The organism is Erwinia typographi (assembly GCF_000773975.1).
GTDB lineage: Bacteria > Pseudomonadota > Gammaproteobacteria > Enterobacterales > Enterobacteriaceae > Erwinia > Erwinia typographi.
Map to the genome: position 1 here is coordinate 1 of NZ_JRUQ01000097.1, position 57,671 is coordinate 57,671.

Consider the following 57,671-nt stretch of genomic DNA (forward strand, 5'->3'; position numbering starts at 1 on the left):
AATCCGGCTCCCGCAACCAACTTAACACCTTAACGGGTGTTTTTTTGTTTTCAGCCCCGCACATTTTTCCTGTTGCTTATACGGCGAAGCCGGGCAGCGCACGTCCGCCCCAGCCTGCCGCTATTTATGCGGTGCCAGCGTTGCGCCGCTGGCAAAGTAAGCTTTAATCCCTGCCAGAATTGAATCCGCCACCTGATGTTGAAAACGGGTGGTTTTCAGCTTGCGCTCCTCTTCAAGATTGCTGATAAACGCTGTTTCAACCAAAATTGAAGGGATATCGGGTGCTTTCAGCACCGCGAACCCCGCCTGATCGACGGTTTTCTTATGCAAATGATTCACTTTGCCCATGCGTGAAAGCACTTCTTTACCAAATTTCAGGCTGTCATTTATCGTCAGGCTCTGCACCATATCGAACATGTTATGGTCAAGATAGCGGTCACCGCTCAGGCTAACGCCGCCGATCAGGTCAGATTCGTTCTGCGTTTTTGCCAGATAGCGAGCCGCGGTGCTGGTCGCCCCTTTGGTCGAGAGGGCAAAAACAGAGGAGCCTCGCGCCGCACGGCTGGTAAAGGCATCCGCGTGGATCGAGACAAAGAGGTCGGCACGCTGCTTACGCGCTTTGGCAACCCTGACCTTCAGCGGAATAAAGACGTCTTCGTTACGCGTCATATAGGCCCGCATCCCTGGCTCTTTATCGATCAGCGATTTCAGTCGTCTGGCGATCTTCAGCACAATGTCTTTTTCACGAGTTTTGTGCTTGCCCACCGCGCCGGAATCCTCTCCGCCATGGCCGGGATCGAGCATGATCACAATCGGCCGATCCTTTCCTGCTTTTCCCGGTAATGGGGCGGCGGGCGGCTGCGTTTTCTCTAAATCTCCCTGGTTGTAATCCTCCAGCAACGCCAGAAGCGGATCGTCCTGATGATCGTAGCGGCTGCCCTTAGCCGGATAGAGATCCAGCACCAGACGGTTTTTTATGCCCGCCACAGGGTCCAGCGTAAATATGCGCGGCGCGACGTTCTGCTTCAGCTCAAGCACCAGCCGCACCGTGTCGGCGTCAAACTGCCCCACCCGCGCATTTTTAATGTAGGGATCGTCATTCCGCACCAGGTTACCGACGCCTTTCAGCACCTGGTTGAGGTGAATATTGGCAATATCGATCACCACGCGTTCAGGATTGCTGAGCGTAAACTGCTTATACTTAAGCGGCGCGTTGGATTCCAGCGTCAGGCGGGAATAGGTAGAAGAAGGCCAGAGGCGGATCGCCACCACATGGCTGCCGGCGGCCAGTCCAACTTTACTGACGCTTAGCAGCCAGACGGCTCCTGCGCTTTTTAACCACCGGCGTCGGCCCGGCGAGCGTAAATCAGACATGCGACTCCAATCTGGTTGCTGTTGTGCGTATAAAAAAAAGCCAAATGACTACCAAGTGCAAAAACTTTAGCGAATCCCTCTGGTGGTGTCACCCAGAAAAAGCGATAAAATGCAGTAGATTAGCGGTATTACCCGCGGTTCAAAGAAAAAAAACGCAGAAAATTCCCACTTGCACCCGGCCCATAAAAGAATAAAAATACACTTTTATCGAATAATAATTCATAGAGGATTTGCCGTGAAGGAACGGAGTACCGAGCTGGTTCAGGGGTTTCGTCATACCGTCCCCTATATCAATGCCCACCGTGGTAAAACGTTTGTCATCATGCTAGGTGGGGAAGCCATCGGGCATGAGAACTTCTCAAGCATCGTCAATGATATTGGCCTGCTGCACAGCCTGGGCATCCGCCTCGTCGTGGTGTATGGCGCCCGGCCGCAGATTGACGCCAACCTGGCTGAGCATCAGCTGGAGCCGATTTATCACAAGTATACCCGCGTTACCGATGCGCAGTCTCTTGAGCTGGTGAAGCAGGCCGCTGGCCGCCTGCAGCTGGATATCACCGCCCGGCTGTCGATGAGTCTGAACAACACCCCGCTTCAGGGGGCGCATATTAATGTCGTCAGCGGTAACTTTATCATTGCCCAGCCGCTGGGCGTGGATGACGGCGTCGATTATTGTCACAGCGGCCGTATTCGCCGCATTGACGAAGAGGCGATCCACCGCCAGCTGGACAGCGGTGCGATTGTGCTGATGGGACCGGTGGCGGTCTCCGTCACCGGAGAGAGCTTTAACCTCACCTCGGAAGAAGTAGCGACGCAGCTGGCGATTAAGCTGAAGGCGGAAAAGATGATCGGCTTCTGTTCGGAGCAGGGCGTGACCAATAGCGAAGGCAAGATCATCTCTGAGCTCTTCCCTAATGATGCCCAGAAGCGCATTGAAGAGCTGGAGCAGCAGGATGACTATCTTTCCGGCACCGTGCGCTTCCTGCGCGGCGCGGTCAAAGCCTGCCGCAGCGGCGTGCGCCGCAGTCACCTGATCAGCTATCAGGAAGATGGCGCCCTGCTACAGGAACTGTTCTCGCGTGATGGTATCGGTACGCAGATTGTGATGGAGAGCGCCGAACAGATCCGCCGCGCCACCATCAACGACATTGGCGGGATACTTGAACTGATCAGGCCGCTTGAGCAGCAGGGGATCCTGGTCCGCCGCTCGCGCGAGCAGCTGGAGATAGAGATTGATAAGTTCACTATCATTGAGCGCGACAACCTGACCATCGGCTGTGCCGCGCTCTATCCGTTCCCGGAAGAAGAAATTGGCGAAATGGCCTGCGTGGCGGTGCACCCTGATTACCGCAGCTCGTCGCGGGGTGAAGCGCTGCTGGAGCGCGTCGCGCTACAGGCTCGCCAGATGGGGCTGAAAAAACTCTTTGTGTTGACCACCCGCAGTATTCACTGGTTCCAGGAACGCGGATTTACGCCGGTGGATGTTGAGGTGCTGCCGGACAGTAAAAAGCTGATGTACAACTATCAGCGTCGTTCGAAAGTGCTGATGGCCGATCTGCGCCATGCCCGCCTGCTCTCCTGACCGCAGACGCCAGCCGTCTGTTTGCCACAAAACGCCTGATGGATGCCATCGGGCGTTTTGCCTTTCAACGGCGGCCTGCTGATTCTGTCAGCCGCTCAACCAGCCCGCTGCGCCTCAGGGTGCGCATTTTCACCGCGCTATTGAGGACGTGCGCGTCGGCATACAGCGTCAGGCGCTGCTTCGCCCGCGTGATGGCGGTATAAACCAGCTCGCGGGTGAGCACCGGCGTAAACTGGTTCGGCAGTACCAGCAGGGTATGCACAAACTCAGAACCCTGAGATTTATGCACGGTCATGGCAAAAGCGGTATCGTGCGGCGGCAACCGGCTTGGCTGCACCGCCTTGATGCTGCCGTCCGGCAGCGGGAAGAAGACCTTCAGGCTGCCTTCCTGATCCTGCATCGCAATGCCAATATCCCCATTGAACAACCCCAGCGCGCCGTCGTTACGGGCGATCATTACCGGGCGACCGACGTACCATTTGCCCGCGGGGCCTGCCGCTCGGCGGATCAGTCTGGCCTTTTGCAAAGCAGCCTCAATGCGCTCGTTCAGCCCCGCCACGCCAAAAGGACCAGCTCGCAGAGCGCAGAGCAGCTGAAAATGCCCGAAGGCTTCCAGCACCTTTGCCGGTTCCTCGCCTGACGCCAGGCGGCCAAGATAGCCACGGTAGCCCTCTACGCAGGCGTCGAGCAGATGCTGGTACTCTTCCCGGCTGGCCAGCGGGAAACGATCTATATCCCCGAATCCGGCAGCAAACACCTTATCGACCTGGCGCGTGTCGCCGCCGTTTACCGCCAGCGCCAGCTGACCAATCCCCGAGGAGAGATCAAAGCGATAGCTTTTGCGCAGCAGACAAATACTGTCGCGGACCGGCGGGGCCAGAGGATCGTCCTGGCCTTCGATTATGCATCCGGTCAGCCTGCTCAGCTGTTCCGCACGCGGCACGCTGTAGCCCGCCTCGGCGCACCGGCAAATATCGCCAAGCACGGCGCCCGCTTCCACCGATGCCAGCTGGTCGCGGTCGCCAAGGAAGATCACCCGCGCCTGAGCGGGCAAAGCGGCAATCAGATTCGCCATCATCGGCAGATCCACCATCGAGGCTTCATCTACCACCAGCAGATCGAGGTGCAGCGGGTTTCCGGCGTGATAGCGCATTCTCTGACTGCCCGGCACCGCGCCGAGCAGGCGGTGCAGCGTGGTCGCCTCCGCTGGAAAACGCTGCTTCTCCTCATCGCTGATTTCAAGCCGCTGTAGCGCTTTGCCCAGCGACTCGGTCAGCCGCGCCGCCGCTTTTCCGGTTGGCGCGGCCAGCCGGATGCGCAGCGAGCCGTTGGAAAGGGCCAGCAATGTCGCCAGTAATTTCGCAACGGTGGTGGTTTTACCAGTGCCTGGCCCACCGGAAATCACCGCAATCTGGCGGGTGATCGCTACTGCGGCGGCGATTTTCTGCCAGTCGTCAGGCTGCTGGCCAAACTGTCTGTCCAGCTCGTCGCGCAGCCGCTGCGGGTCGAACTCCGCCTGTGGAGCCTGCTGCACAATAAATTGCGCCACCTTGCCTTCGTATTGCCACATCCGGTGCAGGTAGAGGCGCTGCTGATGCAGCACCAGCGGCGTGGCCGTGGTCCCGTCCCCTACCGCTTCGGAGGCTGCCAGCAGACTTAGCCAGTCCGGCTCTCCCGCCGCCAGCCATAGTTGGTGGGCAAGCCCCGGCTGCCGCCCGTCAAACAGCGTTTGCCCGGTAAACTGCGCCAGAGGCAGACAGACGTGCCCTTCCCCGGCTTCCGCACTGACGCAGGCCGCAGCCAGCATCAGCCCCGGCTGCTCTTCGCTCGCCACCATGCGGGCAAACTGAATGTCCAGCGCACGCAGCAGCCGCTGCTCGCCAGCCTGCTGCAACAGCGCCACTATTCCTGGCATAGATCCTCCTGCGACTTACCGGCAAACAGCGCATCCAGCGCCGTAATAAACCCGGCGTCCGGCCGCGTGCGGTAGATGCCGTTCTCGCTGGCTGTACCGTCAACGCCGCGCAGAAACAGATAAAATACGCCGCCAAAATGTTGCTGATAGCGATAGTCAGCCAGCCGGTGGCGCAGGTAGCGATGCAGGGCAAGGCTGTAGAGCTGATATTGCAAATCGTAACGGTGCGACTGCATCGCCAGCGCCATAGCCTGCGGGGTGTAGTCATCCGCCGTGGCGCCCAGCCAGTTAGATTTGTAATCCAGCAGGTAGTATTTCCCCTGCCAGCAGAAAACCAGGTCGATAAAGCCTTTCAGCATCCCCTGAACCTGCTGGAAATTTAGCGGTGGGCAGCCTGCGGACAGCGGATCGTGTTGCCGGATTAGCTGGTCCAACTCCCCGGCGTTCAGCAGGGTTTGGATAGGGAGATAAAATTGCAGCTCAGCCTGGCGCTGGTTCTGCGTAAGCTGGCTGAGGCTGACGCCGGTGTCGTCCAGCGGCGTTTGCAGGATGCGTTCCAGCCAGGCTTTCATCACCGGTAGCCACGCGAGATCGTGGCCCTGCGCCAACAGCCGCTCACTGAGCCACTGCTCCTCTACCGGTTGAGTGAAGTCGAGATCCTCAAATAATCCGTGCAGAAAGGTGCCGGGCGCCGCGCCGCGAGGGAAGCTGTGCGGAGTAAGCTGGCTGACCAGCTGGTTTTGACTCTCTCCGACCGCATCCACATCCAGCCTCGGCAGTAGCTCATAGGAGATCGAGTGACCCTGCTGCTGAAGCCCGGTATAGCTGGTGACGCGCCACTCATCGCGCAGCGTACGGGCCAGCTGCAGGCTGCTGAGCGCCTGCTTTTCCGCCTGCACAGGCATCCACGGCGTCGCGTCGGGCGCAGCGGCTAGCACCACGTCCAGCGAGCTGGTTTGTAACGCCTGAAGCTGATTAAGCAGCGCCGCCGCATCCGCCGCTTCCCCCTGCTGCACAAGATAACCTAAAGCGCTGTGATGAAGATCGCTGCTGCCCTCTTTCTTGCGGTTACCTTTGACCAGCGGCGCGATGCCCACGCTGCAATGCCAGACGGAACGGGTCAGCGCCACGTAAAGCAGGCGCAGATCCTCGGCCAGCCGCTCCTGTTCAGCCAGTGCGACGCTCTCTTCGTCATCGCGCAGATCGAGCAGCGCCTGAAAGCTCTGGCGATCGTGATAAATCCCCTGTCCCGCCTCGCGGTAGTTTGCCACAAACGGCAGCCAGACCAGCGGATACTGCAACCCTTTCGATTTGTGGATAGTGACGATTTGCACCAGGTGGCGATCGCTCTCCAGGCGTAGCTGCTGGCTGGCGGACTGCCCGTTGGGCTGCGCCACTTCCTGCGCCAGCCAGCGAATCAGCGCGTGTTCGCTGTCCAGCTGAGCGGAGGCCTCCTGCAACAGTTCTCCCAGGTGGAGAAGATCGGTCAGCCGCCGTTCGCCGCTCTCAGACGCCAGCAGGTTCTCCGCGATCTTGCGGTTAATCATCAGTTCGCGCAGCATCGGCAGCACGCCGCGCTTCAGCCAGCGCTGCCGGTAGCCGTCGAACTCATCGACCAGCGCATCCCAGGCCCGTTCGTCCTGATTGAGTGAATCCAGCGTCACTGCGTCGAGGCCAAAAATGCTGGTCGCCAGCGCGGCACGGAGTACGCGCTCCTGCTCCGGGGCCATCACGGCCTGCAGCAACCACACCATTTCACGGGCTTCGGGCGTGGTAAAAACGCTGTCACGATTCGAAAGATAAACGGAGGGGATGTTCAGCCCGTTCAGGGCCTCGCGCATAACGGAGGCTTCTCCCCGACTGCGCACCAGAATGGTGATATCCGAAGCCTGAACGGCGCGGCGTTCCCCGCCTTTGCCAATCAGCGCCGTACCGTTCTGCCCGGCGGTCAGCCAGCGGCGAATTTCGGCGGCGCACTGCCGCGCCATAAACTGTTGGTAATCACTCACACCTACGCCGTCGCCCGGCTGTAACCAAAAGCGCAGCGCGGGCTGCTCTTCTCCCTCCAGCGTAAAGCTGAGCGAAGCGTTAGCGGGGGCGGGCTGCACGGCGATAAAGGGGATGTCGCTGAACAGAAACGGATTCGACTGCCGGGAAAACAATTGGTTAACGCTATTAACCATGCCTGGAGAGGACCGCCAGTTGGTCTCAAGCGTATAGTGGGCGCTAACTTCACTACGCGCCTTCATATAGGTAAAAATGTCCGCGCCGCGAAAAGCGTAAATCGCCTGTTTGGGATCGCCAATCAGCAATAGCGCATTTTGCGGCTGTTTGCCGTACAGCGTGCGGAAAATCCGGTACTGCTGCGGGTCGGTATCCTGAAATTCATCAATCAGCGCTACCGGATAGCGGCTGCGGATTGCCTGAGCCAGCGCCTCGCCCGCCGGCTGCTGTAGCGCATTATCCAGCCGGCCCAGCAGGTCGTCAAAGCCCAGCAGCGCGTTGAGGCGCTTCTCTTTTTGCGTGGCAAAGCGGATTTCATGCAGCGCGCGGGCAATCACCAGCTCGCGCAGCGAGAGAGGCGCGGCCAGAAAGCGGTCGATCTCGTCAAACAGCGGATGCTGCGGCGCTTCCCCTTTTTTCGTTTTCTCCAGCAGCACCTGCTGACCAAAACGCTCCAGCTCTTTAGGGAAGGCGTAATCTTCGGTCGCCTCTGCGGCCCACTGATTAAGTTTTTCAAGCCAGTTAGGTAAGTGCTTGCTATTGTAACTGCGCTTATCCACGCCGGACTGAGCGATAATATCATGCAGGTTTCCCGCCGCCAGCCACGCCGCCTTTAAGCGCGCAATTTCCGCGATGATTTTTTCGTGTCGTTCGGTGAAGGTTTCCCGCAAATCGGTCGGATGCTTCAGCGAAGGCGCTTCACCGTTCAGCCAGGGCGACAGGGTAGCCAACAGCTGCTCCGGCCCTTGCCACATTTGGGTCATCACCCTGGCAATCGGCAGCGGTAAGGGATAGCAGTAACGCCGCCAGAAATCCGCAGCCGCCTGACGACGCAGCGGAAACTCATCCTCAATCAGCTGCTGTTCAAACAGCATCCCGGACTCAAAGGCATTGAGGTTTAACATCCTCTGGCAAAATCCGTGGATGGTAAAAATGCCCGCGTCATCCATCTGCCGCTCCGCGGCCAGCAGCATCGCCGCCGCCTGAGGCAGATCGCTTATCTGCTCCAGCAGCTGCGACAGCATGGCGTCGGAACTTTTACCCCGCACGCAGGCGATGCGTAGCCTGTGAATATTTTCTCTGATGCGGCCGCGCAGTTCGGCGGTAGCCGCTTCGGTGAAGGTGACCACCAGAATTTCCTCCACCGGCAGAGGCCGCGAATACGCAGCCTCTCTCCCCAGGCCCAGCAGCAGGCGGAGATAGAGCAGCCCGATAGTAAAGGTCTTGCCGGTTCCTGCCGAGGCCTCGATAAGCCTTTCGCCTTGCAGAGGCAGCGTTAAGGGATCAAGGCGCTGGGCAAGTTGGGTCATGGGTTATCGCTTTTCACCGGGAAAGATTGTTGCAGTTTGGACACTTCCTGCCAGTTGGTAAAGCCTTCCTGCTTCGCATAGTCCGCCTTCTCGTGCTGGCTGCCGGAAATTTGCGACAGCAGCGTCAGCCCTTGCGGTTCAATCACCGCCTGGTGGAAGAAGGTGGCCATTTTCTCCGGCGTCAGCAGCTGGATCTGCGCAATCACTTTTTCGCGCGTATCGAAGCGGCTGTTTTCGCGATTGAAATCCTTACTGAAGCGCCCCGCCTCTTCATCCAGCGTTTGAGGACGCTGTTTCAGCTCGTTGATCATCGCCGTCTGATACTGCGCAAACTCTTCCTGACTCATCTCGCGCAGCCTTTTCTCCGCCGTAGGGTAAAAAGCCTGGAAACGGGTGAGCAAATACGCCGGTTGCTTAACGTTGCTTTGCAGCAGGAAGCCGATTCCCCACTGGCGGCCTACCGGCATCTGGAAGGAAAAGACCGCATAGCCCAGCTGCTCTTCGGTACGAAGCTGATTATAGAACCACGGCTGAACGATCTGGCTGAGCATGGCGCTGCGGGCGATGCTCTCGTACTCCTCATAGCCCAGCGGCACATAAAGCGCAGCCAGCGCAGAGTCGGTACTGCTTCCGGCCTGCTGAAGGTTCGCGGAGGTTTTTTTATCGATAACCAGATACTGGCTGTGCCACCAGCTCTGCCCGGCGCAGTTCAGCTGGCTCTTCAGATCGGTAGCCAGCGACTTCGCGCTCTGCTGCGTCATGTTACCCACCACCAACAGCTCCGGCGTGGACTTCTCAAGCAGCATCTTACGGTAGGCGTTCAAATCATCGAGGGTAATCCCCGCCACCAGCGCACGACGTTCGCTGCGCTGGGTGTAAGGCAGCTGTGACAGCATCTGCGCGGGTTGAATAGCCAGCTCAAAGGCTTTGCCCTTCTCGGCCGAGGCCAGACGCTCAAGATACCAGGACTTGGCCTGATCCAGCATCTGCTGGCTGGGCTGGTAGGTGGCGTAGCTTTTCAGCAGCGCTTTCATCAGTTCCGGCAGGTGCTGCGTAAAGCCACTGGCGTTAAAGGTAACGCCGTCATCCTCTCCGGTGGAGAAGCCAATCCCCGCGACGGAAGCCTGTGAGTTCAGCTCATCCAGCGCCAGTCCGGCCATATAATCATTCAGGCCGTACAGGACCTGATTTTTCGCCGTGCTCATGGCTTCGCTGTTGCGCAGGGCGAGGGTGATGCTGGCCTTGGGATCGTCGGCGTAGTACTGGCTAGGCATATAGAACAGGCGCAGACCAGGCTGATTCATCACTTCAGCCGGACGATCGTATTTACCGTCTGGCTTAATCAGCGTGAAATCGTTGGGAATATAGGGGTTGAGGATTGGCAGCGACAGATCGATTTTCTCGCTGGCCGCCTGCCACTGGGCAAAATGCTCCGTTGAAACAGGGTCCACCTGATAAGGGGCGTTAACGAAATAAGCCACCTTGTTGTGCGGCTCATCCGGGCTGATGTACCAGATCCGCGCATTTTGCGGCGTCATGCCATCAAGCCGATTTTTAATCGCCTGCGGATCGTAACGATCGGCAATGTAGGGCGCATCCAGCGTATCGGCAACCGGCACGCGCAGCATGGTATCGGCCAGCCACTCAATGTAGTCCATGTCGCGAGTTATCGACGGATAGCGGAAATCCAGGTTCAGTACGTTCGCCACCTCATCGAAATAGCGCTTATCGATTCCGCCGCTGCGCAGCTTATTCAGGTAGCTGAACACCGCCGCAACAACCTCATCGCGGTTCGCCAGGCCTTTATCCGTTAGCGAAACGGAAATGGAGAACACGCCGCCGTTGCGGTCCACCATCGGGTCGGCCCCGGCCTCAATAGAGTCCGCCAGCCCCTGATTTTGCAGCCAGTCAGAAAGGGTATTTTTACTGCGGTTGCCGATCAGGTAAGCAATCAGCGTGTCGGTCTTGCTGCGGAATTTATCGCTGTTATTTTCAATGCGGAACTCAATTTTCAACTGCTTACGCGGCTGAGCAGGCACGTAATGGATGATGATGCCTTTTTGCTTATCCGTCACAACGGGCACGGTGATTTCAGGCACCACGGCGTTATGGTTTTCTACCCGACCAAACGTTTTGACCGCGATCGTCTGTAGCTCAGCCAGCGGCTTGCTGCTGTAAATAACCGCCTTCATCAGGTTTGCCGAATAGTAGCGGTGATAGAACGCCGTCAGCGCCTCATGCAGCTTGCTGCCCGGCTTGTCTTTCAGCGTGTCCAGGTTGCCGCCGGAGAACAGTGAGCTGGGGTGATCGGGGTTGAGCGTTTCGGCGCCGACCTGCGCCATCCGCAGCCCGTCACGCGAGCGGGCCATGGTCAGTTCCGCATTCACCGCGTGGCGTTCGCGATCGGCATTGACCGGATCGAGCAGCGGCGCCGCAATGGCATCAGCGAGCCGGTCAACGGCAGGCTCCAGCGCGTCATTTTCAACTTCCAGATAGAATGCGGTGCGGTAGGAAGCGGTGCTGGCATTATGGCTGCCGCCATGCTTCTTGAGAAACTCAGCCAGATTGTCGGGCTGAGGATAGCGTTTGGACCCCATCAGCAGCATATGCTCCAGATAGTGTGCCAGCCCCTGCTGATTGCGGGGGCTTTCCAGCGATCCCACCGGAATGGTGAGCGCCGAGAGAGATTTCGTCGCCTGCGGATCGGAAACCAGTAGTACAGTCATGCCGTTATCCAGCGTAATCGCCTGATACTGACGAGGATCTTTTTCGCTCTTGCGGATCGTTTCAGGAACAGGCTGCCATCCCGGTTGCGCCTGAGTCAGTGGACTCCAGAAGGTAAACAGCAGGAAAAGCGTGGTGAACCAGACTGCATAACGACGCATTCAAACTCCTCGACGATCTAATCTTCTGGCTGAGCGGGGAAACGCCCCGGCGGCAGACAGTTAACCTGGATATATCCTCTTCCGGCTGTGAACGAAAGGAGAACAAGAAAATAAAAAAACGGCAAATAGTTATAAAGTAACACTACAGGATGTCTCACTGTATGTCATTCATCTGCATCAAAGGCAGCAGCCATATTTCCGCGTTCTGGGCGATCTGCTGCATTATTTCATCGTCCAGCGTGCGGAACAGACGGGCCAGACAGGCATCGCTCCCTTCGCCTTCAACCTGCATATTTCCCTGCCATGCCTGTAGCAGCTTAATCCGCGCTTTGGCCTGGGTTGCGTCATCGCGCAGCAGCTGAGCAGACTTTTCATCAAAGCAGGCCTCTAGCCACGCGCCGCCGCTACGCGGCAGCAGCAACAGCGGAGAACACATGCCCTGCCGATACCCGGACAGATAACGCTCAAGCCACTCCCTGGCCTGCGCCTCAGGCAGCGGCGGGAAGCGCCACTGGCTCTCTTTACGGCCAAACATCCGGCTTTCTCCCTGTCCGCCAAGCGTGCAGTAGACCAGATGCTCAAGCCACAGCGACAGCCCGTCGGTAAAATTCAGGTGGCCCGGCCGCCAGCGCAGCAGACCGTCATCCTGAACCTGAGGCAGCCAGCCGCTGAGCTGAATGCCGCCGACCTCAAGGGCAATCTCCCAGCTGGCCGACTCGCTGCGCTGCTCGCGCACGCGGCTGGCCAGCTCGGCCATCTCCTGCTGCTGCTCCAGCCAGAAAAGCTCGCCGTACGCCCCAAAGGGCAGGCTTCCCGCCGCTCGCTGCCTGGCGTACAGCGGCTCGCCCGGCTGCTCATCGATCAGCGCATTCAGCAATTGGGTATTCAACTGATAGCGGCTGAGATTGTCCAGCGAGAAAGGTTCCGCATCGGGCAGGCTGCTCTCCTCCAGCACAAAATTCACCCCCAGACGCTGGCTGAAAAATGCCCTTACCGGATGGCGCCAGAAGCGTACCAGCTGCTCAATGCTCAGTTCCTGAATATCCAGCGCCGGCAGCGGCTGCATAAAGGCAGGATGCGGCACGCCGCTGGCGGTGGCGGCCGGCAGCCACTCGGCGGCAAAGCTTTTAAATTCAGCCTGTGGGGTGAAGTTTTCCGCAGCAAAAGGCATACGGCTGTGCAGATGGTGGAGATGCTTCAGCACGGCGGCGGCGCTGCTGTCCACATCCCGATGCTGATCCTGCGGCAGGCAGAAGCTCTGGCTGATGTACTCCACCAGTTCGCTGACCAGTACGGAAGGAAAGCGTTCCGAGTTGTCCTGGATGGAGCGGGCAATATAGCTGATATAAAGCTGCTGCTGAGCCGAGCTGATGGCCTCAAGAAAAAGGTAGCGATCGTCATCGCGACGGCTACGGTCCCCTTTTCGGGGCTGCTGGCTCATCAGGTCGAAGCCCAGCGGAGGCAGCGTGCGCGGGTAGACGCCGTCATTCATTCCCAGCAGGCACACCACCTTAAAAGGAATGGAGCGCATCGGCATCAGGGTACAGAAGTTGACCGGCCCGGCGAGGAACCGCTGGCTGATCCTCTCCCGATCGAGGCGGGAAGCCAGCTCGTCCCGCAGCAGCGAAAGGGGAACCGCCTGCTGATAGTGGGCCTGAATGCCATAGTTGATCGCCTGCTGCCACTGATCCTCGATCAGCGCCAGCGCCGCTTCGGTGTCGGCATCACCGGCGAAAAAGTCGTTGAGCAATGTCCGGCAAAGCGGTAGCCAGTCCGCCAGCGGCCTCGCCTCGCTAAGTAGCAATCGCCAGTGGCGAAGACGCGTCAGCAGCTCGGCCAGATTACCGGCCAGTTCAGCAATCAGCCCGCTGGATTCATCATACGGCAGCACGCCCTGCCACTCTCCGTTTTCACTGGTCATCGCGTAGCCCAGCAGCATCCTCGTCAGGCCAAACTGCCAGGTGTGCTGCCCGGTCGGCGGCAGATCCAGCTCGCGGACGGTCTCATCGTCCAGTCCCCAGCGAATGCCTGACTCCTCCACCCAGTGCCGCAGGCGCTTCAGCCCCTCTTCATCGATCGCAAAGCGGCTTGCCAGCGCGGGAACCTCAAGCAGCGCCAGCACCTCTTCCGACGTGAAGCGGCTGTCGGTCAGGCTCAGCAGCGAAATAAACGCCTGAAGCGCAGGATGGGCCTGGCTGGCGCGGCGATCGGAAATGGCAAAAGGCAGGTATCGCTCAGCGGGCGCATTGCCAAAAACGGCCTGAATGAACGGCGTATAGGCATCAATGTCGGCCACCATCACGATCACGTCGCGGGGGGAAAGAGCGGGATCGCTGGCCATCATTTGCAGCAGCCGGTCCTGCAAAACCTCGACTTCACGCTGCGGGCTGTGGCAAAGATGCAGGCTGATCGAACGGTCAGCCGGGTCCAGCAGGCGTTTGCCGCTGCTGGTTTCCCACTCCTGCTGACGCAGGCCAATCACCGCGTTATCCTCCAGCTCTAAAAGATCCCGCTGCACGCATTGCAGCAGCGTTGCGGGCTCAATTTCCACGAACGCGTCAATTTCCCGGCACGCCATCTGAGCCAGCAGGAACAGGTTATCCCTGCCCAGCTTTCCCCAGGAGGCCAGCAGCGGATTGCTGAGCTGCTGCTCGCCAGCCTCGTTAAACAAGGCGGAAGCATCCGCCTGGCGAAATAGCGCACTCTCCTTCTGCTGCTGAAAATGCTGCCGCCGACGGCTCTGAAGCTTAGCGAGGAACGCATAGTCCTGAATATCGCCCCAGTAGTGGCGGCAGGGATTGGTGAACAGCAGATGAATATCAATGTGCTTACCCAGCGCCTCCAGAGCCTGAAGATAGACCGGCGGCAGCGCGGAAATGCCGCAGATAAAGACCCGATCGGGCAAATTCGCCGGACGCTGGCTGCTGTTCTCCAGCGCGCGGATGAAACGGGAATAGAGGTTGGCACGGTGCCACTCCGGCTGCCCCAGCTCCCGCGTGTACTCTACCAGCGCAGCCCACAGCGGAGCCTGCCACTGCTGGGCCTCGCCGACCCCTTCCAGCATCTGGCCGTTTTCCCAGCTGTTCAGCCACTCGGGACGGTAAACCAGGTACTGGTCGAACAGGTCCGCCACGCGGGAAGCGAGCTGGAACAGCTTGCGCTGGTCATCATCATCCGTCAGGTAGTGCTGAAGCAGCGTAAAGGTCGGAAGGGAGAGCATCCCTGGCAGGATAGCCATCAGCTTCCAGCTCATGCTGGCCTTATTAAACGCGCTCTCTTTGGGGATGTCGGGCAGAACGCGAACGAACATATCCCAGATAAATGTCGCAGGCAGCGGAAAAGCGAGGTTAGCGGCAATACCAAACTGCTCAGCAAGCGACATTTGCAGCCACTGCGCCATGCCGGGGCTTTGCACCAGAACCACCTCCGGCTGGAAAGGATCGCTCAGGGGCTGGTTTTCGATTTGCCAGGCCGCCAGCGTCTTCAGCAAATCCAGCTGGTTCGAGTGGTAAACGGTAAACATGTCTGCTCCTTTATCGGGATGTCGCTTCGCGCGAACACTTTACCCCGTCCTGACGCGGTTGCAAATTATCGGCCCCTATACTCGCCCAGCGCCGGACAGCGCAGGCGGGTAAGCTGAGCCTCTCGCCCCAACGGGCTGACGACCGCAGCGGTAAATTGTGTACAGCCCGCCGCTGCGGGCTGCTGGCTCAGCCGGGTATGCCAGTGCGGCGGCTGGTATCCTTCAAAACGCTGGTTGGCGTAGCGCCAGGCCTGCCGCTGCTGCGCCTGTAGCTGGAAACCCTTAGCCAACGCCAGCTGATACTGCATCAGCGCCGCCAGGCTGCTGGCAAACAGCAGCAGCGCAATCAGCGTTTCGGGCAGGTTAAAGCCCTGCTGTCGCTTCATCGGGATCGCACCTCGCTTCTTCGCTAAGCGGGCAGTAATCAAGCCAGCCGTGAGGCAGCGCGCTGACCTGCCCCTGCGGACCACGCTCTGACACCCATTGATACAGCGCTACAGAGTCAGCGCCGCTGTCGCCGCGCAACAGCTCGCGCTCTTCTTCTGCGGCGCCCAGGCAACTGCGCCAACCCCCGTCTGCATCTTGCAGGCATTGCCAGCCTGCGCCTGACGGCCAGGATTGCCGCGCCCCCCAGCTCAGCGCGGACATCGCCAGCGTAGTTTGCAGCATGAACTGTCGCTCGTCGGCCACCCGGCTTAGCCCCGCATCCAGCTGGCGGCGGGTCGCATTGAGTAAGGCTGCCGACAGGGCCAGCAGCAGGATAACCACGGTCAGCGCTCCGCCACCCTGCTGCTGCCCATGCCGCCGGGTCATAAATTTACCGTCGGGAGCCAGCGCTCCAGACTCAGCCGGAGCGAGGGAAAGGCTCTGGCCGAGACGGTAATGAACAGCCTGACCTGACTGGCTTGACGTTCTGCCCGGAAGTCTTCGACGATCGCGCTAGCGGGATCGTTCAGATGCTCCCATCCACCCCCTTCGCAGCTATCCACGCCCCGCTGCGTCTCAAGGCTATCATCACGCCAGCGGTAGCCGTATAAATCGCTGTCGGCGCTCTCTGCCCCTTCCCACTTGCCGTTGCTGTTTTCATCCCAGCGTACCAGCAGGCAGCGGCCGCCGGACTGAATCTTCAGCGCTTCTCCCACGCACTTTCCTTTGCAGTATCCTGCCCGCAGAACCGCCTTTTCAACACTTCCCATCATTAGCTGCACCTCCTACTGTAGCTGAAACCGCATCAGCGTCCGCAAATTGTTGAGCTGTAGCAGCGGAAGCATCCTCGCCGCGCTCAGCAGCAGTACGCTGCTTATCGCCAGCGCAATCAGCATTTCCGCCAGGCTGCTGCCCCTTTCCGTCATGGGCAAACCTCTTCACAGATCCTGACTCGTCCGCGTGACGACAAAATGATGTGGCGCGTTCCTGCCGGACTGGTAATAACGATGCGGCCAGGTTTGGCTACGTTGCGACGACCATAAAAGCCCATCCCTTCGGTCAGCGACTGTAACGCAATATCAGGCCAGGGCGCAGACAGTACCCGGCGGAGATTATTCCGGCAGCGCTGAGGCGAGCCGCTGCCAATGCACCAGGCAGAGTTCCCGGCCTGCCACAGCACTTGCTGGCCGTTGCGCTCGTTGGCCTCGCCACGCAGCCGCAGAAGGAAATGCTGTATCTGCCGCGCGCTGTCGTTCAGTCGCTGCAACTGTTGCCAGCTTTGCCAGCCGCCGAATGCGCCAAGGGTTACCACGCTGGCTATCACCATGACGACTAACAGCTCGATTAAGGTAAATCCGCCGATCGTTTTCATCGCTGGCATTGTGCCGTTTGCGCTGAAAACATCCAGCGGCAAACCCACAAAGCGTGAGGCCAAATCCAGTCATCTTTTGGTCTTACAGCCTGAGGACAATGTCTTTGCGGCGTGGCTCGTAACATGATCGGCGGCAGATTCGCCTGATGCTGCGTGGCAGGGCTGAGGAGAGAAGGACAGAGTGGCGGCAGCTGGGCTGCCCGGCGAGGGAATGAACAGGAGCGGATCGCCCGCTCCTGGCAGTACTCAGATGGCGACCGGGGCCTTGATTGGCGGATGTGGGTCGTACCCTTCGATCTCAAAATCTTCAAAACGGTAATCAAACAGCGACTCAGGCTTGCGTTTGATAATCAGCTTTGGCAGCGGACGGGGTTCGCGGGTGAGCTGCAAATTCGTCTGCTCAAGGTGGTTGCTGTACAGATGCGTATCGCCGCCGGTCCAGACAAAATCACCGACTTCCAGATCGCACTGCTGCGCCACCATATGCACCAGCAGCGCATAGCTGGCGATATTGAACGGCAGACCGAGGAAAATATCGCAGGAGCGCTGATAGAGCTGGCAGGAGAGCTTGCCATCAGCAACATAAAACTGGAAGAACGCGTGGCAGGGAGCCAGCGCCATCTCGTCCAGCTCACCGACGTTCCAGGCGGAGACAATAATGCGGCGGGAGTCGGGATCGCTTTTCAGCTGTTGCAGCACTTTGCTCAGCTGATCGATCTGTCGACCGTCGGCCGCGCCCCAGCTGCGCCACTGCTTGCCGTATACCGGGCCCAGATCGCCGTTTTCATCGGCCCACTCGTCCCAAATCGTCACCTTGTTGTCTTGCAGATAAGCCGTATTGGTATCCCCGTTAAGGAACCAAAGCAGCTCATGCACGATCGAACGCAGGTGGCATTTCTTGGTGGTGACCAGCGGAAACCCCTGCTGCAAATTGAAACGCATCTGATGACCAAAAATCGACAGCGTGCCGGTGCCGGTGCGGTCATTCTTCGGCGTGCCTTCCTCCAGCACTTTTTTCATTAGTTCCAGATACTGTTTCATTTTCCCTCACGGAGTTGTTGCGCGCTCTGATGACGCCTGGCCCAGACCATCATAATCACACCGGCCAGAATCATTGGAATCGACAGGATTTGCCCCATACTGATGGCGTTATCGAACAGCCCCAGCTGCGCATCCGGCTGGCGGAAGAACTCGACGATAATGCGGAAGGCGCCGTAGCCAATCAGGAACAGGCCGGAAACCGCGCCCATCGGGCGATTTTTACGGATAAAGATGTTGAGAATAATAAACAGCACCACCCCTTCCAGCAGCAGTTCGTAAAGCTGAGAAGGATGACGCGGCAGCACGCCGTAGGTGGCAAGCAGCGACTGCCATTCAGGGTGGGTCGCGGCCAGCGCCACGTCTTCGCTACGCGAGCTGGGGAACAACATTGCCCACGGCAGGTCCGGCGCTACGCGGCCCCAAAGCTCACCGTTGATAAAGTTGCCTAAACGCCCAGCCCCCAATCCAAATGGGATCAGCGGAGCGATAAAGTCAGACACCTGGAAGAAGTGACGCTTAGTGCGGCGGGCAAACCACAGCATCACGCAGATCACGCCAATCAGGCCGCCATGGAACGACATGCCGCCATCCCAGACTTTAAACAGGTAAAGAGGATTATCCAGGAACAGCGGCAGATTGTAGAACAGCACGTAGCCGATACGTCCGCCAAGGAATACGCCGAGGAAGCCTGCATACAGCAGATTTTCAACTTCTTCTTTTTTCCAGCCGCTGCCGGGCTTGTTAGCGCGGCGCACCGCCAGCCACATGGCAAAAACAAAGCCGACCAGGTACATCAGGCCGTACCAGTGCAGTGAGATTGGCCCGATGGAGAAAATCACCGGATCAAATTGAGGGAAAGCCAGATAGCCGTTATTCATCTTTCACCATTGTTAAAGTCATCCCTGGTTTGCAGGCGACGTAATAAGTAAACCAGTGCGCGCGGGGCGCTACATCAAGGCGCGCATCATAGCACAGCGCGAATTCTTGCGGTCTGGCGGAACTGTAAACTTTATTAAGGAATTCAGCGTCCGCCGCGGATCAGGCCGCCCAGGCCACGACGCTCCATAAAAGCGGCGATTTGATGACGAACGTCGCTGGCCAGCATCGCCTGCAGGCTGCGCTCAGCGAGCGCCTGCGCTTCAGCATATTCAATATGATGCAGTAAATATTTAACCCGCGCCACGTTACGTCCATTCATACTCAGATGGTGATAGCCCAGGCCAATCAGCACGGCTACGCATATCGGATCGCCGGCCATTTCGCCGCACAAACAGAGTTCGACGCCCGCTCGCTTAGCCTCTTCGGCAATCGCTTTCAACGCCCGCAGCACCGCCGGATGCAGGCTGTCATAAAGACTGGCTACCCGCGTATTGTTGCGGTCAACCGCCAGCAGATACTGCGTCAGGTCGTTGGTGCCGACCGAGATAAAATCCACCCGCCCCGTTAAGTGCCCGATCATAAAGATCATCGACGGCACCTCGATCATTACGCCAATTCTCGGTTTGGGAATGGCATAACCCAGCATCTCTTCAACTTCTCGCGCGGCACGATCGATCAGGCGCTTTGCCTCCTCAATCTCATCAATGCTGGTGATCATCGGCAGCAGAATGCTGAGATTATCGCTGGCAACGTTGGCGCGCAGCATCGCCCGCACCTGTACCAGAAAGATCTCCGGCTGATCCAGCGTCAGGCGGATGCCCCGCCAGCCCAGGCATGGGTTTTCCTCGCTGATCGGCATGTAGGGCAGCTGCTTGTCCGCGCCGATATCCAGGGTTCGCAGGGTTACCGGCTTTTCGAGGAACAGCTGAAGCATTCCCTGATACTGCGCGACCTGCTCCTCTTCGGAGGGGAAACCATTTTGCAGCATAAAAGGGATTTCTGTGCGATAGAGACCGACGCCGTCTACCCGCTTGCCCAGCGCCTTTTCATGTTCTGCGCTCAGGCCGGCGTTAAGCATGACTTTAACCGGCTCGCCGCTTTTCAGCGCGGCCGGCTGCTCCACGACGTCTTCGGCCAGCTTGCTGAGCTCATTCTCTTCGCTGATCAGCCGCTGGTATTCCTGTACCAGTACCGGCTCAGGGTCCACCAGCAGTTCGCCCCGGTAGCCATCAACAATCAGCAGCCTGCCATTAAGCTGTTCGGGCTGAATATCGGCGCCCATCACCGTAGGGATACCCAGCGCGCGCACCATAATGGCGGCATGGGAATTGGCCGCGCCGTCGCGGACAACGACGCCGGAGAGCCGATCCTGCGGCAACTCGGCCAGCGTGGTGGCCGTCAGCTCATCGGCAACGAGAACAAACCGTTCAGGCCAGGTGTTGGTGCCCTGAATGGTGTCGTCAAGGTGAAACAGCAGGCGCTGCCCCAGCACCCGCAAATCGCCGGATCGCTCCCGCAGATAGCTGTCCTGCAGGCTGGCAAACTGAGCGGCAAACTTCTCAATGACCTTTTTAACGGCCCACTCCGCCACCGAACCGCCATCGATCTCCGCAAAGAGATCCTTTTTCAGCCGGTTGTCGCTCAGTAGGTGGGAATAGAGGTCAAAAATCGCCGCGCTTTCTTTATGCACGCTGGCGGTGAAGCGTTTGCTGTAGCGACGAAACTCGCTGGAGGCCTCGTCCATCGCCAGAGAGAGGCGCTCGCGCTCGCGGTGGGTGTCCAGCGTCGAGGCGGCGAAAACGTGCTCAAGAGAGGGCTGCGTAGAATCCACCCACCCTTCAGCAACGGCCACGCCGGGCGCGGCAGCCAGAGCACGGATGCGCGTCTGGCGATATTGCCCGAACAGCGCATTAAGCTGGGACTGCGACAGGATGGTCGCCATCTGCGTTGCCAGCGTGACCAGGAACGATTCTTCGCTTTCGTCAAACTGGCGGTGTTCGCGTTGCTGAACAACCAGCACACCCAGCAGCTGGCGGCGGCTAATGATCGGCACGCCGAGGAACGATCGAAAACGCTCCTCTTTAACGGAGGGAACATATTTGAAACTGGGATGACTTTGCGCGTCAGCCAGGTTGATCGGCTCAGCCAGTCGCCCTACCAGCCCGACGATCCCTTCGTCGAAGGCCAGGGCGACGGTACGACCGCGCGGCTTTTTCAATCCGCGGGTCGCCATCAGGTAATAGCAGCGACGATCGTGGTCGGCCAGGTACACCGAACAGACTTCCGTGTCCATTGCCAGACAGATCTCGTTGACCAGTATATCCAGCGCCTCGGTAAGCCGGGGCGCGCCTGCCACTTTTTCAACTATTTCGCGCAGCTGTGTGAGCATAATCTACGTGGCTTAACCTCTCTTCCGTCGATAAGCAGGCGTGTTTCGCTGTACGGTACTCTCCTGCAGCGGCATCACCACGCTGGCAAACTCTTTCATTACGCGGCGATAGACGTCGCGCTTAAACGAGACCACCTGACGAACCGGATACCAGAAGCTGACCCAGCGCCAGCCGTCAAACTCCGGCGTGCTGCTGGTTTGCATGTTGATGTCCGCGTCATTGCACAGCAACTGTAGAAGAAACCATTTTTGTTTCTGGCCGATACAGACCGGCTTTGTGTCCCAACGCACCAAACGTTTTGGCAATTTGTAGCGTAACCAGTTTCGGGTAGAGGCAAGGATGCGAACATCTTTGCGGTGCAAACCGACTTCCTCGAAGAGTTCTCGATACATCGCCTGTTCCGCCGTTTCTCCAGGATTGATCCCTCCCTGAGGAAACTGCCAGGAATGCTGGCCAAAACGTCTGGCCCACAGCACTTGTCCCTGCCTGTTACAAATTACGATACCAACATTCGGGCGGTAGCCATCATCATCGATCACTGGACTACCTCAAACTAAAACTCGGATGTTCTGATTGTTTCATACTCCTTACAGGTGGTAAACCACTGCTTTGCCCCCTCTGCCTGCGGTAAACGCGGGATAACTCACACTCCTGCGCGAAGTTATAAACAGAAACAGCGGCAAAAAGGCGATCTTATTCACCTTTTCTGTGGATAGCTTTGTGCAGAACTCCGTTAACAGGTGGGGAAAACTTTTCGTCGCCACGGTGCCACCGCCAAAGATGCAGCGCTTAACCGGCTATAAACACTATAATTTATCCGTAATTGATCGCAATGCAAACGAGGATCGCCAGACGGTCAGAGTAAGGTATTCGGCCGCTGGCGAAAGATCGAGCGACGACCTTTTTATCCACAGGATATGCCGCTCGGTTAAGCATAAATCGTGCAAAAAATGACAAAACTGCCGCCGTCAAGGCTGTAAATTGAAACAGTATTCCCGCAAAAGACTAGTTATCCCATTTTTCTGTGGATAACAGGGTGTAAGATCCTGTTCATTGTCGGTGACAACTCGGGCATAACCCGGCAGCATAATGCTACGCTGCCGGAATTTGCAGGTAAAAAAACATGATTTATCATGCTATTATTGCTGTTTTGCACAATTTCGAACGCGAACGGATCGTCTGTGCAAAATAGCGGTGTTTTTTTGAACGGCAACAGAGAGCGATTGATGAGTACTGATTTTGTGCCACTGCTTCCTCCTGAAAACGAAGACGTCCTGCTTGAGCGCGCCCAGCGGCTGGCAGGATATTCGCTGGGTGAGTTGGCGATCGTCGCAGGGCTGAAGATCCCCAAAGATCTCCGCAGGGATAAAGGCTGGGTCGGCATGTTGCTGGAGCGTCATCTCGGCGCCTGCGCGGGCAGCAAGCCAGAACAGGATTTCGCCGAAATCGGCGTCGAGCTGAAAACCATACCTGTTGATGCTCAGGGACGCCCGCTCGAAACCACCTTTGTCTGCGTAGCGCCGCTAACGGGCAACAGCGGCGTGGTGTGGCAGACCAGCCATGTGCGCCACAAGCTGGCGAGGGTTTTATGGGTGCCGGTAGAGGGCGATCGGGCCATTCCGCTGGCCGAACGGCGGGTTGGCGCTCCTCTGCTGTGGAGCGCCAGCGAAGAAGAAGAGGCTTTGCTCCGTCGCGACTGGGAAGAGTTGATGGATATGATTGTGCTCGGCCAGGTCGAACGCATTACCGCCCGCCACGGCGAAGTTCTGCAAATTCGTCCCAAAGCGGCAAACAGCAAAGCGCTAACGGAAGGGATCGGTGAGAACGGTCAGCCGATTATGACGCTGCCGCGCGGCTTTTATCTGAAGAAAACCTTTACCGGTCCCCTGCTCGCACGCCATTTTCTACTCTGATCCCCCCCTGCGGCTTCTCAACGCTTCAGCCTGGTAAGAGATAGCGAGTTGCCGGAGGGTTGAGTATAATCCCCGTTTACCTTTCGTTTAGGATGCGATGTTAGTATGTTCGATTGGATTGCAGATCCCAATGCCTGGCTGGCGTTGGGCACGCTGACGATTTTGGAGATCGTCCTCGGTATTGATAATATTATTTTCCTCTCTCTGGTTGTCGCCAAACTCCCTAAACATCAGCAAAACGCGGCGCGCCGTCTGGGCCTCGCCGGAGCGATGTTGATGCGTCTGGGGCTGTTAGCTTCGATAGCCTGGGTGATTCGCCTCACCACGCCGCTGTTCACCCTGATGGACCACAGCTTTTCTGCCCGCGATCTGATCCTGCTATTCGGCGGCCTGTTTCTGCTGTGGAAATCCAGTATGGAAATTCATGAAACCATTGAAGGCGGGGACGAAGAACATAAAACTAACGTCCATTCGTTTATTGGCGCCATCGTGCAGATTATGCTGCTGGATATTATCTTCAGCCTGGACTCGGTGATTACCGCCGTTGGCCTCTCCGACCATCTGATTATTATGATGGCTGCGGTGGTCATTGCGGTCGGAGTAATGATGTTTGCCGCCAAATCGATTGGCGATTTTGTTGAGCGCCATCCTTCCGTCAAAATGCTGGCGCTGGCTTTCCTTATTTTAGTCGGCTTTACGCTGATACTGGAAAGCTTCAATGTGCATGTTCCTAAAGGCTATATTTATTTCGCCATGTTCTTCTCGATGGCCGTGGAATGCCTCAATTTGCTGCGCAATAAAAAGAATTCAGCCTGATCGGTTGCTGGCCGGAAATGGCGGCCAGCACAGTTCGTGTAATATCAATTTACTATTATTGTCAATGGCGGGCCGTGCTCGCCGCACATTTTCGGAGTTGTAGTGCTGCACCTTAAGCCGAAATGCGTTATTACTACTCTAACCAGTTTCGGGTCTCAAGGGAGCAAAATATGAAGTATGTGTTAGGCGCGGCAGCGCTGGTATTAGCCACCCTGGTCAGCGGGTGCAGCAGCAATTATGTCATGGCGACCAGGGATGGAAAGATGATCATGACCAAGGGCAAACCTGAAATAGATAAAGAGACTGGCCTGGTGAAATATACCGACCGCTCGGGCCACGAGCTGCAAATCAACGGCGATGAGGTTTCCTCCATCGTTGAACGCTAGTTTTACCGCCCGTTAGCTCAACTCACGCCACCCGTTTGCTATCAGTGGGTGGCTAAGTCCGCACTTCCCGATAAATCCCCTCTTCCCCCTTCAGCAAACGGCAGCTATAGTCAAATGCCGGACCACAGTTCGCACCACGGGGCTATGCACCTCATTGCAGGGCGTTCTTCAGGTTCCAGACCTTTTAATAATGAAAAAGGAAGCCGGCAAATGCACTATCACCGTATCCCCCACAGCACCCTGGAAATCAGTAGCCTGGGGTTGGGAACCATGACGTTTGGTGAGCAGAACAGCGAAGCCGACGCCCACGCGCAGTTAGATTTAGCGCTCAATTCCGGTATTAACCTTATTGATACCGCGGAAATGTATCCGGTGCCCCCGCGCCCGGAAACCCAGGGTTTGACCGAAAAATACATTGGCAGCTGGCTGAAAGCTCGCGGCAACCGTGAAAAAATCATTCTTGCTTCTAAAGTCGCCGGGCCGGTACGCGGCGCGGACGCGTCGATTCGCCCCGGTCAGGCTTTAGACCGCAAGAATATCCGCGAAGCGCTGGAAGCCAGCCTGAAGCGTCTGAATACCGACTATCTGGATTTATACCAGCTGCACTGGCCGCAGCGACAGACCAACTATTTCGGCAAGCTGAGCTATGAGTACAGCGACGCGACCTCGACAGTCACTCTGCTGGAGACGCTGGAAGCGCTGAACGAGCAGGTCCGCGCCGGAAAGATCCGCTATATCGGCGTCTCCAACGAAACGCCTTACGGCGTGATGCGCTACCTGCAGCTGGCGGAAAAACATGAGCTGCCGCGCATTGTCAGCATTCAAAACCCCTACAGCCTGCTGAACCGCAGCTTCGAGGTGGGCCTGTCGGAGATCAGCCATCATGAAGGCGTTGAGCTGCTGGCCTATTCAAGCCTGGCGTTCGGTACGCTAAGCGGCAAATACCTGAACGGCGCGAAGCCGGCAGGCGCGCGTAATACGCTGTTCAGCCGCTTTACCCGTTACAGCGGCGAGCAGGCCCAGCTGGCGATTGCTGAATATGTCGCGCTGGCGAACAGGCACGGGCTGGACCCGTCGCAGATGGCGCTGGCCTTCGTGCGCCAGCAGCCGTTTGTCGCCAGTACCCTGCTGGGCGCCACCACGCTGGAGCAGCTGAAAATTAATATCGACAGCTATAACCTGACGCTGAATGACGAGGTGGTACAGGAGCTGGAAGCGATTCATCGTCGCTACACCTTCCCTTCCCCATAATGCTGAAGTGCTGATATCAGCAGCGACGCCGTAAAACCGCTACGGCGTCGCTGACTGCTGCCTGGCTTATATTTCACCCTTCCGGTTACGCTTCTGCGCCAGCTGCCAGCCCCAGAGCACGGCAATCGCCAGGGCAAACAGGGCACCAAACCCGACGCCGGTCGCCACTGGCGGCGCACCCAGACTGATGGCTACGGAGTAAAGGCCGAGCATCAGCAGCATCGCGCCGTTCTCGCCAAGGTTCTGAACCGCAATCGCATTGCCCGCGCCAACGCTCTCCTTGCCCCGCATTTGCAACAGAGCATTAAGCGGCACGACAAAAAAGCCGCCCAACATGCCGAGAACGATAAGCAGCGCGTAAGCGCCCGTGGCGGTGTGTTGCAGCGAGAAAAGCACCACGGCAACGCCAATCAGCACTCCCGCAGGCATACAGCGGCCGACGTTTTTGAGTGTGACCAGCTTCGCGGCGGCCCCGGCACCAAAAACAATCCCGATAGCCACCATCGCATTCAGCAACGTAGGCGTTTTGTTATCCGTAATGCCCAGAGCGACCGGCACCCAGAGCACCAGCAGGAAGCGCAGCGTCACGCCTGCGCCCCAGAACAGGCTGGTGCCGACCAGCGAGAAGCGGGTTTCGCCATCCCGCCACAGTACGCGACAGGCGCTGAAAAAACTGGCTGACATCCGGCCCGGATGCCACGGCTGGCCGGGCCTTGCCGCGCTGAGCACTGGGATCAGCATATTGGCTGCCACCGCCAGGCCATAGGCCACCACGCAGGCGATCAGCGCAGCCAGCAGGTTCCAGTCCGCCAGCACGCCGCCAGCGATAGATCCCAGCAGGATCGCGGCAATGGTAGAAGACTCCATCAGGCCGTTGGCTTTGACCAGCGTCTCACCGCCTGAAATTTCGCCGAGGATGCCATATTTAGCCGGCGAGTAGGCTGCGGCCCCCACCCCGACCAGGCTGTAGCCGATAAACGGATTGAAGCCAAAGCAGATGACCAGCGCGCCGAGCAGCTTCAGGCCGTTGGCAAACATCATCACCCGCCCTTTGGCAAAGCTGTCGGCGACCTGCCCCACAAATGGAGCCAGAATAATGTAGGTGGCGACGAACACCATTTGCAGCACCGGCTGGCTCCAGTCCGGGTACACCTGCTGCTTCAGCACCGCCAGGGTGGCAAACAGCAGCGCATTGTCCCCGAACGCCGAGAGGAACTGCGCGGCAATCACCGCCAGCATCCCTTTTGATAGCAGTTTCTGAGCGCTGTCGGCACTACTCATTGTTGTTCTCCGGGTTTTCCGCCATAGCGCGCAGGGTAACGAAATCAGGCTTGCCGCTCCCCAACAGCGGAAGCTGCTTGAGGAAACGAATATCTCTCGGCACCGCCAGCTCCGGACTGCCCAGCTCGCGGGCGGCCTTTTGCAGCTGCTCGCGGCTCAGCTCACCGTCGGTAGTGAACAGCACCAGCGCCTCACCACGGTTGCCGTCCGGCTTCATTGAGGCGGCGTGCTGTTTCTCAGCAGACGCTTTCAGGGCAATCTGCTCTACCGTTTCCAGCGAAACCATTTCCCCGGCGATTTTGGCAAAGCGCTTTACGCGGCCCTGAATCTGGCAAAAACCGTGCTCATCAAAACTGACGATATCGCCGGTATCGTACCAGCCAGGCTCCATCAGCCCTTCGCCGTTATCGGCCTCGGGCGCTTCAAGCACCCCAGGCTTTTCTACCCGCAGATAGCCTTTCATAATATTCGGCCCGCGCAGTTGCAGCAGGCCGCCCTGCTCGATACCCGGCACGGAGATCAGGCGAGAATCCATTCCCGGCAGAATACGCCCGACGGTATGGTTCTTCGCGGCCATAGGCACGTTAATAGCCACCACCGGCGCGCACTCCGTCACGCCGTAGCCTTCCAGAATGCGAATACCAAATTTATCCATCCACGCCTGACGGGTGCCCTCCTGGAGTTTTTCGGCTCCGGCCACCACGTAGCGCAGGCGGGCGAAATCATAAGGGTTGGCAAAGCGGGCATAGTTGCCAAGGAAGGTGGACGTGCCGAACAGCACCGTGCAGTTGCGGTCATAGACCAGCTCCGGCACGATGCGATAGTGGAGCGGGCTGGGATAGAGGAAAACCTGCGCGCCGGTCATCAGCGGCGTGAAAAGCCCAACGGTCAGGCCAAAGGCGTGGAACAGCGGCAGCGCAGACATAAAGCGATCGCGCGGGGTGAAATCCGCCACGGTGCGGATCTGCTCAACGTTAGCCAGCAAACTTTTATGCGAGTGCACCACGCCTTTCGGATGTCCTTCCGAGCCGGAGGTAAACAGCACCATCGCGGCATCCTCCGGCTGCTGGCGCACCTCGGCCAGACGAGGCATCATCAGATGACCGAGGATCCACAGCTTGTCCTTAGCGGTCACCGTATCCTTTAAATCCTCCAGGAAAACCCACTTCACCTGGCCTATCTCTTCCGGCAGATGCCAGAGTTTGCCCTTGTCCAGAAACTGGCGGGAGGTAAAGACCGTTTTGACTTCGGCCGCTTTGAGCGCGCTGCTCACCCCTTTTACCCCAGCGGTATAGTTCAGCATTGCCGGAATGCGCCCGCGCAGAGAGGCCCCAAGGATCGCCGCCGCCGTCACCGTAGCGTTGGGCAGCAGCAGGCCGATATATTCACCCGGAGCGGTATAGCGCTCCAGAATCCTACCAACGCCAAGGGATTTTTTTAGCAGGCCGGTGTAGCTGTCCGGCTGAAAGTTGACGTCCTCAATACAGGGTTTGAAATAACCATAGCGCAGGCGGGCCGAGAGAAACGCCTGATATAAGGTTTCCCTCGGGCGCACCGCCATGCGGGCTTCCATCATAATATGGTGCAGATGCTCACCCGCCAGCTTGCGGCGGTCGCGCGCCTTCGGCGCTTCCGGCATCGGAATATGGGTTGAGGGCAGCACGGTGAGGGTAATGCGCGGGAACAGACGGCGCTTGAACACGCCAGCCAGGCGACCGAAAGGTGAAAACTCAGCGCCTTCAATGCGCAGAGGCACTACGGTAGCCTGAGATTTAGCCGCCACAAATCCGGCGCCGTCGTAAATTTTCATTAGTGAACCGGTGACGGTAATGCGCCCTTCCGGGAATATCACCACCGGACGACCCTGCCCAATCATCTTGACCAGATGCTTCACTGACATTGGCTTGGTGGGGTCCAGCGGCACAAAATCAATGATCTTGCGCAGATGCCGCATATACCAACTTTCGCTGATAGAAGAGTAGACGGCAAATACCGGCTTCACCGGCAGGAAGAGAGCCAGCAGCACGCCATCCAGAAACGACATGTGGTTAGGGACGATCAGGACTTTTTCTTTATATAAACCAGAAAGATCGCCGTTCAGGCTGGTGCGAAAGCAGACGAGAAACAGCAGACGGAAAAAAGAAAGCAACATGCCAACTCCTTAGCATAAAAAAGTTGCTATAACGATGCAATATATGGGGACACAACTCAATCCTTAGCGGCTGATTAACGCTGAATTAAGCATAAAAAAGTCCGGTTCCGGGGCTGGCGCGAAAAATCAGGCAGGCAGTCCGGCCGTCATATGAATTTAATGTGACGTCCCTCTCATTTACATTATCACTTGCCCCCCGCAAGTTGGCGATTCAGCCAGGCAAAAGACAATAACCCCTTAATTTACCGCTGATATCGTTTCTGCTCCTCACTGCCGCCGCGCTTCTGCTGGCGTAAGCCCGTATTTTGCTGACAACTCTTTTACTTATCTCTGCCGCTCAGGCACGGCAGCACGCAAAACAACAAAGACAGTCCAGCATGAATAATTGCGCTAAAAAATCGCCATCAGACAACACTTATCGTTACATAACCGACAAAATAAGCAGCAATAACTCTTAAAATGCATTTTTCACATTGCAATACTGGTCAATTTTCGACTTATTTACATGCTACACGTTCTAGTTTACCTTCATTTAAACCTGAGCAAAGAGAGGAAGAAATCTCTCCACCTGCGGCCAGGATCATAAAAACCAAACATCTTCTGGAGCATTGCTATGACATCCATTTTTCAACATCGGGGATCTTTTGTCGCTGCTGGCCTGCTGGCCGTCGGCCTCGCTTTCAGTGGGGCAACGCTTGCCGCAAGCTGCGATAAAACCTGGACCATCGGCTTTAGCCATCCGGTGGGTGAGTCGCAGTTTGCCATTGCATTAAAGAAAAAAGTGGTCGCCGCCGGGGAGAAAAACGGCTGCGTGAAGGTCCTGCTGGATAACACCCACCAGAGCAATCTTGAATCGCAGCGCGCCACGCTGGAGAGCTGGGTAACTCGCCGCGTGGACGCCATTGTGGTGCTGCCGGTCGAGGCGACGGCGCTGGAGGGATTGCGCATTCAGGCCCAGAAGAAAGGGATGAAGTGGCTGACCTATGCCGGGGCGACGAAAGGCTCCGATGGTTCGGTGGGGTTTGATAACGTGCAGAGCGGGGATCTGGTCGCTAAGGATGCGCTTGAATGGGTGAAAAAACGCTATCCGGACGGAAAAATCAGCGCCGCAGTGACCACGCTCACCCCGCTCAAAGGCTTCGCGGGCCGCTGGGATGAACCGCTGAAGCAGTTTAAAGCGGCTGGCCTGCCGGTCGTCTCGCAGCAGGATTGCGCAAGCCAGGCCTGTGGCCTGCAAATCGCCGAAGATGCTCTTCGTCAGCACCCTGACCTGCGCGTCTTTATCGGCATCAACGATGACGCCGCGCTGGGTGCGCTGCGGGCCTTTAAAAATGCCGGAATCAAGCCAGAAGACGCCTATATTGCCGGACAGGATGGCACGGTTGAAGGTCTGGAAGCGGTCAAACAGGGCGGTGCCTACCGCGCTTCCGCAGCCATTCTGCTGGACGATCTTGCCCAGTCGATTATTGACAACTCCCTGGCGGCGATTACCGGTAAAGGCCGCACCAATTACGAAACCGCCGTTGAGCTGGGCACCTTGCGTAACCCTCAGCGCCTTGATGCCCTGATTGCGCAATATAAGGACTGAGTATGAGTCTCGATCTGACCACGAAGGGCTTGAGTATTCGTCAGCTTCGTAAGTCTTTCGACGCGCAGGAAGTGCTAAAAGGCATCGACCTGGATTTGCAGGCGGGTGAAGTCCATGCGCTGCTCGGCCCCAATGGGGCCGGGAAGTCCACCCTGCTGGGCTGCCTGAGCGGCGCGGTCACGCCGGATTCGGGGGAAATGGTCATTGGCGATACCGCCTATAAGCACTTCACCCCCACCTCGGCTTTTGAAGCGGGTATGGCCAGCATTTATCAACATTTTCAGCTCATTGGCTCGCTGAGCGTCAGCGACAATATTTTTCTGGTCAATGAACTGCGCACGCGGTTTGGCACCACCCGCCAGCGCGCGCAGAGAAACCGCAGCGTGGAGCTGCTGGAATCCCTAGGCGTGGAGGTTGACCCGAATAGCCTGGTTGAAGAACTCAGCGTGGGCGAGCAGCAGACGGTCGAAATTGCCCGCGCGCTGCTGAAAGAGCCCTCGGTATTGATCCTGGATGAACCGACCGCGGCACTGAGCGAGAACGAAGTCACCGCGCTGTTAGAACTGGTTCGCAGGCTGGCGCAGGATCATGGCCTGATTGTCATTTACGTTACCCACCTGCTTCGCGAAGTACTGGAGGTGGCGGATAAGGTTACGGTGCTGCGCGATGGTAACGTTTTGTGGACCAGGGAGATCAACGAATTGAACCTTGCCGATCTGGTTCACGCTATTTCGCCGGAAAGCAGCTTTGTTCGCGAGCGGCACAGTAAACAGATCGGTCCCCCTCTTATTACCCTGGAGCAGTACCGCTCATCCTGGACCGGGCCTGTCGATTTGACACTCCATCAGGGAGAAATCGTTGGCGTGTTCGGCCTGCTCGGCTCAGGAAGAACCGATCTGCTGGAGGGGCTGGCCGGGGTAAAAACGGCGCGAGGGAAGCTGACCTTGAATCAGCGCAATATTCTCAGCCATTCGCCGCAGAAGGCGCGCCAGCAGGGAATTGTGCTGGTCGCTTCCGATCGCAAAGAGCAGTCGCTGTTTGGCAGCATGAGCGCCTGTGAAAACCTGCTCCTCCCGCACTATTCGACCCTTTCGCGCCCCTGGCGGCCGCTCGGCAAAGAGAAGGCGATTTTCCAGCGGCTGGCAAAGCGCGTGAGCCTGAAGCCTGCCGATCCTCACCGCGAAGGCGCCAATTTCTCCGGCGGCAACGCGCAGAAGCTGATGGTTGGCCGCTGGATGACCGACATCGACAGCAGCCATTTGCTGTTGCTGGATGAGCCGACCCAGGGCGTGGACGTTGGCGCAAGGCAGGAGCTTTACGGCCTGATACGCGACTATGCGGCACAGCCTGAACACGCGGTCATTTTTGCCTCCAGCGATCCTGAAGAAATTGTCGCGCTGGCCGATCGCGTCATCGTACTGGTCGAGGGGGAAGTGGTCAGCATCGTCGATCCCTCGATTGGTGAAGAGAAGCTGATAGCCCTGGCGCACGGCTAATCGTGCATTATTTCCCTCTGTTTATGGCGATACATTATGTCTGAAACGTTTAAAAAGACCCAGCGCGCCTCGCTGAAGCGCAGCGAACTCCGCTCCTCCGGCGGCCTGAAAAGCCTGGGACTGCTGATCACCCGCTGGATCCTGCCGGTTGCTACCGTACTATTGATGGCCTGGTTTTCCTGGCAGACCCCGGTTTTCTTCACCGCCGATAACCTGCTGGCCATCGCCACGCAAAATGCTCCGACGTTTATCGTCGCCTCGATCTTCGCCATGCTGATGATGGCGGGCTATGTCGATCTTTCGGTGGGTTCCGTGCTGGCTCTGGTAGGCGTCTCGGCAGGACTGGCGCTGAACCAGTGGGGGCTGGTTCCCGGCATCCTCGTTGGTCTGGCCGTTGGCATTGCCGCCGGTTTGCTGAACGGCGTGCTGATCGGGCTGCTCTCCTTTTCTCCAATTGTGGTGACGCTTGGCGGTCTGGCGGCGGCGCGAGGCCTGGCGCAGTACCTGGGCCAGGGGTCCATTTATGGCTTCCCTGACGCCTTCGCAAATTTTGGTTCCGACAGCACGCTCGGCCTGCCAAACCTGGTCATTGTCGCCCTGCTTATTTGTCTGATTAGCGTGATTGCCACCACCTGCTTCCCGATTGGCCGACAAATCATCGCCATCGGCGTGAACGCCAGGGCGGCCTTCCTGATCGGCATCCGCGTGCGGCTGGTGGTCACCCTGCTCTATGCCCTGACCGGGCTGGCGGTGGGCATCGCAGGCCTGCTGCAAATTGCGCGCCTGAACAGTGCGCCCTCCGGCACGCTCGGAGATGGTTTTGAGGTCATTATCCTGACTGCCGTACTGCTGGGCGGCGTGCCGTTTACCGGCGGCAAGGGCACCATCTGGCGCGTACTGGTTGGCGTATGGCTGATTGGCACGCTGCGCAATGGTCTGATTTTACTTGATATTGGCACCGAGCTGAGCGGCATTATCACCGGCGGCGTGCTGGTGATGGCCGCCGCGCTGGAAGCCGTTCGCTACTATATCCACAAGTCGAAATAAGGAAGCGCTATGTATCTGATTGGCTATCTCTCTGCCCTGAGCTGCCGCGCCGGAGAAAGCGTGGACGTGATGATCGGCAGCAGCGTCAGCGACGTGTCCGTAGACGTAGTACGGCTGATCCACGGCGATGATAACCCCCTGGGACCAGGGTTTATTTATCAACCCGTTGACCAGATCGCCGTTCAGCAGGTTCACGCCAGCGAACAGCAAACGCCGATCGGCTCCTGGGCCGTCAGCCAGAAAGCGATTCACCTTCCGTCTGCGTCCTCTTTGCAACTTTCGCTTTCAGTGTGGCCCACCCTGCCCCCAGCGCAGGGGTTGCAAGGCATTGTCAGCCTGCCGGGTCTTGATCTTCTCCTTGCCCTGGACAGTGAAAGCAGGCTGGTGTTTAGCTGCGAGGGGCAGACATTATTAACCACGCCTCCGGTTCCGCTCCGGCAGTGGCGGCATATTGCGCTTGAGCTGAGCGCGGAAAAAAGCTGGATTAGCCTGAATGATAACGACGAACTGCCGCTGTACTTTACCGGGCCAGGCAGAGAGGCGGCCGGATCAAGCGAAGTGCTTATTGCGGCCATATCGGTTAAGAAACACGGCGAGCAGCATTTCCCCGAGGGCGTTTATAACGGCAAGATTGCCCGACCGCTGTTAGCCGTCGACGGTCAGCCGCTTGCCAGTTGGGCATTTGAAAACGCAATGAGCACGCAGTCCGTTGCAGATATCAGTGGCAATGGCTGCGACCTGAAGCTGGTCAATGCGCCAACCAGGGCGATGACCGGGCCGGACTGGCGCAATGATGTTCATGACTGGAAGCAAGAACCGTCCCAGTACGACGCCATTCATTTTCACGACGACGACCTCGCCGACGCCTGCTGGCCGGTAACCACCAGCGTCACCCTGCCGGAGTCTTTGCCGAGCGGCGCCTATGCCGTGCGGCTCAGGGCGAACGGGCTGAATGATGACTATATTCCGCTGGTGATTCGCCCTCCGCTGGGTAAACCTTCGGGGGCCAGAATTGCGATGGTGATGGCTACCTATACCTATATTGCCTATGCCAATGAGCATCTGACGGAGGGCGATTTCGAGCAGGGCAGCGAAATTCCTGTCGAAACCGGTAACTGGGAAGATTTAGTCGCCCTTCATCAGGAGTGGGGTAAAAGCCACTACGACCTGCATAACGACGGCTCCGGCGTGGCCTATTCAAGCTCGCTGCGTCCGATCCCCAATATGCGGCCTGACTACCGTTTTTGGGGATTTCATGCTCCCCGGCGGTTCTCCGCCGATCTCTATATGGTGTGGTTCCTGACGCAAAGGGACGAGCCGTTTGATGTCATCACCGAGCACGATCTTCACGCGGAAAGCGCCAGCGTGCTAAAAAATTATCAGACCGTGATCACCGGCAGCCACCCGGAATATTACAGCGCCCCGATGCTGGATGCCTTCGAACAGCATGTGAAAGACGGCGGTGGCCTGATGTATCTGGGCGGAGACGGTTTTTACTGGGTGACCACGCCCTTCGACGGCTTACCGCATCTGCTTGAGGTGCGTAAATCAGAGGGATTACGCCACTGGGACGCCGAGCCGGGAGAACGTTACCATGCCAGCACTGGCGAGCTGGGCGGTATCTGGCGCAGCCGCGGACGCAGCGCGCACCGGCTGTTTGGCGTGGGGATGGGCGCGCACGGTTGGGATAATAAAGCCCCCGGATACCGCCGCAGCGAGCGCTCCTATCAGCCCGATGCCGCCTGGGTCTTTGCCGGAATCGAAGAGCAGGTGGTGGGCGATTTCGGCCTGATTATGAATGGCACCAGCGGCGATGAAATCGATCGGGCCGATGTTCACTACGGCACGCCCGCCGATGCCATCATCCTTGCCACCTCGGAGCCGCACAGCGAATGGTATGTCCCGGTTCCTGAAGATGTGACAACGGTATCGAACCAGCTCAACGCGCGATATAATCGCAACGTTCGTTCCGATATGGTACTGGTGGAACACAGCGGCGGCGGCGCGGTATTTTCGGTAGGCTCGATCATTTTTACCGGCGCGCTGCCGGTGAACAACGGGGATAACAATATCGCCCGCCTGCTGGAGAATATTATTCACAACTTTACCGCCAGACAGAAACAATAATAACGCCTCCGCGATCGGGAGAATAGCGAGACGCGCCGCAGCCTATGAAGACTAAATGGACAACCATGTTAACCAGCTCCGGCTTTGCTCTGGCGACAGCCGATCAGGTCAGCACGGCGCTGTGGCGCAATACCATCAACAATCGGTTTACGCAGCCGCAGTTTCTGGCGCTGAATGGCCTGCTGTATAAGCCGGGCATCGGCCACTATGAGCTGGCCGATCGCACCGGCGTCGATCGCGCGACGATTGGCCCAATCCTTAAGCGCCTGACGGAGCAGTCGCTGGTTGAGCGCCGCAAAGACCCGGCTGATTCACGCCGCTCCATGCTGTTTCTCTCAGCGGAAGCCGTCATGCTGCTCGCCGAAATGGCGTCGCTGGTGGAAACCGTTGATCGCCAGCTGATGGCCCCGCTCAGCGCTGCCGAACAGGCCGCGCTGGTGCAAAGCTGGGCGATGCTGAGCGAAGAAAGTCCGCTTCAGGAGATGGCGGAATTTGAGGAGAGCGCGGAGAATCCGGTTATTCCACCGTTAACCCACTACCCGTGGTTTTTTCTCCGCCAGGCCTGCCGGAATTACCGTCGCCTGTGGCGCGAACGCGTCGATGAAAATATCAGCACCTCGCTTTTCACCCTGATGGAGGTTGTTTCCCTCTCGCCAGGCATTGATATTCGTACCGCAGCACAGATGGCTTCCATCGAAGAGAGCAATGCGGTGAGGATCGTCATGCGCATGGTGCGCACCCGAATCATGTCCGATCCGCGCGATCCTAACGACGCCCGCCGCTCGCTGCTGTCGCTAACCGGAAACGGCCAGGCTATTTTCGAGCAGCTACAGGCGCGGCTTCCCCTGGTCCAGCGTGGATTAACCCAGAAGCTGCCGCCCGTGGCGGTTGAAGAGTTTCACCGGTTGACCCGGCTAGTGGCCCGGCTGTAACCAGCGCGCCATGCCCTTAAGCGCGGCCATCCCCTGCCGCACGGTTAAAAACTAAAGCGACGTCGCGTTCCAGCCGCCGCCCAGCGCGGCGATCAGCTCCACGCTGGCAATCCATTGCGTGCTTTGCAGCGTCAGCAGGCTTTGCTGTGAGCTGAGGCTGGTGTTCTCGGTGGTGGCAACGTCAAGGTAGTCAATCATCCCGGCCTGATACTGGTTGTAGGTCACACGAGCAGACTCCTTCGCCGCCTCCGTCGCCCGCTGCTGAGCCAGCATCTCATCCTGTAGGGTGTTCAGCTCAACCAGATAGTTCTCCACTTCCTGGAAACCGTTCAGCACCGCCTGGCGGTAGCTGGCCACGTCAGCATCATACGCGGCGCGGGCCTGCTCGACTTTGGCCGAGGTGGCGCCGAAGTCCAGCAGCGTGCCGCTCAGCTCCGGTCCCAGCGACCAGACGCGGTTCGGCAGGGAAATCAGGTTGTGGAATGTCGAACTGGAAAAGCCGCCGGTGGCGCTGAGCGTCAGGTCCGGGTAATAACCGGCGATCGCGACGCCAACGGCCGCATTCGCCGCGGCGACGTTGCGTTCTGCGTAGGCGATGTCCGGTCGACGCTGCAACAGTTCAGACGGCAGCGCGGTGGGGATTGCGGGGAGCGTTGCCGTCAGCGGCGCGGCCGCCAGACTGAACTCCGCCGGCGTTTTGCCCACCAGCATGGCGATGGCGTGTTCCGTCTGCGCCCGCTGCCAGCTGAGATCCAGCGCCGACGCGCGGGCGCTCTCCAGCTGCGCCTGCGCCTGCGCCAGGGTGGCGCGGGATTCGCTGCCCGCCTGATATTTGTTGTTGATCACCGTCAGATAGCGCTGATAGGCCTGCACGCTCTGCTGATAAAGGGCGATCTGCTGATCCATAATACGCAGTTGAAAATAGTCCTGCGCCAGCTCTGACTGCGCGCTGAGGGTGATATTCGCCAGCTCGGCGGCGCTGGCCTGCGCGCTGGCCTTGTTCTCCTCCAGCGTGCGGCGCAGCTTGCCCCAGATATCCAGTTCCCAGCTGGCGCTCGCCTCCAGAGAGTGGCTGTTGCTGACCGTCCGTCCGCTGCCGGTGGTACTGCTGCCCGCGCTGCCGCTACGGGTGGAAGCGCCGGTTCCCGTTACGCTGGGGAACAGGTCGGAACGTGACTCGGAAACCAGCGCCTTCGCCTGGCGATACTGCGCCTCATACTGCGCCACATTCTGGTTGGACACCGAAACCTGCCGCAGCAGCCCGGCCAGCGTTTCGTCATGGTATACCGCCCACCATTCGCCCTTGGCATCGGCATCCTGGGGCTTAGCCTGCTGCCACCCTTTGGCTTCTTTGTACTGGCTGGGTACGGCAGCCTCAGGACGGTGATAATCAGGGCCGACGGCGCAGCCGCTAAGCAGCAGAGCCAGCAAAACAGGGGTCAGTTTAGTCATTTTCATCATCGTTATTCAGCATGACGCAGGCGTGCCCACTGGCGCTTAGTGGCACGGCTGACGCGATCGAGATAGAGGTACACCACCGGAGTGGTGAATAAAGTTAATAGCTGGCTAAGCGCCAGGCCACCGGCAATCGCCAGCCCCAGCGGGCTGCGCAGGTCGGCGTCACCGCCGCTGCCCAACGCCAGCGGCAGCGCGCCGAAGAAGGCGGCCAGCGTGGTCATCATAATCGGACGGAAGCGCATCAGGCAGGCCTGAGTAATCGCCTGTTGCGGCGACAGTCCCTGATTTCGTTCGGCGGCCAGCGCAAAATCGATCATCATAATAGCGTTCTTTTTCACAATGCCGATCAGCAGCAGAATGCCGATCAGCGCGATCACCGTCAGTTGGGTGTTGGTCAGCAACAGCAGCAGCAGCGCGCCCACGCCGGCAGAAGGCAGCGTAGAGAGAATGGTCAGCGGGTGGATGTAACTTTCGTACAGCACCCCGAGCACGATATACACGGCGGCCAGCGCGGCCAGGATCAGCCACGGCATGGAGGCCGAGAGCGCGGCGAACTCTTTCGCCGTGCCCTGGAATCCGGCCTGGATGCTATCCGGCAGCGCTATCTTTGCCATCGCCGTTTTAATCAGCGCCTGAGCCTGCTCCAGCGAAACGCCATCGGCCAGGTTAAAGGCAATGGTGCTGGTGGCTGACTGTCCCTGGTGCGCGACCGAAAGCGGCGCATTAGCTCCGCTGAAGCTGGCAAAGGCGGAGATCGGCACCCGATCCCCCTGATCGTTGACCACGTACATTTTTTGCAGCATATCCGCATCGCGGGTGTAGGCGTCCTGCAACGACATCACTACGTGATACTGGTTGAGCGTTTTATACAGGGTCGCCACCTGCCGCTGGGCAAACGCATTATTCAGCAGCGTATCGACCATGTTCGCATCCACGCCAAGCCGTTTCGCCCGATCGCGATCGATAGTGATCATCACCTCCTGGCCGCCGGTCTGCGAATCCGAATCGACGCTGGTCAGCTGCGGAATGGCTTCCAGCGCGGCTTTAACCTTAGGCGTCCAGATGCGCAGCGTGTCCAGATCGTCAGCCTGTAGGCTGTACTGATAGCTGGCGTTGGCGCTGCGTCCGCCGATATGAATATCCTGCGCGGCCATCAGGAACAGCTGCACGCCGGGGATGTTGCTGGATTTGCCGCTCAGCCGGTTAGCGACCTCGGTGGCCGTGGCGTCGCGCTGGTCGAAATCCTTCAGATGCACGAAGAAGTTCGCCGTGTTGCGCGAGCCAAACGCGCCGCTGCCCATGGAGGACATCACCCCGTCCACCGCCGGGTCCTGCTCAATCATTTTGGCGAACTGCTGAAGCTTCGGCTCCATCGCCTGGAACGAGACGTTCTGATCGGCGCGCAGCATCCCCATCAGCAGGCCGGTATCCTGATTCGGGAAGAAGCCTTTCTGCACCACCGAATAGAGGAACAGGTTGAGGAGGATTGTCAGGATCAGGCTGAACAGCGTCAGCCGCTGGTGGCGCATCACCCAGTTCAACGCCGATGAGTAGGCCGCCAGCAGACTGTTGAGGGCATTTTCAATCCACTGATAAACCGGGTGTGGTCGCGTGCTAACCTTTGGCTTGCGCTTCAGCAGTCGCGAACAGAGCATTGGCGTCAGGCTGAGCGACACCAGCATGGAGATAATCAGGGAAACCGTCAGCGTTACCGCAAACTCGCGGAACAAACGCCCCACGATGCTGCCCATCAGCAGGATCGGAATAAACACCGCCACCAGCGACAGGGTCATCGACAGCACGGTAAAGCTCACCTCGTGCGCACCCTTCAGCGAGGCGCGAACCGGACTAAGCCCTTCTTCGATATAGCGCGTGATGTTTTCCAGCACCACAATCGCATCGTCCACCACAAAGCCGGTGGCAATAATCAACGCCATCAGCGACAGGTTATCCAGGCTGTAACCGAGCATATACATTACGGCGCAGGTGCCAATCAGCGACACCGGCAGAGCCAACGCCGGGATCAGCACCGCCTGAGCATTTCGCAGGAACACGAAGACCACGCCGATCACCAGCAATACCGCCACCAGCAGCGTCTCTTCGGTATCGTAAAGCGAGGAGCGGACGTTCGGTCCGCGATCCACCACGATTTTCAGCGACACGTCCGCCGGTAAGTCTTTTTGCAGCGCCGGAAGCTGCGCTTTGATCGCGTCGATGGTAGCCAGCATATTGGCTCCCGCCTGGCGGGTCACGCCAATCATCACCGAAGGCGTCTGGTTGTAGTAGCCAACGTTGTACTTGTCTTCCACCGAATCATAGACGGTGGCTACGTCGCTGAGGCGGATCGCCTTGCCGTCCTGATAGCTGACGATCAGCTTGCTGTACTGGCTGGCCTGATCGATCTGGCCATTGCCGTCGACAACCCAGGACTGGCGATCGCCCTGCAACAGCCCTTTTGGCAAATTGGTGGTGCTGTTGGCTATCGCCGCGCGCACGGTATCCAGCGAAATACCAGCCTGAGTCAGCATCTGCGGCTGGAGATCGATTCTGACGGCGGGCAGCGCGCTGCCCATCAGCGACACATCGCCGACGCCCTGAACCTGAGCAATTTTCTGGTCGATTTTGCTGTCGGCAATATCGTACAGCTCGCCTTTCGAACGGGTTGTCGAGGTCAGCGCCAGCATCACAATCGGCGCGTCGGACGGGTTGGCCTTCCGGTAGGTGGGCAGCGTGGCCATGCTGCTGGGCAGCAGGCTGCGGGCGGCGTTGATCGCCGCCTGCACGTCACGCGCCGCGCCATTGATATCCCGGCTCAGATCGAACTGCAAAATAATATTGGTTGAGCCCTGCGAACTGCTGGAGGTCATCTCGGTAATGCCCGCGATCTCGCCAAGCGATCGCTCCAGCGGCGTAGCTACCGTCGCCGCCATCGTCTCCGGGCTGGCCCCGGCCAGCTTGGCGGTGACCATAATGGTCGGGAAATCCACCTGCGGCAGCGGCGCCACCGGCAGCAGGCGATAGCCCAGCACGCCCAGCAGCAGCAGCGCCAGGGGCAGCAGCAGCGTGGCAACCGGCCGGAAGATAAACAGGCGAGTGATATTCATCCGCGATCTACCGCTTTACGCATTCTGCGACGTCCACGCTCCGCCATACGATCGAACCACAGGTAGATGACCGGCGTGGAAAACAGCGTCAGCACCTGGCTGAAGATCAGTCCGCCAACAATCACCAGCCCCAGCGGCTGGCGAAGCTCCGCGCCGGAGCCGGAGGCCAGCATCAGCGGCAGCGCGCCGATCAGCGCAGCCATGGTCGTCATCAAAATTGGCCGGAAGCGCAGCAGGCAGGCCTGATGAATCGCCTCACGCGGGCTGAGGTGCTGGTTCTTCTCCGCATCCAGCGCGAAGTCGATCATCATGATCGCGTTCTTTTTCACAATGCCGATCAGCAGGATCACCCCGATAAGCGCGATCAGGCTGAACTCCGTACCCGCCAGCAGCAGCGTCAGCAGTGCGCCCACCGCAGCGGAAGGCAGCGTCGAAAGGATGGTAACCGGGTGAATAAAACTTTCATAAAGAATACCCAGCACTACATACATGGTCAGCAGCGCGGCCAGGATCAGCCACAGCGTATTACTGGTTGCGCTCTGGAAGGCCGCGGTTTCTCCCTGATAGCGCAGGGTAATGCTGGAAGGCTGCGCCAGGCTTTGCTGCGTTTCGGCGATGGCCTTTTGCGCGTCCTCCAGCGAGTAACCGTCGTTAAGGTTGAAGGAGACGGTAACCGCCGGAAACTGATTGAGGCGCATATGCGTCAGAGAACCGATCCGCTGATGGATTTTCGCAATCGCGGTCAGCTTCACCATCCCGGTAGTGCTGGTACTGGTGCTACTGTCGTCATCTGAGCTGCTGCTGGACGAGTCAGAATCTGAGCTGCTGGTTGAGCTACTGGACGGCGCGAGATAAATATCATCAAACGAGGCCGGGGACTTTTGCCAGGCAGGCGCAACTTCCAGCACCACGCGATACTGATTCGACTGGGTGAAGATGGTGGAGACCAGACGCTGACCAAAAGCGTTGTACAGCGCGGTATCCACATCGGCAGCGGTAATGCCATAGCGCGCCGCCACATCCCGGTTCAGCTCAACGTAGGCGACCTGTCCCTGATCCTGAAGATTACTCACTACGGAGCTGAACTCAGGCCGCTTTTGCAGCGCGGCAACCAGCTTCGGCGACCAGTTGACCAGATTCTCACTGTCGGCATCATCCAGCGAGAACTGATACTGATCTGGCGTGACCTGGTCGTTGACCGTCAAATCCTGCGAGGCCTGCATATACAGCTGAATGCCCGGCACGTCCTGAGTGGCCTGCTTCAGCTCGGCAATCACCCGATCCGCGCGCTCATCCCGCTCATCGAACGGTTTAAGGTTTATTTGCAGCCGTCCGCTGTTCAGGCTGGTATTGGTGCCGTCAATGCCGATGGTCGAAGAGAGGCTTTCCACCTCTGGATTCTTCAGCACGATCGCCGCCAGCTGCTGCTGGCGCTTAGCCATTTCACTAAACGAAATATCCTGAGACGCCACGGTCACGCCCTGGATCAGCCCGGTGTCCTGGGAAGGGAAAAAACCTTTCGGGATAACCATGTAGAGCAGCCCGGTCAGCACCAGCGTCGCCAGCGCCACCAGCAGAGTCAGGCGCTGATGGTTGAGGACGATGGTCAGCAGGCGATCGTAACCCGCGATCAACTTATCAAAGAACTCTCCGCCCTTGCGGTAGAAGCGGCTCTGACGCTCTTCGGGAATATGGCGCAGCAGCCAGGCGCACAGCATCGGCGTCAGGGTCAGTGACACCACCATCGACACCAGAATCGAGACGGCCAGGGTAATCGCAAACTCGCGGAACAGTCGCCCGACGACGTCGCCCATAAACAGCAGCGGGATCAGCACGGCAATCAGCGAGAACGTCAGTGAAATAATGGTAAAGCCGATTTGCCGGGAGCCGTTCAGCGCCGCCTGCATGGGCGTCTCGCCCTGCTCCAGCCTGCGCGAGATATTCTCTACCACCACTATCGCATCATCAATAACGAAACCGGTGGCGATGGTCAGCGCCATCAGCGACAGATTGTTCAGGCTGAAATCTGCCAGGTACATTACGCCGAAGGTGCCGATCAGCGACAGCGGTACGGCAATGCTGGGGATCAGCGTAGCCGCCACGTTGCGCAGGAACAGGAAGGTCACCATCACCACCAGCGCCACCGACAGCATCAGCTCAAACTGCACGTCGCTGATTGACGCACGGATGGTCTGGGTGCGATCGGAGAGGATCTGCACCTTCACGCCGTCCGGCAGCGCAGCCTGCAAGGTCGGCAGCTGAGCTTTTATCGCATCGACCACCGATATAACGTTAGCGCCGGGCTGACGCTGCACGCTGATGACGATCGCTGGCGTATTGTTGGCCCAGGCGGTCTGGAAGGTATTCTCTGCCGCCTGCTGGATATGGGCGATATCGTGCAGCCTCAGCGCCGAGCCGTTCTGGTAGGTCAGGATCAGGTTGCCGTACTCTTCCGCCGTGCGCAGCTGGTCGTTGGCATCAATGGTCACCGAGTGATACTGGCCGTCAAAACCGCCCTTCGAGCCGTTAACGTTGCTGTTGCCGATCAGCGTGTTGACGTCTTCCAGCGTCAGCCCGTGAGCGGCCAGCGCTTTCGGGTCCACCTGCACGCGGATCGCAGGCTGATGGCCGCCCGCCAGCGTAACCATACCCACGCCGGAAATTTGCGAAAGCTTCAGCGCAATGCGGGTGTTAACCAGATCCTGCACTTTAATCAGCGGCAGCGTGTCCGAACTGGCCGCCAGGGTAATCACCGCCGTGTCGGCCGGATTGACTTTTTTGTAGGTCGGCGGGTTAGGCAAATCATCAGGAAGCAGGCTGTCCGCCGCGTTGATTGCCGCCTGAACTTCCTGTTCGGCCACGTCCAGCGACAGGTCGAGGGAGAATTTCAACGTAATCACCGATGAGCCGCTAGAGCTGCTGGAGGCCATCTGGCTCAGACCGGCCATCTGTCCAAGCTGACGCTCCAGCGGAGCCGTGACCGATGACGCCATCACGTCCGGGCTGGCTCCCGGATAAAGCGTGGTGATCTGAATGGTTGGGTAATCCACCTGCGGCAGCGCCGAGGTGGAAAGTAAACGGTAGGCGAAGATCCCGGAAAGCATCACCGCGACCATCAGCAGGATGGTGGCAACCGGACGTTCGATAAAGATGCGCGAAGGATTCATTGCGCTTTCGCGCTCCCGCCAGCGGCCTTGGTTTCTTCTGCGGTAATCACCTTCACTTTGCTGCCGTTACTCAGGCGATCGATGCCTTCAGTCACCACCTGCTCACCAGCGCTGACGCCGGAAAGTATCGCCTGCTGCGTCTCGCCCAGCGTCGGGCCGGTTTTCACCTCTTTGCGCGTCACGGTCAGATCTTTATTGATCACGTAGACAAAGCTGCCGTCGCTGCTCAGCTGTAGCGCCTGCGCAGGGATCACCGTGGCCTGCTTCAGCGTGCCGGTTTGCAGACGCAGATTAACGAACTGATTGGGATAGAGCGCCTCATCCTTGTTGGCGAACAGCGCCTTCAGCGCTACCGACCCGGTGCTGGTATCAATCTGGTTACTGATAAACTGCACGCTGCCCTCCGCCAGCTGGCTGCTCCCCTCCTGATCGAAGGCGATGGCCGGCAGGCTCTGGCCGCTGTGCAGCGATTTCAGCAGGACCGGGATATTACTTTGCGGCACGCTGAAGGTCACGGCGGCAGGCTGCGTCTGGGTGATGGTCACGATGCCGGTGGTATCCGTGCTGTGCACCATATTGCCCGCATCCACCAGCCGTAAACCAGCGCGTCCGGCAATCGGCGAGGTGATTTTGGCAAACTCAAGGTTCAGCTTAGCAGCGGCGATCTGCGCCTCATCCGCTTTAATCGTACCGCTGTATTGCCCTACGGTGGCGATCTGCGTGTCCAGATCCTGGCGGGAGAGCGAGTCCTGAGCAAACAGCTTGCGGTAACGAGCCAGCGTCAGCTCGGCGCTTTTCAGCAGCGCCTGATTCTCGCTCAAATCGCCCTGGTACTGCGCCAGCGTCGCCTGATAGCTGCGCGGATCGATCTGCGCCAGCACCTGCCCGGCCTCAACCTTTTGCCCCTCGGTAAAGAACACTTTCACCAGCTGTCCGTCAACACGACTGGTGACCGTCACCGTGGCGTTGGGAATCACCGTACCCAGCGCGTTCAGATAAACCGGCACGTCCGCCGTCGTCACCTGCCCGCTATGCACTGGCGTCGCCATTCCCGACATCATACCAGGCCCGCCGTGTCCGCCCATCCCCCCCATACCGCCTGGAGCGCCAGCATGATTGCCGCTGTGCGGCCAGAAACGCCAGGCCAACAGTGCAACGACAATGACCAGGATCGCTATAAGGATTTTTCTACGTCGGGAAGATGAAGTGTTCTTAGTCGTTGAGATCATGAGGTTCTGTTGAGTAAAGTAAGGCAAAGGGTTCAACGGAGGCTTATGCTTCCGCCTGAAAAAAGGTCAGGCCAACATGGCTGGCCTGACGCTATTATGGGCGAGCGGGCTGGTTAAATTCCATCCTCAGAACGTAAGGATTTCGTAAGAAAATCAGGGAAATCATGATTTCCATCCGCCGCCAAGCGCTTTATACAGCGTAATTTGCTGGTTCAACCGCCCTAAACGAGTGGTTATTAGCGACTGCTGCGCCGCATACAGTGAACGCTGCGCCACCAACACGTTGAGGTAGCTATCCACGCCTTCATCATAGCGGATATGCGCAAAATCGTAATTACGTTGATTCGCCTGTTCATCCTGCTCGCGCGCCTTCAGCTCGTCCAGGTAGGTGTCCTGACCAGCCAGCGCGTCGCCAACCTCTTTGAACGCCGTCTGAATCGACTTTTCATAGTCAGCTATTTCAATGCGCTTTTGCAAATGCGCAATATCCAGGTTCGCCGAATTGACCCCGCCGTCGAAAATGGGCAGCGTGATGCTCGGCCCAAAGGACCAGGCCGCCGTACCGCCCTCCAGCAGATGACCCAGGCTACTCGACGTCGAGCCGCCCGACGCGGTCAGGCTGATGCTGGGGAAGAAGGCCGCGCGCGCCGCGCCGATGTTGGCATTAGCCGCCTTCAGTTCATGCTCGGCGGAGATGATATCCGGGCGACGGGTCAACAGATCCGAAGGCAGGCCGGACGGCGTGGCCGGGAAGTGCCAGTCTTTGTTCAGACGCGCGTTGGCCAGCATATCGGACGGCAGCCTGGTGCCGACCAGCAGGGCCAGCGCGTTCACATCCTGGCGAACCTGGCGGGTGTAGGAAGCCACATCCGCCTGCGCCGTGCGCACCGAGGTTTCGGCCTGCACCAGATCCTGCTCGCTGCTGATGCCGCCGTCGAAGCTGCGTTTGGTCAGGTTATAGGAATCCTGCTGGCTTTTCACCGTATCCTGCGCCAGCTTCAGCAGCTCGTTATCAGAGCACAGCGACAGATAGCCCGAGGCCACTTCGGCGATCAGGCTGATTTGCGTAGCGCGCTGGGTAGCGGCGGTAGCCAGATAGCTTTCCAGCGCCTGATCCCGCAGGCTACGCAAGCGACCAAAGAAGTCCAGCTCCCAGGCGGTCACGCCCAGGCTGGTGTTCAGCTCATGGTAGGTGACCGGCCCGGTAGAAGAAGTGTTGTAAAGATTGCCCGGCAGGTGTGCTGCGGTCTGCGAAGCGCTCAGGTCTACCGAAGGCAGCAATGCTGCCCGGTCAATTTGCACCTGTGAACGCGCGACGTCGACGTTCAGCGCCGCCACTCTCAGATCGCGGTTATTCTCCAGCGACAGGGCAATCAGCTTGTGCATCATCGGATCGGTGAAGAAGTTCTGCCAGCTGATATCTGCCCCGTTGCCTGGCTGGACGTTGCCCTGCTGGTCGTAGTGCGCCGCCACCGGCAGCGCAGGCCGCTGATAATTTGGCTCCATGGTACAGCCGCTCAGCACCAGCATCACCGCTACCGGCAGGGCAGCCAGCGAGAAAGTCTTATGAAGCATTATTTTCCACCTCAGTTTTGGTTTTTTTCTTACCAGAGAAACGCTGCGCCACCACGACGTAAAACATCGGCACAAAGAAGATGGCGAGGAAGGTCGCGGTGATCATCCCGCCAACCACCGCCGTCCCGATCGAGTGCTGGCTACCTGCCCCAGCCCCGCTGGACATCGTCAGCGGCAGCACGCCGAGCACAAAAGCCATCGAGGTCATAATGATCGGCCTGATACGTAACCTTGCGGCTTCCAGCGCCGCCTCCACCAGCCCCTTGCCCCCCTTCTCATGCAGCTCTTTAGCGAACTCCACGATCAGAATGGCGTTTTTCGCCGCCAGGCCGACGGTAGTGAGCAGTCCGACCTGGAAGAACACGTCGTTCTCCAGCCCGCGCATCAGCACCGCCAGAATGGTGCCGAGCACGCCGAGCGGCACCACCAGCACCACCGAGAAGGGAATAGACCAGCTCTCATATAGCGCCGCCAGGCAGAGAAACACCACCAGGATCGAAATGGTATACAGGGCAGGCGTCTGCGAGCCGGAACTCTGCTCTTCATAAGAGAGGCCGTGCCACTGCACCCTGAAGCCCGCGGGCAGTTTGGCGGCAATCTCCTCCACGGCTTTTGTCGCGTCGCCCGAGCTGTAGCCAGCCGCTGGCGATCCCATAATTTCTACCGCAGAGACGCCGTTAAAGCGCTCATAGCGAGGCGAACCGTACTCCCATTTCCCGCTGCCAAAGGCCGAGAAAGGCACCATCTCGCCGCTGCTGTTGCGGAAATACCACTTATTCAGATCTTCAGGCGAGACGCGCGATCCGGCATTACCCTGCAAATAGACTTTCTTCACGCGGCCGTTGTAGATGAACTGATTGACGTAGGTTGAGCCCCACGCGGTGGAGAGCGTGTTGTTGATATCTTCCAGGCTCAGCCCCAGCGCCTGCGCGCGTTCATCGTCAACAATCAGATGATACTGCGGCTCATCTTCCATTCCGTTCGGCCGGGTCGCCATCAGGCGCTTGTCCTGCGCCGCCATGCCGAGGAACTGATTGCGCGCGGCCATCAGCGCCTCATGCCCCTGGTTATTGGTGTCCTGCAGGAAGAAATCGAAGCCCGTCGCGTTCCCCAGTTCCATTACCGCAGGCGGTACTAAGGCAAATACCCTGGCATCCTGCAACGTAGAGAAATGCGCCATCGTGCGCTGCGCCAGCTTTTGTACCGTCTGGTCAGCGTTACGCTGCGCCCACGGCTTCAGCAACACGAATGACATGGCGGTGTTTTCCCCGCGCCCCGAGAAGCTGAACCCATTTGGCGAGAACACCGAGCTGACTTCCGGCTCGTTTTTCAGCAGCCAGGACTGGATCTCATCCAGCACCTGCTGAGTTCGTTCGCTGGAGGCATTGGCAGGCAGCGTGGTTTGCATCATCATCACCCCCTGATCCTCATCCGGCAGGAAAGAGGTGGGCACGCGAGTGAACAGATAGCCGGTCGCGGCCACCAGCACCAGATAAATGACCAGGAACAGATTGCGTTTGGAAATCACCGTGCCAACGCTGTTGGTATAATGCAGCGTGCCGGCATCGAATTTACGGTTAAACCAGCCCGCCATGCCTTTGGTTTTGTGTTCGGCTGAACCCGGTTTCAGCATCGTGGCGCACAGCGCTGGGGTGAAGATCAGCGCCATCAGTACCGACAGAGCCATCGCCGAGACGATCGTCAGGGAGAACTGGCGGTAAATAACCCCGGTGGATCCGCTGAAGAAAGCCATTGGCAGCAGCACCGCCGAGAGCACCAGCGCGATGCCAAACAGCGCGCCCTGAATCTGCTCCATCGATTTTATCGTTGCGGCTTTCGGATCAAGCCCCTCGTCGTGCATCACTCGCTCAACGTTTTCCACCACCACAATGGCGTCATCCACCAGCAGCCCGATCGCCAGCACCATCCCGAACATCGTCAGGGTGTTGATGGTGTAGCCGCAGGCGGACAGAATGCCAAAAGTCCCCAGCAGCACTACCGGCACCACCATCGTGGTGATTAGCGTGGCGCGCAGGTTTTGCAGGAACAGCAGCATCACCAGAAAGACCAGCGCAATCGCTTCGAACAGGGTTTTCACCACTTCTTCAATCGAGGCGCTCACCACCGGCGCAGTATTGTAGGGGAACTCCACCTCCACGCCGTCCGGCAGCGACGGCTTGAGAGCGTCAACGGTGGCCTGGACCGCGTTAATGGCGTCCAGCACGTTGGCTCCGCTGGCAAGACGCAGCGCGATACCGGCAGAAGGCTTGCCGTTGTAGGTGGCGGAGATACTGTAATCCTGCGGCCCCAGATCGACCTTAGCCACGTCGCGCAGGCGCACCTGCGAACCGTCCGCATTGACCTTGAGCAGAATATTTTCGAACTGTTTCACCGACTGCAAACGCGTTTTACCGATGATGGTGGCGCTGAATTTTGCGCCCGGCGTAGTCGGCAGCCCCGCCAGCTTACCGCTGGAAATCTGGACGTTCTGCTGACTGATAGCCGTCGATACGTCGCCCGGAATCAGCTGGTATTTATACAATTTGGCCGGATCGAGCCAGATACGCATCCCGTATTCCGATCCCATCACCATAAAGTCGCCCACGCCTTTGGTGCGGGAAATCGGATCTTCCAGTTTGGAAACCAGCAGATCGGCGAGATCGCCGTTGCTCATTTTGCCATTGGTAGAGATCAGGCTGACGACCAGCATAAAGTTAGCCTGATACTTACGTACGTTAATGCCCTGCTGAGTCACCTCGGTCGGCAGCTGAGACTCGGCCAGCGACACTTTGTTCTGCACCTGAACCTGGGCGATGTCCGGGTCGGTCCCCTGATCGAAGGTCACAATGAGGGTGGCGCTGCCGTCGCTGTTACTCTGCGACTCGATGTAGCGCATGTTATCAAGGCCGCTCAGCTGCTGTTCGATAACCTGAACCACGGTGTTCTGCGCGGTGTCCGCGCTGGCGCCCGGGTAGGTAACCTGCACCGAAATGGCCGGAGGGGCAATATTGGGATACTGGTTGATCGGCAGTTTAAGGATCGCAAGACCGCCGACCAGCATCACCATGATCGCCACCACCCAGGCAAAGATGGGGCGTTCAATGAAGAATTTAGACATCAGATTTCCTCTACTGCGCTGAAGGATCGGTGGTGGTCAGATTGGCCTGCGGCGCCGACTTTTCCTGACTTTCGCTCGCCGTCACCTTCGCACCGGCACGGATGCTCTGTAGGCCATCGACGACCACCCGCTCCCCGGACTTCAGTCCTGAAGTGACCAGCCATTTAGCGCCGATCGTTTCGCCAGTGGTAATGCTCCTCTGGGCCACGGTGCTATCCGCGTTAACAACGAAGACGTAAGGATTGCCTTTGCTGTCGTGCATGATGGCTTCCTGCGGCGCAAGAATGCCCTGCTCAGCAATGCCCTGTGGGAAACTGGCGTGAACGAACATGCCGGGAAGCAGTACCCGGTTTGGGTTAGGGAATGACGCGCGCATCGTTACGCTGCCGGTGCCTTCATCAACCGTCACTTCCGAGAATTCCAGCTTGCCTTCCTGCGCATAGCCGCTGCCGTCTTCCAGCGTCAGCTTCACCGCCGCCGCGTTGTCCCCTACCGCCTTTAGCCTGCCGTCTGCCAGCGCCGCGCGCTGGCGCAGCAGGTCCTGCGAAGACTCGCTGACGTCGACATAAATAGGATCAAGCTGCTGAATGGTGGTGAGATAGCTGGTCTGGCCGTTGGTCACCAGCGCGCCTTCCGTGGAAAGGGAGCGGCCGATATGACCGCTAATAGGCGCGCGCACTTTGGTGTAGTTCAGGTTGACGCGTGCGGTTTCCAGATCGGCCTGCGCTTCGCGGGCGGCCGCGACGGCATCGTCATAAGTCTGCCCGCTGATGGCATGCGCCGCCGCCAGCGGTTTGTAGCGCTGGGCCAGCCTGTTGGCGTTAGTCAGCGTGGCTTCAGCCTTGTCGTACGTCGCCTGATAGCTGGCCGGATCGATTTCATACAGCGACTCGCCCGCCTTCACCTCGCTCCCTTCCTTGTACAGGCGTTTAAGAATGATACCGCTGACCTGCGGACGAACTTCGGCCGTCCGCACGGCAGTCGTCCGTCCGGGCAGTTGGGTAAAAAGCGTAACGGGCTCGCTACGCAGCGTCATTACCCCTACCGGGGTTGGCTGGCTACTGGCTGCTGGTGTGACATGCTGGTCACAGGCAGCCAGCAAAAATATCAGGCTCGCTGAGAGGGTTTTTAAGCGCATGGTGAAGTCTCACTATGGAGGAAACAAAATAGTAATGAGAGTGATTATTCTCAAAAAAGAAGTTAATTATAGGAGGGCCTGAAAACCAGCAATGTTAAGTTTGCGCTAAATTGAGTGTCCAAACGCTACCGATAGGCTTTTCGTGCTGAATCGCGCCAGCCCTGCCAGGCAAACGATTCCTTTTGTGCTTTTTTGTTAGTTTCAGAGCGAAATCCCTCTTTTGACCTTCCAGGGAAAAAACGCCCCTTCAGCGCTACCAACACAAAAGGGGCTGACGCGAGCTGATGGAATACGGAGTCAGCTCGCGATGGCTTTACCCTACTCTACAGCCGCGATCGGGGCTGTTTCGAAAGTGCAAAAGATCGGTTAAGAGATGTGTGTAAGTCTGGCAGGCTCGCCCTTCAGCCGCTGTGGGTGGAGTAAAGCGCGTCCGGTGCCACATTCATATGCTTCAGCACCGGGCCAATAATATTACCGAACACCGGCGCGGCGACTGAACCACCGAAGTGGTCGCCCGCCGTTGGGTGGTTGATCATAATCACCAGCGCGACCTGCGGATTGCTGGCTGGCGCGACGCCTGCGGTGTAGTTGATGTAGCCGCCGTCGTATTTCCCGCTGTCGCCCATTTTCTCCGCCGTACCGGTTTTGATCGCCAGACGATAGCCCGGCACCGCCGCTCGCACCCCGCTGCCGCCCGGTAGCGCATCGCTCTCCATCATATGCACAACGGAGCGCACGGTATCCTCATCGGCCACGCGCGTGCCGATAACCGGTGGCGTTACCTTGGTGATCGACAGCGGACGGTAGACGCCAAACGAGCCGAGCGTGGCATATTCACGGGCAATTTGCAGCGGCGTCACGCGCAGGCCGTAACCAAACGAGAAGGTCGCGCGTTCGATATCCGCCCAGCGCTCACGGTGCAGCGGGAAGTAGCCCACGCTCTCACCGGTCAGCCCCAGTCCGGTCGGCTTGCCCAGCCCGAATGAGCTGAAGGTATTCACCAGCACCTCGGCAGGCATCGCCAGCGCGATATGCGAAACGCCGATATCGCTCGATTTCTGCAAAATACCGGTCATGGTCAGGCGCGGCCAGTGCCCCACGTCGCGGATCAGGTGACCATTAACGCGGTACGGCGTGGTATCCAGCACCGAATCCGGCCTGACCAGCTTGCGGATCAGCCCTTCCATCACCACCAGCGGCTTCACGGTTGAACCCGGTTCGTAGCTGTCGTTGATCGCCGTATTGCGCATCTGGTTGGCCGAGACGTTTACAAAATTGTTCGGGTTAAATGAGGGATATGAGGCCATCCCAAGGATTTCGCCGGTATCGATTTTAATCAGCACGGCCGCGCCGGAGTCCGCTTTGTTCAGCAGCACGCCGTCACGCAGTTTGCTGTACATGGTGTACTGATCGAATTTGTCGATGCTGAGCTGCACGGTAGGCGGCTGGTGCGGCGGCTCGTAGTTGAGCATCGCCACGATGTTACCGTTGGCGTCCTGGCGATATTTCTCTTCGCCCGGCGTGCCCTGCAACACCTTATCGAACCCTTTTTCCAGTCCGGTCAGTCCGCTGTTATCGGCCCCGACAATGCCCAGCAGCGGACCGGTGGCATCGCTCATAGGATAGAAGCGGCTGTCGTCATAAACGGTACTGATCCCCGCCAGGTGCAGTTTGGCAATATCCTTGGCGATACCCAGCTCAATTTTACGCCCGAGGTAGAGAAAGCGACGTTTGGGGTTGGCATTGATCTGGCTGGCGATCTGCTCGGGACGCTGGTCGAGGGCGTTGGCCAGATATTCCCATTTAGCGCTGGTGAAATCCGGGTGGGCTTCCAGCACGCGCTGCGGGTCGGCAATGATGTCCCTCGACGGGACGCTCAGCGCCAGCGCTTCGCCGTTACGGTCCAGCAGCGTGCCCCGGTTTGTCGGCAGCGCCACGGTACGCAGCGAGCGTTCGTCGGCCTGCTTCTCCAGCATCGGATGGTTAATGAGCTGTAAATCCCCTACGCGCGCCAGCAGCACGACCAGACAGGCAAAGACTCCGACGCAAATCAAACGGAAACGGAGCGGATGAAACGGCGATTTTGCCTGATCTTTTGCGAGTAATTTCTTTAAGCGCGACATGGGTCTTCTGGTTATAGGTGCAGGATAACTGTCTGGGAGTTATACAAAAAATGCCGGGGAGATAACAGGGAAACTGTGTTTCAGATCGTGATTGTCGGCGCGCATACCGGGAGGGTAAATTCCTTTAAAGCTAACATATTCAATAAGTTAACAACATCCCGGCGACTTTCAGACAAAAAAAACCTGCGCATCTGCGCAGGTCGGTGAAACAAAGCATGAAAACTTTTTGATGTTCACCCATCAATACCTCTGGGACTTAAACTGTAGCAACCTGGCCAGTCGGGTCGCCAGCCAGGATTCGCAACAGTTCACCGCAAACTGTAACCAGCTATGTGATTCTTAGGCATTTTTGCAATCTTTCGCCTTTTTAATCTCTACCAGGCAGCTCATCGCGTTCGGGCCCTGAGTTAGCGAAGAAGTACCGATATCCAGCGTCAGGACGTTTGGGTTACCGGCGCGATCGTACGGCTGCCAGGCTTTGCCAAAGCCGGGATCGAACCAGGCGCCGGTCGAGATCAGCACCACGCCCGGACTGACGCCGTCGGTAAGCCTGACGCCAGCCAGCATCCTGCCCCGATCGTTACTGACGTCAATCACCTCGCCGCTGGCAATCCCACGCGCCGCCGCATCCTGAGGATGCATCCACAGCGTTTCATGTCCTGCCGTTTTGTTGGCCTGTACCGAGGGAACGGCGTCCATCTGGCTGTGCAGCCTGTCGCTGGGCTGAATGGAGATCATATGCAGCGGGAAGCGTTGGCTGATCCCGGCCCCCAGCCACTCTTGCGGCGGCTGCCATTCCGGATGGGGTGCAAAATCCGGCAGCTGATAGCTGGCGATGGTTTCGCTGAACAGCTCGATTTTACCGCTGGCGGTTTTAATCGGATTCGCCACGGGATCGGCGCGGAACGCTTCCATAAAGACGAAGGGCTTCTCTCCCTGCGGAATTTCAACGTAGCCTTCGTCCCAGAAAGTTTTGAATTCCGGGAAGTGAATTCCCTTCTGGTGGTGCGCAACGGCGCACTGCTGATAAAGATGCTCGATCCACTGCGCTTCATTACGCTTTTCGGTAAAGGTGTCCCGGTAGCCCAGACGCTCGGCCAGATCGGCAAATATATCGAAATCGTTACGCGCCTGATGCTGCGGGTCGATTGCCTGATGCATCGCCAGCACAAAACGGTCGCGCGAGGAGCCGCCGATATCATTGCGCTCCAGCGTGGTGGTCACCGGCAGTACGATATCCGCCATCTGTGCCGCTGGCGTCCAGACAATGTCCTGCACAATCACCGTATCGGGGCGCTGCCAGCCCTCAACCAGCCGGTTGAGCTGCTGATGGTGGTGGAACGGATTGCCGCCAGCCCAGTGGATCAGGTGAATATCCGGGTAGGTCAGCGTTTGCCCCTGGAACGTATACGGCTCGCCGGGATGGAGCAGCATGTCGCTGATGCGGGCCACCGGAATAGCCTGGTCAGCGATCGGATTCACGCCGGTGGACATCAACGGCGCAGGGCCTTCAACGCGTGGATTGCCTACGCTGTTCATCGAGCCGTGGCCGAAGGAGAAGCCCGCTCCCGGCAGGCCCGGCTGACCCAGCATCGACGAGAGCGCAATCATCATCCAGTAAGGCTGCTCGCCACGGTGAGCTCGCTGCACGGAATAAGAGCAGGTAATGAAGCTGCGCTTGCCAATCAGCTGCTTTGCCAACTGCTCAATACGCAGGGCGGGAATACCGGTAATATCGCTGGCCCAGCGAGGCGTTTTCGGCGTGCCGTCGCTCTCGCCCAGCAGATAGCTGCGCAGCTGCGGATAGCCGACGCAGTGAGAGTGTAAAAACGCCGTATCGACTGCGTTCAGACGTTCGATTTCAAAGCCAAGCGCCAGCATTAGCGCCACATCAGTATTCGGGCGGATGGGGATCCACTCGGCGTTAACAAACTCAGGGCAATCGTCGCGCATCGGGCTGATATTCACCACTGGCGTGCCCTTTGCCGCCAGCTCAAGCAGGGCTGGCTTCAGGCTGTGCTGCCCGGCGCCGCCGGAGGCAACCTGACTATTTTTCAGCGCCAGCCCGCCAAAGGCGATAAAGATGTCGCAGTGTTCCACCACGCCTGGCCAGTCTGTCACCCTGCCGGTCAGCGGCATATAGGTGCCGATAACGTAGGGCAGGAAGAACTGGGCGGCTCCCCAGCTGTAGTTACCCAATTGATCGATGCCGCCGCCGCCGGTGAAATAGAAGCGGCGAATCAGCGTACGTGCGTGGTTGACGCGACCGGCTGATGACCAGCCGTAGGAACCGTTAAAAATGGCCGACGGGCCGTAGCGATCGCGCACGCGGCGATTTTCTTCCGCCACCAGATCCAGCGCCGTTTCCCAGTCTACCGCCACAAAATCTTCGCGCCCGCGCAGCGTGCGATCGCTTTTCTCGCGCGACGCCAGCCACGAGCGGCGCACCATTGGCTGACGGATACGTCGGTCGGAGTAGACCAGTTCAGGAATGCTGTTAAGCATCGGCGACGGGTCCCGATCGGCAAAAAAAGGCTCGCAGCGCAGCAGCTTCCCATCCTCAACAACAGCGGTGAACGCGCCCCAGTGGGCAAGATGCGGCACTTTTTTAATGGTCATAGCAGGGTCCGGCAGGCGATAGATTTTTGGCAGGCCAGCATAGCGTTTTTTTACAAAGCTGAATATATGCGTGCCGCCGCCCACGGCAGAATGGGCTGATTTATCCAGCTTTGCGACGCCGCTGGCATTCTGTGTGCTTGAAGTAACAGGGATTTTCCGCAACACTGAACAGCTATGTAAACGCTTACCCTGGAAGGCTCTTAACAATGGCTACCATTAAGGATGTTGCCAGGCTCGCGGGCGTTTCCGTGGCAACGGTTTCCCGCGTAATTAACAATTCGCCAAAGGCGAGCGAAAGCTCACGCCTGGCCGTTACCAGTGCGATGGAGCAGCTGCAATATCACCCTAATGCTAACGCACGCGCGCTGGCGCAGCAGTCGACGGAAACCATGGGGCTGTTAGTAGGTGATGTGTCCGACCCTTTCTTCGGCGCGATGGTGAAGGCCGTGGAGCAGGTTGCCTATGAAACTGGCAACTTTTTGCTGATTGGTAACGGTTACCACAACGAACAGAAAGAGCGTCAGGCGATCGAGCAGCTAATCCGCCATCGCTGCGGCGCGCTGGTGATCCATGCCAAAAAAATTCCCGATGCGGATTTGATCCCGCTGATGAAGCAGATCCCCGGCATGGTGCTGATTAACCGTGCGCTGCCAGGGTTTGAGGAACGCTGCATCGCGCTGGACGATCGCTACGGTTCCTGGCTGGCGACGCGCCATCTGATTCAGCAGGGGCACCAAAACATTGCCTATATCTGCTCGACCCATCCTATTTCCGATACCGAAGATCGTTTGCAGGGCTACTACGATGCCCTGAAGGAGCATAACCTGCCCTGCAACGATCGGCTGGTGGCGCTGGGTGAGCCGGATGAAGTGGGCGGCGAGCAGGCCATGACCGAGCTGCTGGGGCGCGGCAGGCAGTTCACCGCCGTTGCCTGCTACAACGATTCGATGGCGGCCGGTGCGCTGGCGGTGCTGAGCGACAACGGCGTGCGGGTCCCGGAGGAGATGTCGCTGATTGGCTTTGATGACGTGCTGGTGTCGCGCTACGTTCGCCCTCGCCTGACCACGGTACGCTATCCGATTGTGACCATGGCCCAGCAGGCTGCCGCACTTGCGCTGGCGTTAGCTAACAATCAGCCGCTGCCAGAGGTGACCAATATGTTCAGCCCCACGCTGGTTCGCCGTCATTCGGTCGGATCGCCAGGCTGATCGACGGGCAAAAGAGAGGCGGAAGCCATTCCGCCTGTCCGCTCATTGCTACCGTAATTAGTTTTCTCTCAACGACTTATGGTAAAGCCGCACCGTTTTATCCGGGTAATCCAGCGCGTCGCCCAGATACCGCCAGCCAAACCGCTCGTAATAGGCCGCGCAGGCTGAATAGAGATAAAGATCCCCGAAGCCACGCCGCAAGCTTTCTGCCATCACCGTTTGCTGGAGCTGCTCGCTCAGCCCGCGTCCCCGATAGCTTTCATCGACGTACAGCGCCGCCAGCCACGGGTAAAGGTCCTGACGGCTGATTAAATCACAGCGCCACAGCCCTACCGTGCCGACGGCCCGCTCGCCGTCAACCGCAACCCAGGTGACGGGAAGATCGGCGCCGCTCAGGCTGCTGGTCAGAATGCTGGCGAAAAACGGTCGGCTGGTTGCGCTGCCAAACGCCTGCCAGAGCCAGTCGGTCACCGTTTCGATATGCGCCTGCGCTGCCGCCAGCGGAATGATGCGTAGCGTGGTCATCACACTTTCTCCCCAGGCGCCCTGCTACAGCTCCAGCGCCAGCAGTTCCTGAATCGTTTGCGGACGGCGGATCTGGCGCGGCGTGCCGTTTTCGAACAGCACCTCCGGCAGCAGCGGGCGGCTGTTGTAGTTGGAGGACATGGACGCGCCATAGGCTCCGGTATCATGAAACACCAGATAGTCTCCCGGCTTCACCTGCGGCAGCGCGCGCGTTTCCACTTTGCCTCCTTCCAACTGGGTAAACACGTCACCCGATTCGCACAGTGGCCCCGCTACGACGCTCTCGATCGTGTTCTGCTCATCCAGCTCGCGGCCGTCGCCCGCAATGGCCGAAATATGATGGTAGCTGCCGTACATCGCCGGGCGCATCAGGTCGTTAAACCCTGCGTCAACCAGCACAAAGTGACGGCTGCCCATCTGTTTCACTGCGCGGACTTTGGAAACCAGCACGCCAGACTCCGCCACCAGAAAACGCCCTGGTTCAATCTCCAGCTTCAC

38 protein-coding genes (1 of these 38 running past the window's edge) are annotated in these 57,671 nt (G+C 58.5%); 11 read left to right on the forward strand and 27 right to left on the reverse strand.

Annotated features, from left to right (window positions below):
- Window positions 1–120 precede the first annotated feature (120 nt).
- Window positions 121–1,374, reverse strand: coding sequence for an N-acetylmuramoyl-L-alanine amidase AmiC (gene amiC / locus NG99_RS25530; protein WP_034899299.1), 1,254 nt, complete (start codon window positions 1,372–1,374; stop codon window positions 121–123).
- 235 nt (window positions 1,375–1,609) lie between these two features.
- Here amiC and argA point away from each other — a divergent pair, with 235 nt between their 5' ends.
- The gene (gene argA / locus NG99_RS25535; RefSeq protein WP_034899300.1) at window positions 1,610–2,956 is read left to right on the forward strand and encodes an amino-acid N-acetyltransferase; all 1,347 of its coding nucleotides are present in this window, start codon (window positions 1,610–1,612) and stop codon (window positions 2,954–2,956) included.
- A 64-nt stretch (window positions 2,957–3,020) separates the two neighbouring features.
- Here argA and recD read toward each other — a convergent pair whose 3' ends face one another.
- From recD to rppH, 13 genes are all read right to left on the reverse strand, one after another.
- Complete coding sequence (recD, locus tag NG99_RS25540; protein ID WP_034899302.1) at window positions 3,021–4,871, reverse strand: exodeoxyribonuclease V subunit alpha; 1,851 nt, start codon at window positions 4,869–4,871, stop codon at window positions 3,021–3,023.
- On the reverse strand, window positions 4,859–8,404 hold the full coding sequence (recB, locus tag NG99_RS25545; protein WP_034899305.1) for an exodeoxyribonuclease V subunit beta: 3,546 nt from the start codon (window positions 8,402–8,404) through the stop codon (window positions 4,859–4,861). The genes recD and recB overlap by 13 nt, the downstream gene beginning before the upstream one ends.
- On the reverse strand, window positions 8,401–11,289 hold the full coding sequence (gene ptrA, locus NG99_RS25550) for a pitrilysin (RefSeq protein WP_034899307.1): 2,889 nt from the start codon (window positions 11,287–11,289) through the stop codon (window positions 8,401–8,403). Before ptrA ends, recB begins: the two co-directional genes overlap by 4 nt.
- Window positions 11,290–11,443: 154 nt before the next feature.
- Window positions 11,444–14,812, reverse strand: coding sequence for an exodeoxyribonuclease V subunit gamma (recC, locus tag NG99_RS25555; RefSeq protein ID WP_034899309.1), 3,369 nt, complete (start codon window positions 14,810–14,812; stop codon window positions 11,444–11,446).
- 65 nt (window positions 14,813–14,877) lie between these two features.
- Window positions 14,878–15,198 (reverse strand): prepilin-type N-terminal cleavage/methylation domain-containing protein, encoded by a 321-nt coding sequence (locus NG99_RS25560; RefSeq protein WP_034899310.1) that lies wholly within the window; start codon window positions 15,196–15,198, stop codon window positions 14,878–14,880.
- Window positions 15,176–15,625, reverse strand: a complete 450-nt coding sequence (locus NG99_RS25565) for a DUF2509 family protein (protein ID WP_034899312.1) — start codon at window positions 15,623–15,625, stop codon at window positions 15,176–15,178. The genes NG99_RS25560 and NG99_RS25565 overlap by 23 nt, the downstream gene beginning before the upstream one ends.
- Window positions 15,622–16,011, reverse strand: coding sequence for a prepilin peptidase-dependent protein (locus tag NG99_RS25570; protein ID WP_332308372.1), 390 nt, complete (start codon window positions 16,009–16,011; stop codon window positions 15,622–15,624). Before NG99_RS25570 ends, NG99_RS25565 begins: the two co-directional genes overlap by 4 nt.
- Before the next feature lie 12 nt (window positions 16,012–16,023).
- Entirely contained in the window at window positions 16,024–16,164 is a 141-nt protein-coding gene (locus NG99_RS30295) for a prepilin-type N-terminal cleavage/methylation domain-containing protein (protein ID WP_332308373.1), read from the reverse strand.
- A complete protein-coding gene (locus NG99_RS25575; protein WP_034899386.1) occupies window positions 16,161–16,610 on the reverse strand; it encodes a prepilin-type N-terminal cleavage/methylation domain-containing protein in 450 nt (149 codons plus the stop codon). The genes NG99_RS30295 and NG99_RS25575 overlap by 4 nt, the downstream gene beginning before the upstream one ends.
- 246 nt (window positions 16,611–16,856) lie before the next feature.
- Window positions 16,857–17,651 carry a thymidylate synthase gene (thyA, locus tag NG99_RS25580; RefSeq protein WP_034899314.1) on the reverse strand — a complete coding sequence of 265 codons (795 nt, stop codon included), beginning with the start codon at window positions 17,649–17,651 and terminating at the stop codon, window positions 16,857–16,859.
- Window positions 17,648–18,529: a prolipoprotein diacylglyceryl transferase gene (gene lgt, locus NG99_RS25585; protein ID WP_034899316.1), complete on the reverse strand. Its 882-nt coding sequence runs from the start codon at window positions 18,527–18,529 to the stop codon at window positions 17,648–17,650. Before lgt ends, thyA begins: the two co-directional genes overlap by 4 nt.
- 143 nt (window positions 18,530–18,672) lie before the next feature.
- The gene (gene ptsP, locus NG99_RS25590; RefSeq protein ID WP_034899318.1) at window positions 18,673–20,919 is read right to left on the reverse strand and encodes a phosphoenolpyruvate--protein phosphotransferase; all 2,247 of its coding nucleotides are present in this window, start codon (window positions 20,917–20,919) and stop codon (window positions 18,673–18,675) included.
- A gap of 12 nt (window positions 20,920–20,931) precedes the next feature.
- Entirely contained in the window at window positions 20,932–21,459 is a 528-nt protein-coding gene (gene rppH / locus NG99_RS25595) for an RNA pyrophosphohydrolase (RefSeq protein WP_034899320.1), read from the reverse strand.
- Window positions 21,460–22,146: 687 nt separating this feature from the next.
- Here rppH and mutH point away from each other — a divergent pair.
- The 4 genes from mutH (at window position 22,147) to NG99_RS25615 (ending at window position 25,286) form a co-directional block, all read left to right on the forward strand.
- Window positions 22,147–22,833, forward strand: a complete 687-nt coding sequence (mutH, locus tag NG99_RS25600) for a DNA mismatch repair endonuclease MutH (RefSeq protein WP_034899322.1) — start codon at window positions 22,147–22,149, stop codon at window positions 22,831–22,833.
- A gap of 105 nt (window positions 22,834–22,938) precedes the next feature.
- Entirely contained in the window at window positions 22,939–23,649 is a 711-nt protein-coding gene (locus tag NG99_RS25605; protein WP_034899324.1) for a TerC family protein, read from the forward strand.
- A gap of 170 nt (window positions 23,650–23,819) precedes the next feature.
- Complete coding sequence (locus NG99_RS25610) at window positions 23,820–24,035, forward strand: YgdI/YgdR family lipoprotein (protein WP_034899325.1); 216 nt, start codon at window positions 23,820–23,822, stop codon at window positions 24,033–24,035.
- 210 nt (window positions 24,036–24,245) lie between these two features.
- Window positions 24,246–25,286 (forward strand): NADP(H)-dependent aldo-keto reductase, encoded by a 1,041-nt coding sequence (locus NG99_RS25615; RefSeq protein WP_034899327.1) that lies wholly within the window; start codon window positions 24,246–24,248, stop codon window positions 25,284–25,286.
- A 66-nt stretch (window positions 25,287–25,352) separates the two neighbouring features.
- Here NG99_RS25615 and lplT read toward each other — a convergent pair whose 3' ends face one another.
- Entirely contained in the window at window positions 25,353–26,567 is a 1,215-nt protein-coding gene (gene lplT / locus NG99_RS25620) for a lysophospholipid transporter LplT (protein ID WP_034899328.1), read from the reverse strand.
- Window positions 26,560–28,719: a bifunctional acyl-ACP--phospholipid O-acyltransferase/long-chain-fatty-acid--ACP ligase gene (gene aas / locus NG99_RS25625; protein WP_034899330.1), complete on the reverse strand. Its 2,160-nt coding sequence runs from the start codon at window positions 28,717–28,719 to the stop codon at window positions 26,560–26,562. Before aas ends, lplT begins: the two co-directional genes overlap by 8 nt.
- A gap of 613 nt (window positions 28,720–29,332) precedes the next feature.
- Between aas and NG99_RS25630 the strand changes: the two genes are divergently transcribed.
- The 5 genes from NG99_RS25630 to NG99_RS25650 all read left to right on the forward strand — a co-directional run bounded on the left by NG99_RS25630 (window position 29,333) and on the right by NG99_RS25650 (window position 35,909).
- The gene (locus tag NG99_RS25630) at window positions 29,333–30,307 is read left to right on the forward strand and encodes a sugar ABC transporter substrate-binding protein (protein ID WP_034899333.1); all 975 of its coding nucleotides are present in this window, start codon (window positions 29,333–29,335) and stop codon (window positions 30,305–30,307) included.
- A gap of 2 nt (window positions 30,308–30,309) precedes the next feature.
- Window positions 30,310–31,803: a sugar ABC transporter ATP-binding protein gene (locus NG99_RS25635; RefSeq protein ID WP_034899335.1), complete on the forward strand. Its 1,494-nt coding sequence runs from the start codon at window positions 30,310–30,312 to the stop codon at window positions 31,801–31,803.
- Window positions 31,804–31,839: 36 nt separating this feature from the next.
- Window positions 31,840–32,850, forward strand: a complete 1,011-nt coding sequence (locus NG99_RS25640; protein WP_052130885.1) for an ABC transporter permease — start codon at window positions 31,840–31,842, stop codon at window positions 32,848–32,850.
- Between the two features lie 9 nt (window positions 32,851–32,859).
- Window positions 32,860–34,977: a N,N-dimethylformamidase beta subunit family domain-containing protein gene (locus tag NG99_RS25645; protein ID WP_052130886.1), complete on the forward strand. Its 2,118-nt coding sequence runs from the start codon at window positions 32,860–32,862 to the stop codon at window positions 34,975–34,977.
- A 65-nt stretch (window positions 34,978–35,042) separates the two neighbouring features.
- A complete protein-coding gene (locus NG99_RS25650) occupies window positions 35,043–35,909 on the forward strand; it encodes a MarR family winged helix-turn-helix transcriptional regulator (protein WP_034899336.1) in 867 nt (288 codons plus the stop codon).
- Between the two features lie 51 nt (window positions 35,910–35,960).
- On the opposite strand, the gene NG99_RS25655 is transcribed toward NG99_RS25650, so the two are convergent.
- From NG99_RS25655 to NG99_RS25695, 9 genes are all read right to left on the reverse strand, one after another.
- Window positions 35,961–37,367 (reverse strand): efflux transporter outer membrane subunit, encoded by a 1,407-nt coding sequence (locus NG99_RS25655; RefSeq protein ID WP_157032718.1) that lies wholly within the window; start codon window positions 37,365–37,367, stop codon window positions 35,961–35,963.
- A gap of 5 nt (window positions 37,368–37,372) precedes the next feature.
- Window positions 37,373–40,471 (reverse strand): efflux RND transporter permease subunit, encoded by a 3,099-nt coding sequence (locus tag NG99_RS25660; protein ID WP_034899338.1) that lies wholly within the window; start codon window positions 40,469–40,471, stop codon window positions 37,373–37,375.
- A complete protein-coding gene (locus NG99_RS25665) occupies window positions 40,468–43,638 on the reverse strand; it encodes an efflux RND transporter permease subunit (RefSeq protein ID WP_034899340.1) in 3,171 nt (1,056 codons plus the stop codon). Before NG99_RS25665 ends, NG99_RS25660 begins: the two co-directional genes overlap by 4 nt.
- Window positions 43,635–44,867 carry an MdtA/MuxA family multidrug efflux RND transporter periplasmic adaptor subunit gene (locus tag NG99_RS25670; protein WP_034899341.1) on the reverse strand — a complete coding sequence of 411 codons (1,233 nt, stop codon included), beginning with the start codon at window positions 44,865–44,867 and terminating at the stop codon, window positions 43,635–43,637. Before NG99_RS25670 ends, NG99_RS25665 begins: the two co-directional genes overlap by 4 nt.
- Window positions 44,868–45,029: 162 nt before the next feature.
- Entirely contained in the window at window positions 45,030–46,442 is a 1,413-nt protein-coding gene (locus NG99_RS25675) for an efflux transporter outer membrane subunit (RefSeq protein WP_034899344.1), read from the reverse strand.
- Window positions 46,432–49,560 carry an efflux RND transporter permease subunit gene (locus NG99_RS25680; RefSeq protein ID WP_034899346.1) on the reverse strand — a complete coding sequence of 1,043 codons (3,129 nt, stop codon included), beginning with the start codon at window positions 49,558–49,560 and terminating at the stop codon, window positions 46,432–46,434. Before NG99_RS25680 ends, NG99_RS25675 begins: the two co-directional genes overlap by 11 nt.
- Window positions 49,561–49,570: 10 nt before the next feature.
- A complete protein-coding gene (locus NG99_RS25685) occupies window positions 49,571–50,698 on the reverse strand; it encodes an efflux RND transporter periplasmic adaptor subunit (RefSeq protein ID WP_034899348.1) in 1,128 nt (375 codons plus the stop codon).
- 401 nt (window positions 50,699–51,099) lie between these two features.
- On the reverse strand, window positions 51,100–52,821 hold the full coding sequence (locus NG99_RS25690) for a penicillin-binding transpeptidase domain-containing protein (protein ID WP_034899349.1): 1,722 nt from the start codon (window positions 52,819–52,821) through the stop codon (window positions 51,100–51,102).
- Window positions 52,822–53,160: 339 nt separating this feature from the next.
- Window positions 53,161–55,440 carry a molybdopterin guanine dinucleotide-containing S/N-oxide reductase gene (locus NG99_RS25695; RefSeq protein ID WP_034899395.1) on the reverse strand — a complete coding sequence of 760 codons (2,280 nt, stop codon included), beginning with the start codon at window positions 55,438–55,440 and terminating at the stop codon, window positions 53,161–53,163.
- 206 nt (window positions 55,441–55,646) lie between these two features.
- Here NG99_RS25695 and galR point away from each other — a divergent pair, with 206 nt between their 5' ends.
- Window positions 55,647–56,648, forward strand: a complete 1,002-nt coding sequence (gene galR, locus NG99_RS25700) for an HTH-type transcriptional regulator GalR (RefSeq protein ID WP_034899352.1) — start codon at window positions 55,647–55,649, stop codon at window positions 56,646–56,648.
- A 57-nt stretch (window positions 56,649–56,705) separates the two neighbouring features.
- Here the strand turns inward: galR and NG99_RS25705 are convergent, their stop codons facing one another.
- Both NG99_RS25705 and lysA read right to left on the reverse strand, forming a co-directional pair.
- Entirely contained in the window at window positions 56,706–57,173 is a 468-nt protein-coding gene (locus NG99_RS25705) for a GNAT family N-acetyltransferase (protein ID WP_034899354.1), read from the reverse strand.
- Between the two features lie 24 nt (window positions 57,174–57,197).
- Window positions 57,198–57,671, reverse strand: the end of a protein-coding gene (lysA, locus tag NG99_RS25710; RefSeq protein ID WP_034899355.1) for a diaminopimelate decarboxylase. 780 nt of this gene lie beyond the right edge of the window; 474 of the gene's 1,254 nt are visible here — the last part of the coding sequence; its start codon lies beyond the right edge, outside the window — the gene reads right to left on this strand; it ends in the stop codon at window positions 57,198–57,200.

Coding starts and splice junctions, on each gene's coding strand:
- thyA (WP_034899314.1), bottom strand. CDS start 17,651: ATGAAACAGTATCTGGAACTAATGAAAAAAGTGCTGGAGGAAGGCACG.
- NG99_RS25670 (WP_034899341.1), bottom strand. CDS start 44,867: ATGATCTCAACGACTAAGAACACTTCATCTTCCCGACGTAGAAAAATC.
- NG99_RS25695 (WP_034899395.1), bottom strand. CDS start 55,440: ATGACCATTAAAAAAGTGCCGCATCTTGCCCACTGGGGCGCGTTCACC.
- NG99_RS25655 (WP_157032718.1), bottom strand. CDS start 37,367: ATGAAAATGACTAAACTGACCCCTGTTTTGCTGGCTCTGCTGCTTAGC.
- NG99_RS25685 (WP_034899348.1), bottom strand. CDS start 50,698: ATGCGCTTAAAAACCCTCTCAGCGAGCCTGATATTTTTGCTGGCTGCC.
- lgt (WP_034899316.1), bottom strand. CDS start 18,529: ATGAATAACGGCTATCTGGCTTTCCCTCAATTTGATCCGGTGATTTTC.
- recD (WP_034899302.1), bottom strand. CDS start 4,871: ATGCCAGGAATAGTGGCGCTGTTGCAGCAGGCTGGCGAGCAGCGGCTG.
- NG99_RS25570 (WP_332308372.1), bottom strand. CDS start 16,011: ATGATGGGAAGTGTTGAAAAGGCGGTTCTGCGGGCAGGATACTGCAAA.
- ptsP (WP_034899318.1), bottom strand. CDS start 20,919: ATGCTCACACAGCTGCGCGAAATAGTTGAAAAAGTGGCAGGCGCGCCC.
- recB (WP_034899305.1), bottom strand. CDS start 8,404: ATGACCCAACTTGCCCAGCGCCTTGATCCCTTAACGCTGCCTCTGCAA.
- aas (WP_034899330.1), bottom strand. CDS start 28,719: ATGTTGCTTTCTTTTTTCCGTCTGCTGTTTCTCGTCTGCTTTCGCACC.
- NG99_RS25680 (WP_034899346.1), bottom strand. CDS start 49,560: ATGTCTAAATTCTTCATTGAACGCCCCATCTTTGCCTGGGTGGTGGCG.
- amiC (WP_034899299.1), bottom strand. CDS start 1,374: ATGTCTGATTTACGCTCGCCGGGCCGACGCCGGTGGTTAAAAAGCGCA.
- NG99_RS25675 (WP_034899344.1), bottom strand. CDS start 46,442: ATGCTTCATAAGACTTTCTCGCTGGCTGCCCTGCCGGTAGCGGTGATG.
- NG99_RS25705 (WP_034899354.1), bottom strand. CDS start 57,173: ATGACCACGCTACGCATCATTCCGCTGGCGGCAGCGCAGGCGCATATC.
- NG99_RS25665 (WP_034899340.1), bottom strand. CDS start 43,638: ATGAATCCTTCGCGCATCTTTATCGAACGTCCGGTTGCCACCATCCTG.
- mutH (WP_034899322.1), top strand. CDS start 22,147: ATGAGTACTGATTTTGTGCCACTGCTTCCTCCTGAAAACGAAGACGTC.
- NG99_RS25565 (WP_034899312.1), bottom strand. CDS start 15,625: ATGACCCGGCGGCATGGGCAGCAGCAGGGTGGCGGAGCGCTGACCGTG.
- NG99_RS25610 (WP_034899325.1), top strand. CDS start 23,820: ATGAAGTATGTGTTAGGCGCGGCAGCGCTGGTATTAGCCACCCTGGTC.
- NG99_RS30295 (WP_332308373.1), bottom strand. CDS start 16,164: ATGACGGAAAGGGGCAGCAGCCTGGCGGAAATGCTGATTGCGCTGGCG.
- NG99_RS25645 (WP_052130886.1), top strand. CDS start 32,860: ATGTATCTGATTGGCTATCTCTCTGCCCTGAGCTGCCGCGCCGGAGAA.
- NG99_RS25640 (WP_052130885.1), top strand. CDS start 31,840: ATGTCTGAAACGTTTAAAAAGACCCAGCGCGCCTCGCTGAAGCGCAGC.
- NG99_RS25660 (WP_034899338.1), bottom strand. CDS start 40,471: ATGAATATCACTCGCCTGTTTATCTTCCGGCCGGTTGCCACGCTGCTG.
- NG99_RS25690 (WP_034899349.1), bottom strand. CDS start 52,821: ATGTCGCGCTTAAAGAAATTACTCGCAAAAGATCAGGCAAAATCGCCG.
- NG99_RS25630 (WP_034899333.1), top strand. CDS start 29,333: ATGACATCCATTTTTCAACATCGGGGATCTTTTGTCGCTGCTGGCCTG.
- recC (WP_034899309.1), bottom strand. CDS start 14,812: ATGTTTACCGTTTACCACTCGAACCAGCTGGATTTGCTGAAGACGCTG.
- NG99_RS25560 (WP_034899310.1), bottom strand. CDS start 15,198: ATGAAGCGACAGCAGGGCTTTAACCTGCCCGAAACGCTGATTGCGCTG.
- NG99_RS25575 (WP_034899386.1), bottom strand. CDS start 16,610: ATGAAAACGATCGGCGGATTTACCTTAATCGAGCTGTTAGTCGTCATG.
- ptrA (WP_034899307.1), bottom strand. CDS start 11,289: ATGCGTCGTTATGCAGTCTGGTTCACCACGCTTTTCCTGCTGTTTACC.
- NG99_RS25605 (WP_034899324.1), top strand. CDS start 22,939: ATGTTCGATTGGATTGCAGATCCCAATGCCTGGCTGGCGTTGGGCACG.
- lplT (WP_034899328.1), bottom strand. CDS start 26,567: ATGAGTAGTGCCGACAGCGCTCAGAAACTGCTATCAAAAGGGATGCTG.
- galR (WP_034899352.1), top strand. CDS start 55,647: ATGGCTACCATTAAGGATGTTGCCAGGCTCGCGGGCGTTTCCGTGGCA.
- NG99_RS25650 (WP_034899336.1), top strand. CDS start 35,043: ATGTTAACCAGCTCCGGCTTTGCTCTGGCGACAGCCGATCAGGTCAGC.
- NG99_RS25615 (WP_034899327.1), top strand. CDS start 24,246: ATGCACTATCACCGTATCCCCCACAGCACCCTGGAAATCAGTAGCCTG.
- NG99_RS25635 (WP_034899335.1), top strand. CDS start 30,310: ATGAGTCTCGATCTGACCACGAAGGGCTTGAGTATTCGTCAGCTTCGT.